Here is a 57,671-nt window from a genome sequence, read left to right as displayed (position 1 = left end):
GATGACCTCGTCCCGCACGGCCGACCGGCGGGCTTTGCCGGCGTCGTCGCGCAGCGGGGTGTCGACGAACTCGACCGCGCGCGGAACCTTGTAGTCGGACAGTCGTTGTGCCACGAACGTCGTCACCTCCCCGTCGTCGAGCGCGGTGCCGTCGGTATGGATCAACGCGTATGGCACCTGGCCGAGGTCCTCGTGGGGAACCCCGACGACCAGACAGGACAGCACGGCCGGATGCTCGGACAGAGCGTTCTCGATCTCCGCCGGGTACACGTTGCGCCCGCCGACGGTGAACATGTCGACCCGTCGATCGGCCAGGTATAGATACCCCTCATCGTCGAACCAGCCCAGATCGCCGAGTGAGTCCCAGCCGTCGCGGGACTTGGCGGTGCTGCCGATATAGCGATAGGTCGGTCCGGCGCCCTCGTTCGGCCGCATGTAGATCTCCCCGAGGACCCCGGGCGGGCATTCATTGCCGTCGTCGTCGAGCACCTTCATCTCGCCGGCCACCACGCGGCCGACCGACCCGCGATGGGTCAGCCATTCCGATCCGCTGATGAACGTCAAAGCCTGAAGTTCGGTGCCGCCGTACAGTTCCCACACCGCATCCGGGCCGAGCAGGTCGATCCACGCCTGCTTGACGTTCGGCGGGCACACGGCGGCCACATGCCACAGCCGGCGCAGCGACGACAGGTCGTAGGCGTCGGGGTTGGCGTGATAGACCGGCAGCAGGCGCTGCATGATCGTGGGCACGGTGGTCAGGTAGTTGACCCGGTATTCACCGATGATCCGCAGGAAACGTTCCGGGTCGAACCGCGGCAGCAGCACCAGGTGTTGTCCGGTCAGCAGCGCGATGGTGGCCGATGTGAACCCGGTGTTGTGGCTCAACGGCACCGGCACCAACTGGGTGTCGGTCGGCTCGTTACCCATCGACATCGCCAGTAGCTCGGCCGGGATCCGCCCCTCCCCACCGGCTTCGATGAGCTTGGGCCGCCCGGTGCTGCCGCCGGAGGCGATCGACTTCCACGACGGCGAAACCGCTTCCGGCAGTGGATCGTCGGACAGATCCGGGCTTCCGGTGAAGTCGGCATCCACTGACGGCACCACACCACGCGGATCCGCAAGGCCCACCAGCAGGCCGCGCGGCTTGAGGTCGAGCAGCCCCTCGAACTCGGCATCGGGCAGCCTCGGCGACAACGGCTGGGGAATCGCACCGAGTTTCCACACCGCCACTGTCGCCAGCACCCACTCGATCGAATTGGGCACCGCGATCGTGACGTAATCGCCCTGTTTGACGCCCAACTCGGCATAGGCACGGGCCAACCGGTTGGACGCCGACTCCAACTGCGCGCGGGTGAGGGTCCGGCCATCACAGCTCACAGCCGGGCGATCGGGTTCCTCGGCGGCGAGTTGGCTCATCCGGGTTCCGATCGGGGGAATCTGGTCACTCATAGGCACCTTGCCTGGCGAAGATGGTGCGGGGGTTGTCCACCAGCATGGTGGTGATCTGGTCCTCGGTGACCCCGCGTTGGCGCAACGCGGGCAGTACGTCGTTGTGGATATGGCGGTAGTGCCAGTTGGGCAGTGCGATCGGTATCAGTTCCTCCGGCAGCCAGTCGATATGGCACGACGCGTCATGGGAGAGCACCATCTTGGCGGCGTAGCCTCGTTCGCACATCCGCGCGACCGTGTCGACCCGGTCGTCGAAGCTGAGCATGTTGTCCAGGCCGAACCGGTCCATACCGAGATACGACCCGGCCGCGATCAGTTCCTCCAGATAGCCCAGGTCGGTGGTGTCGCCACTGTGCCCGATGATGACCCGGGTCAGGTCGACGCCTTCCTCGGCGAAGATCCGTTGCTGCTCCAGGCCGCGCCGGGTCAGGGCGTGGGTGTGCGTGGTGATCGGCACGCCGGTCTGCCGGTGCGCTTGGGCCACTGCGCGTAGCACCCGCTCGACGCCGGGGGTGAGGCCGGGTTCGTCGGTGGCGCACTTGAGGATTGCCGCTTTGACGCCGGTGTCTGCGATCCCCTCGGTGATGTCGCGGACGAACAGGTCGGTCATGACCTCCGCGCCGTCCAGCAGGGTTCCCGGGCCGTTGAAGTGGAAGTACATCGGGACGTCGTTGTAGGTGTAGATCCCGGTGGCGACCACGATCTGCAGGTCAGTCTGCGCCGCGACCCGCTGGATGCGCGGAATGTAGCGGCCCAGCCCGATCACCGTCGGGTCGACGATGGTGTCCACGCCGAGGGCCTTCAGCTCGTTGAGCTTGGTGACGGCGTCGGCCTCCCGGGCGGCCTCATCGCCCCACCCCTCGGGGTAGTTGGCGATGATCTCCGGCGAGAGCACGAAGACGTGCTCGTGCATGAACACCACACCCAGGTCGCCGGTCGAGATCGGTCCCTGTACGGTCTCGACCTGCGACGACGCTGTCACATCAGACACTGTCATACCGGGCACATTAACGAGAAATGCTTGTGTCCTCGGTGGTTTCGGCGTCAGCTCGAGGTGGTGGCCGTCCGACGCCCGAGGCCGCCAGCGCGCCGAGCGCGACCAAGGCCAACCCCTGGACCCAGGGTGAGTGGCCGATGTAGCCGTCGACCGAGCGCCACGGGTACCGCGACAGCAGTGCGCCGGCCGCGATCAGCCCGCAGGCGCTGGCCGCCAGTGTTACCCGGTCGCGCAGGCCCGTTCGACGGCGCAGAAGATAGCCGAGCACGATGGCCGCCCCGAACACCACCAGCCCGCCGACTCCGGCGATGAGCCCACCGGCGGCCAAAACCCCGGCCCCGGCCAGCACCGGCAGTGTCCACGGTCGGGCCGGATCCCGGCGCCGCGGCGGTCGGCGTGGCGGCACCAACGCCAGGAGCAGGAGAAGCGGCAGCAGCGACAGCCCGCCGGCGAGTCCGATCCGGTAGGCGCGGTTCGACGGGAAGCTGACCGTGATGGTGCCCTGCTCGCCGGCGGGCACCACCCAGCCCTGCTGCCAGCCGTTGACGACCACCGGCGTCAGGGTGACCCCGTCGGACAGGCGGGCCACCCATCCGGGATTGACACTCTCCGGCACGACCAGCACCCGGGCGGTGGGTGACCGGCCGATCTCGAACTCCCGGCGGTCCGGACCCCAACTGCTGACATCGGCGAGTGTCGTTGGTGCGGTGGATATCTGATCCGCCAGCGGTCCGGCCAGCTGGGCGCCGTCGACGACGAACGCCGAGCCGGGGCTGATCAACAGCTCCTGCTGGCCGGCCGGCAGGGTGATCGGGGTAGGGTCGCACGCGCGGGCCGGGATCGGCCGGCCATCCAGCAACGCCCCCACCGTGGTGGTCACCGAGGTCTGGACGAACCGGCCCGATACCGCGACGATGGGCCCCTGGCCGCACGGGATGTCGATGGTGCGCTTGCGGTTTGCGGCGGCGTCGGCGGCCGCGACGGGTTTGCCATCAGGGCCGAGCACTGCCACCTCAGCCAGGCCGGGCGGTTTGAGCTGATCGAAACCCAGTGCGGTGCGGTCGATTACGTCATCCCAGTTCAGCAAGCTGATCCGCACCGTGTCGGTGACCTTCGGTCGCAGCGATACCGTCTGCGGGCCGGCCCCCAGGCGGCGGGTCTGCGGACCGTCCCCGAGGTCGATCGCCACCATCGAGGGATGAGTGGGCAGTGCCGAGGAGCTTGGGGTCAACTCCAAGCCGGTGACCAGGGCCGGCTTCGGCAGCGTCACGGTCAGGGTGGGGGCACTGTGGTGCTGCACCACATTCTGCGGGGCGGTCCATGCGGTGCGGGGATCCCCGTCGGTCGCGGCGTACGCCGATCCGTCGACGTCGATGAGGTCGGCATCGCCGTGCGACCGGGTGGTGCCCGGCTGGGCGATCAGGTCGGCCAGGTGCGGACCCTGCCGGGCGCGCACCCATACCGTGGGGAGCACCTCGATCGTTTTGGGCACCGTCAGGGTCCGGCTGAGGTTCACCGGTTCCTCGGAGGCCAGCGCCATCGACGCCGCGCAGTGCACGCCGTCGGGGGAGTCCGCGCAGCCCTGCCTGCCGAGCAGCTCGGAGCCCAGATCCCAAGCCGCGACCGCTGACCCGCTCGGCGGCGCGGGCACCACCAGGCTGTGCCGCAGGTCAACCGGGTGGGCGAAACCGGAGGCATCGTACTGGGTCACCGACAGGTCGGTGATGCCGAACTGCACCCCCGACGAGCCGTCGTCGGTCCCGACCGCCGTGATCCGCACCCACGGCGACTCTCCGTACGGCAGGGCCACCACCAGTGGCTTGCCCGGTTCGTCGAAACGGACTGTGGTGGTGCCATTTTCGGTTGACACCTGGAGTCGGCGTACCTGGGCGCCGACGGCGGTGGCGCTCGGTGTGATGGTCAACGTCGCGTTGGTGACGGGATGGTCGAAGTCGATCTGCAGCCATTGTCCGACCGCGGCTTGCAGCGAGTTCGACACCCACGCGGTGGCCGGGTCGCCGTCGACGGCCGCGGCCGGACCGCTGGCCGGTGCGACGTTGGGCAGCGCGGTGGCATCCGACGACGAGCTCGAGGCGGACAACCGTCCTCCGGCCCAGATGCCGTGCACCGGCTTGGCGCCCGGGACGGGATAGTCGGGCACCCGGTTGAACGTGTTGCGCCGGTCGCCCTCGGCTCTGGCCGCTGACGAGTGGTCATCGACCCGGCCATAGTCGGTTTCCCGGTCGACCGGGGTATCGGTGACAGTGACCAGCGGTGCCGGCAGTCCCGCGCGCCGGGCATCGGCGGTCAGTAGCATCGGCCCCAGCGGAGCCTGGCCCAGCAGGCGGCGCCGTTCGTCAATGCGCAGCAATACTTCGGGTCCGCCGTCGACCCGCGCCATACGGCTGGCATCGGTCAGATACGGCGAACCAGGATTGCCCTGCGCGCCAACGTGATAGATCTCGACAGCTGGATACCGCGGCCGCAATCCGCTGTCACTGATGAAGCCCTCCAGGGTGCCCGGGCCGGTCGGTTCGCCGAACTCGGCGACCTTCTGCAGCCCCGGCGAACCATCGATGGCCCGATGCACCAGCAGCGGGCGTGCCGAACGCGACTTGTCGGGGTCGAGGTCGTTGCGCACGACGACATAGGAGATGCCCTGGCGGGCCAGGGTATCGGCCAATCCCGCCGACGGCCGCCCGGCGGCGAACAGTCGCTGGACCGAGTCCAGCGCACGAATCGTCATCGGTGGCGTCAATGGGATGGAATCTCGTACTCCCCAGGGGCTTTTGCCCAGAACCTGCAAGGGCTCGTCGTGGCTGTTGCCCCAGACCTGGGTGGCGAACGGCGCGCCGGGAACCACCAGCACCCGGCCAGGTGTGGGGTGACCGGTGTTGTGTTCGGTGAGCCAGTCCGCGGCCTGGTGCCAATAGTCCGGGATGGCGCGAAACGCGCCGGGCGGGGTGAGTCGGCCGGTCCAGGCCATCGACGTGGCGACGGTCAGCGCGGCCAGGATGACGATGCCGACTGCCACCCGCTTGTCGTCCTCAGGATGGGCGAACGCCCGGACCCACACCGGTCGTGGTGCACTGCCGGGAAGCGGGATACGACCGAGCAGGTGCGCCAGCCCGAGCACCAGCGGGATCCGGATCACCGGTTCGAGCTTGTGCACGTTGCGCAGTGGGGCGCCGGCCCCATCGAGGAAGGCCTGGACCTGGTGCGCCACCGCTGAGCCCAGTCCGCCGGAGTAGCCGACGCCCAGAAGCACCACACCGATCAGCAGCATGGCGATCAGCCGCCCCCGAGCCGGCATCGAGCGCAGCGCCAACCCGGCCATCCCGCCCGCCGCCACCAACGTGGTGGCCAACACCATCGCCGGCTGGGTCACCAGTTCGGCGGCCGCGGTGGCATTCGGCGCAACGAAGGGGGTCCAGCTGTCGGTGCCGCGCAGCATTTCGGTCAGCGATGTCCACTGCGTGGTAACCCCGGAGGACTCGATGAAATCCAGGAACGGCGGGCTGATACGGCCGAGCAGGAGCAGCGCGACCACCCACCACGTCACCGCCAGCGCCGACGCCAGTGCCCACCATCCGCTGAACCGCCACCACACCCGGTTGGGCCGATGACACATCCACCAGATGACCGCGGGCAGGCACCCGGTGATGGTGGCCACCGCGTTGACTGCACCCATCAACGCCAGGGCGAGACCGGCGCGGGCGGCCAGCACCCGCAGCGAGCGACCCCCACCACCCCGCAGGGCGAGAACCACCGGCAGCAGCACCCATGGTGCCAGCATCATCGGCAAGGTTTCCGAGGAGATCGAACCCAACGTTGTCAGCACCCGGGGTGAGAGGGCGAACGCGACGGCGCCGATGACCCGTGACGGCGTCGTCCCGATGCCCAGTGCCTCGGCCACCCGCAGTACGCCCCAGAACCCTGCAGTCAGCAGCAACGCCCACCACAGGCGCTGGGTCATCCAACCGGGCACTCCGAGGACGTCGCCGAGAAGGAAGAACGCCCCGTGCGGAAACAGATAGCCGTAGGCCTGGTTCTGCGCCTGGCCGAACGGCAGCTCGCTGTTCCACAGGTTGGCGGCGCGGGCCAGGAAACGCAGCGGGTTGGCAGTCAGGTCGAGCTTGGTGTCGGGCGAGATCAGCCCGGGTGATTGCACGAAGCACAGCACCAGCGCGACGGCGAAGGCGCCACCGAGCCAGCGCCGCGATAGCGGCGGGGTGGTGATGGGCGCCTCCGTGACCGCGGGGGAGGCGGCGGTGAGCGTGCTCAGGCTAGCCGCGGTTGCCGTATTCGACGCGGTTCAGCACCGACGACGCGGGGTCGCCGGGCGACAACGGCGGCTTGGTGTCCTGCTGGATCATCAGCGTCACGCCGAAGACCGCAGCGGCCCCGAGCAGCAGACCGACCACGATGCTGGCAGCGGCAGGAACCACGAACCGGGTCATGATCGGTTCTCCTTGCTCAGGTGTTGGGGCGGCTGGGTCACAGGGCGATCACCCGCTGGGTCGCCGCGTGAATACCCGCTGGCCAACCTAGCACGCGACGAACCTTGGTTGGCCGCCGGCGACGGCCATGACAGCATGTGCGGATGCCTTCCCGCCTGCTCTCGATCCGCGGAATCGCGGCTCTGTCGGCACTGCCGGTGCTTCTCCTCGGCTGCTCAGCTCCTGCCTCACGCACCGGCGCCTCGCCCGCATCGTCGGCCAGCGCGTCGTCGTCGGCGAAGCCGCTGGCCGGCCCGGCTCCGGCACCGGCCAGCCCGGCACCGCCCGCGTGTGGCGACGGTCCGGGGTTGCTGAACGCGATGTCCACCCGGGACAAGCTGGCTCAGGTGCTGATGGTCGGCGTCAAGAACGGCGCCGACGCCCGCGCTGTGGTGGACACCTACCACGTCGGTGGCATCTTCATCGGCAGCTGGACCGACCTGTCGATGCTCACCGACGGCTCGCTGCCCGATTTCGCGAACGCGGGGCCGCTGCCGCTGGCCGTGAGCGTCGACGAGGAGGGCGGCCGGGTGGAGCGGCTGTCGTCGCTGATCGGGCCGGCGCCGTCGGCCCGGGTACTGGCCCAGACCAACACGCCCGACCAGGTGTATCAGCTGGCCCTCGACCGTGGGCGCAAGATGCGCGGTCTGGGCATCACGGTCGACTTCGCGCCCGTTGTCGACGTCACCGACGCCGCCGACGACACCGTCATCGGGGACCGGTCGTTCTCCAACGATCCCGCCGTGGTGACCGCCTACGCCGGTGCCTACGCACGCGGATTGCGCGACGCGGGGCTGCTGCCGGTGCTCAAGCATTTCCCGGGCCATGGGCACGGGTCGGGCGACTCGCATACCGGCGCGGTCACCACTCCGCCCCTGGCGGAACTGCAGAACGACGACCTCATTCCGTATCGCACGCTGACCACGGAAGCACCCGTCGCGGTCATGATCGGCCACCTGGACGTACCCGGACTGACCGATGGGACGCCGGCCAGCCTCAGCCCCGCCGCGGTGGGTCTGCTGCGCAGCGGGGGATATGGCGGGCCTGGGTTCGACGGGCCGGTGTTCAGCGATGACCTCTCCAGCATGGCGGCGATCGCGGACCGCTACGGCGTGGCCGAGGCCGTCCTGCGCACCCTGCAGGCCGGTACCGACGTCGCGCTGTGGGTGACCACCGACGAGGTGCCCGCGGTGCTGGACCGGCTGGAGAAAGCCGTGAACGCCGGCGAGCTGTCGCTGCCCGCCGTCGAAACTTCCATCTTGCGGATGGCGCGTCTGAAAGGCCAAAGTCCGCGCTGCGGCGGTTAGCCTGGGGTCTTGGGTTCGGCGGGCAGGAGCGAAGCGACCAGAGGATCAGCCCCGTCGAAAGACCGCGGAAGGCAACGATATGGCGGGTGGCACCAAGCGGTTGCCCCGTGCCGTCCGGGAGCAGCAAATGCTCGACGCCGCTGTGCAGATGTTCTCGGTCAACGGCTACCACGAGACCTCGATGGACGTTATCGCCGCCGAGGCGCAGATCTCCAAGCCGATGCTGTACCTGTACTACGGCTCCAAGGAGGAGCTCTTCGGGGCCTGCCTGGCCCGCGAGCTGAGCCGATTCATCGAGGCCGTGCGTGAGGACATCGATCTCAAACAGAGTCCGCACGACCTGTTGCGCAGCGTCATCTTGTCGGTGCTGGCCTACATCGACGCCAACCGGGCGTCGTGGATCGTGCTCTACACCCAGGCCACCAGCTCCCAGGCATTTGCGCACACCGTTCGTGAGGGCCGCGAGAAGATCATCGACATGGTGGCCCGGCTGCTGGAAGCCGGCACTCGGCATCCCGAGCCGGGCACCGACTTTCACATGATGGCGGTCGCGCTGGTGGGCGCCGGCGAGGCCGTCGCGATGCGAGTCAGCGCCGGCGACGCCGATGTCGACGAGGCCGCCGATATGTTGATCAATCTGTTCTGGCGCGGCCTGAAGGGCGCGCCCGCCGACAAGGAAGCCTCCCCGGTAACGCCGTAACCGGTTCCTACAGAGCGCGAATGGTTCCCGTCAGGTGCGGGTAACCCTTGGCCATGTTGCGCAGCGCGATGTCCCAGCCGTCGGCGACCCGATCGACGTAGAGACCGGCACTGGCCGGCAACACGACCGGCTTGCCGAACCTCACCGAGTACCGCACGGCTTCGGGGAAGCTGGCTTCGATGTTGGCCAGAACTGCTGCCGCGCTGAACATTCCGTGTGCGATGACGGTGGGGAAGCCGAACAATTTGGCGCCGATCACACTGGTGTGGATCGGATTGCGATCCCCGCCGATCGATGCGTAGCGCCGGATCTTGCCCGGGCTGATCCGCAGAATCGCATTGGGCGGTGGCAGCTTCGGCCGCTTGGCCGGCTCCGGCTTGGGTTCGCCCGACAGACTGGTGCGCTGCTGGTGCAGGAACGTGGTGACCTGATGCCAGGCCGGCTCGTTGCCCACGCTGACGTCGGCGACGACGTCGACCAGCAGGCCCTTGCGGTGCTCGCGGAGGTTCTCGGCACGTACTTTCACCCCGACAGTGTCGGTGACCGCGATCGGGCGATAGCGGGTGATCAGATTCTCGACGTGCACCGCGCCCATCGCGGCGAACGGGAAGTCGAAGCCGGTAATCAATGCCATCACGGTCGGGAAGGTCAGTACGAACGGATAGGTGAGCGGCACTCTGTCGCCGAAACGAAGGCCGGTCACCGCGGCGTAGGCGGCGACGTTGGACGGATCGATGGCGAGTTCGTCGACGGTCAGCGTGCGGTTGGGCAGGGTGTCGCCGCGCGGGATGAACGGTAGCGATCCCGCTGCTGCACGCAGCAGATTCCGCACACCGCTGGGCTGTTCGGTCACGGTGCTCACGCCCCCAACATCGCCTGGCCGCATACCCGGATCACGTTGCCGGTCACCGCATTCGACGCCGGGCTGGCGAAGTAGGCGATGGTCTCGGCGACATCGACCGGCTTGCCGCCCTGGTACAGGGAGTTCAGCCGTCGGCCGATCTCCCTGGTGGCCACCGGGATTGCCGCGGTCATCGCGGTCTCGATGAACCCGGGTGCGACGGCGTTGATGGTGATGCCTTTGTCCGCCAGCACGGGTGCCAATGCCTGTGTGAGGCCGATCATTCCGGCCTTGGTGGTGGCGTAGTTGGTCTGTCCACGGTTGCCGGCGATACCCGCCATCGAGGACAACCCGATGATGCGGCCACCGTCACCGATGCTGCCGTTGGCGACCAAGCCCTCGGTGAGGCGCTGCGGGGCAAGAAGATTCACCGCGATCACCGCGTCCCAACGGGCGTCGTCCATGTTGGCCAACAGTTTGTCCCGGGTGATTCCGGCGTTGTTGACCAGGATGTCGGCGTGGCCGTCATGGTGCGTGCGCAGATGTTCGGTGATCGACTCGACCGCGTCGGCGGCGGTGACGTCCAGCGCCAGCGCGGTACCGCCCACCTTCGCTGCCGTTTTCTCGAGCGCCTCCCTGGCTTGTTCGACGTCGATCGCGACGACCTTGGCGCCGTCCCGGGCGAACACCTCGGCGATGGTGGCGCCGATGCCGCGGGCGGCGCCGGTGACGATTCCGACCTTGCCGGCCAGTGGCTTGTCCCAGTCGGCGGGCGGGGTGGAGTCCGCGGCGCCTACGGAGAAGACCTGAGCGTCAACGTAGGCCGATTTACCCGACAGAATGAATCGCATCGTCGATTCCAGGCCTGTCGCAGCGGGTTTGGCCGCCGGGGACAGGTAGACCAGGGCGACGGTGGCCCCGCGCCGCAATTCCTTGGCCAGCGAGCGGGTGAACCCCTCCAGCGCCCGCTGGGCGATGCGTTCGTCGGTGCTGGCCGCCTCATCCGGTGTGGTGCCGACCACCACGACACGGGCCGACGGGCCGAGGTTGCGCAGCAGCGGGGTGAAGAACTCATGCAGCCCGCGCAGTTGCGAGGGTTCGCTGATTCCGGTGGCGTCGAACACCAGCCCGCCGAACGAGTCGGCCCAGCGGCCGCCGAGATTGTCGGCCACCACGTCGTAGTCCTCGGCCAGCGCCGCGCGCAGCGGCTCGACGACGCGGCCGTCGCCACCGATCAGCAGCGAGCCGGCCAGCGGCGGTTCGCCGGCCCGGTAGCGGCGCAACGTCTCCGGCTGCGGAATGCCGAGTTGCTTGGCCAGGAGCGATCCCGGCGCCGAGTTGACGATCTGTGAGAACAGGTCGGAAGCCACGAACGTGCCTTTCGGGTTTGCGTTGCGGATGGACCGAGAACGAACTTACTCCAGAGTAAGGACGGTGCGTAGTATGGGTTGGGTATCCCCATCTGACAACGAACCCACAGTGGAGATTGACATGGCCTCTACCAGTCGAAACAGTCGCCGGGTCGCCGTGATCGGCGGCAACCGCATCCCGTTCGCGCGATCGGACGGCGCCTATGCGGAGGCGTCCAATCAAGACATGTTCATAGCGGCGCTGGGCGGCCTGGTGGACCGCTTCGACCTGGCCGGCGAGCGGCTCGGTGCGGTGATCGGCGGGGCGGTGCTCAAACACAGCCGGGACTTCAACCTGATGCGGGAGTGCGTGCTGGGCAGCGAACTCGCGCCCTACACCCCGGCGATCGATCTGCAGCAGGCCTGCGGCACCAGCCTGCAGGCTGCGGTCGCGGCCGCCGACGGGATCGCCGCCGGCCGTTACGAAGTCGCCGTCGCCGGCGGCGTCGACACCACCTCCGACGCCCCGATCGGCTTCGGCGACGACCTGCGCCGGACCCTGCTCGGCCTTCGCCGGGCCAAGTCGAACGTCGACCGGCTCAAACTGGTCGGCAAGCTGCCCGCCTCGCTGGGCATCGAGATTCCCACCAACGGGGAGCCCCGCACCGGTTTGTCGATGGGTGAACACGCGGCCATCACTGCCAAGAAGATGGGTATCAAGCGGGTCGATCAGGACGAGCTGGCCGCGGCCAGCCATCGCAACATGGCCGCCGCCTACGATCGTGGCTTCTTCGACGATCTCGTCACGCCCTTCCTCGGCCTCTACCGGGACAACAACCTGCGCGCGGATTCCAGCGCGGAGAAGCTGGCCAAGCTCAAGCCGGTCTTCGGCGTGCGAAACGGCGACGCCACGATGACCGCGGGCAACTCGACCCCGCTCACCGACGGAGCTTCGGTGGCGTTGCTGGCCAGCGAGGAGTGGGCAACATCACACTCACTGGAGCCGCTGGCCTACTTCGTCGACTCCGAGACCGCGGCGGTGGACTACGTCAACGGTGCGGACGGCCTGTTGATGGCGCCCACCTACGCGGTGCCACGTCTGCTGGCCCGCAACGGTCTGACCTTGCAGGACTTCGATTTCTACGAGATCCACGAAGCGTTCGCCTCGGTGGTACTGGCCCATCTGCAGGCCTGGGAATCCGACGAATACTGCAAGGAACGGCTGGGCTTGGACAGTGCGCTGGGCCGCATCGATCGAACCAAGTTGAACGTCAACGGGTCCTCACTGGCCGCCGGCCACCCGTTTGCCGCCACCGGCGGACGAATCGTGGCTCAGCTGGCCAAACAGCTCGCGGAGAAGAGGAAGGACACCGGGCGGCCGGTGCGCGGTCTCATCTCGATCTGCGCGGCCGGCGGCCAGGGCGTCACCGCGATTCTCGAGGCGTAAAAGGCTCTCGAAAAAAGTCGGCCGGGTTTGTAACGAACCCGTGCGGGCAACAGATGTACTGGATAGCTCCGTGTTGCCGTCTGACCCCCCGACCCGACGGCAACACGGGGCATCCTCTTTGTTCACGTCGAATTGACGCGAGCGGAGGACCGCCGCTGGAGAAGAGGGGATTCCAGCGGCGGTTTCCATTGCGTCAGGTGCCCGAGTCCACGAGGCCGGACTGCACCAGCGCGGCATCGACGAACTGTTGCACCGGACGGGCCTGGAAGAACCCGGTGTGCCCACCGCGATACCAGCCGATGTTCGGTCGGCCCCAGTGTTCCCACAGTCCCAGCACCTGTTCGCGCGGGTGCACGATCCGGTCGGCGACTCCGGCGTAGATGAACCGGCCCTCGGGGGCCACCTTCGGTTGCAGCGACAGCGGGGAGATCATGTCCCCGATCGGTTCGGCCAACTCCAGTGTGCGGTGACGCGGATCGTCGGCCCCCAGGCCGGCATGGCGGCCCAGAATCGAGACCAGGTTGGCCGGCGGCACGCCCAGGATGGCACAGGTCAGTTCGTCGTCGAGGCTGGCGACCAGCGCTGCGATGTAGCCGCCCAATGAGATGCTGTTGAGCCCGATCCGTGCGCCGGGCTGTTGCGATCGGATCCAGGCCAGCACCCGGCGGATGTCCCACACCGCCTGTGCGGTGGCGTGGACGTCGTCCATCACATCCTCGCCCGGGAAGACGGCGCCCTTGGGCAGTCCTTTTGCGCGGGGGCCATGCATGGGAAGCACCGGCAACACCACGTTGAGGCCGAAGTCCTCGTGAAGATGCCAGGCCCGGAACAGGGTCAGGTCCAGGTTGGCGCGGCCCATCTCGGTGCCGTGCACGCACACCAGCCAGGGGCGCGGTTCTTCGTGGCGCAACATCAACGCGTACTCGCGGTGGTTGCCGGTGTAGCTGAGCCAGCGATCCCGGCCGGGCTCTCCCCGGTAGGGCTGGTAGCCACTCTCGAACGACATCCGTTCGTGGGCGCGGCCACGGCTCTTGAAGGTCTTGATGGACACGTCGGTCGGTGCCGGCGGTGCGGCGAAGAAGCCCTCCGGCCGGGCCAGCCAGCCCCGCTTGCCGTAGAAATCGATGGCCTTGACGACTTCGGCGTTGATCCGCTCGTAGACCGCCGCATCACTGAGGGGGCGGCGCAGTCGCAGGCCCACCAGGACGATCTCGTCGCGTAGAGCGTGGGTTGCCAGCGAGAGCGTCGGTCGGGCGACCGGCAACTCGCCGCGATCACCGTCGAGGTAGGCGCCCCACGAGCGAGCGTAGTAGCCACCGGCTTTTGTGAAGGGCCCGACAATATTCGCCAGCGGGCCGCCGCCACCCGACTTATTGCCGGTCTGTGCGGGACGCTCGGGAATCGCATCGTTGCTGTCAAGCATCGCCATACCTAGAATGTATCGGATCGCCAGCCAAGTGCCAGGGCCCTAAGTCCCGTTCTAGCCTCAGCGTCGGGCGATCGCTGGCAATAAGTGACCAAAGTCCTTGATTTGCTGACCCCGGACACCAGTCGGCGAGAACGCCACCGGCCCCGAGAACGAACGATCCCGGGGCCGGTGACGTTGACGTGCGTCGAACTCTAGAAGGCAGCTTCGTCGAGCTCCATGATGTCGTTGTCCAGCGACTCGATCACCAGACGGGTGCTGGTCAGCATCGGCAGGAAGCTCTTGGCGAAGAACGACGCCACGGCGATCTTGCCCTCGTAGAAGGCGCGATCGGAACCACTGGCCTCGGCATCGAGCGCCGCGACGGCGACTGCGGCCTGACGCGCCAACAGCCACCCGATGACCAGGTCGCCGACGCTCATCAGGAAGCGCACCGAAGCCAGGCCCACCTTGTAGATGCTGCTGGGGTCCTCCTGCGCGGACATCAGGTAGCCGGTCATCGACGCGGCCATGGCCTGAACGTCCTCCAAGGCCTTGGCGAGCAGTTCACGCTCGGACTTCAGCCGACCGTTACCCGACTCGTTCTTGATGAACTCGCTGATCTGGCCCGCCACGTGTGCCAGCGCAACACCCTTGTCGCGCACGATCTTCCGGAAGAAGAAGTCCTGCGCCTGGATCGCGGTGGTGCCTTCGTAGAGCGAGTCGATCTTCGCGTCGCGGATGTACTGCTCGATCGGGTAATCCTGCAGGAAGCCGGATCCACCGAAAGTCTGCAGGCTCTCGGTGAGCTTGGCATAGGCCTGCTCCGAGCCGACGCCCTTGACGATCGGCAGCAGCAGGTCGTTGACCTTGACCGCGAGGTCGGGCTCGACACCCTGCAGCGCCTTGGCCACCGCGGCGTCCTGATAGGTGGAGGTGTACAGGTACAGCGCCCGTAGGCCCTCGGCATAGGCCTTTTGGGTCATCAGGCTGCGACGAACGTCCGGGTGATGGGTGATCGTGACCCGCGGCGCGGTCTTGTCGGTCATCTGGGTCAGGTCAGCACCCTGCACACGCTCCTTGGCGTACTCCAGGGCGTTGAGGTAACCGGTGGACAGGGTGGCGATCGCCTTGGTGCCCACCATCATTCGGGCCTGCTCGATGACGTCGAACATCTGCGCGATGCCCTCGTGCACCTCACCGACCAGCCAGCCCTTGGCCGGAGTGCCGTGCTGGCCGAAGGTCAGCTCGCAGGTGGCCGAGACTTTCAATCCCATCTTGTGCTCGACGTTGGTGACGAACACGCCGTTGCGCTCACCCGGTTCGCCGGTCTCGTGGTCGAACAGGAACTTCGGCACGATGAACAGCGACAGTCCCTTGGTGCCCGGGCCTGCGCCCTCGGGGCGCGCCAGCACCAGGTGCAGGATGTTCTCGAACATGTCGTCGGAGTCGGCGGAGGTGATGAAGCGCTTCACGCCGTCGATGTGCCAGGAGCCGTCGTCCTGCTGGACCGCCTTAGTGCGGCCGGCGCCGACGTCGGAGCCGGCGTCCGGCTCGGTGAGCACCATGGTCGAGCCCCAGCCGCGCTCGGCAGCCAGGACGGCCCACTTCTTCTGCTCCTCGGTGCCGAGGTTGTAGACGATCTGGGCGAAGCCCGCGCCGCCGGCGTACATCCATACCGCCGGGTTGGCGCCGAGGACGTGCTCGTGCAGGGCCCAGACCAGAGTCTTGGGCATCGGCATGCCGCCGAGATCCTCGTTGAGTCCGACCTTGTCCCATCCGCCGTCGATGAAGGCCTTCACCGACTTCTTGAACGGCTCGGGCAGTGTCACCGTGTGGGTTTCGGGATCGAACACCGGCGGGTTGCGGTCGCCTTCGACGAACGACGCGGCCAGCGGGCCTTCTGCCAGCCGGGCCATCTCACCGAGCATCTCCTGAACGGTGTCGGCGTCGAGGTCGCTGTAGTCGCCCGCGCCGAGGGCCTTGTCGAAACCGAGGACCTCGAACAGGTTGAACACCTGATCGCGGACGTTGGACTTGTAGTGGCTCATGACGGGTCCTCCTCAGCGAGAATGTCATCTGAAATTTGGGCTTTGTGGTTGGGTACTTGGCTCTAAGTTACCCACCAGTAACACCGTGAACTATACCGGCCGGTAACCGGAACGCAAGTCATTGTGAGCAAGTTCAGTCGGCTAATCAACCCACTGGTTGGGTTGCCGCCTTACCGAGTCGACCAGAGGTGGTATCTGCACAGGTCAGGGCGGGATCAGGGCAGGCGTGGCGCAGCGCGGTGTGGCGCTGTGGAACGAAGCAATACCGGTGCGACGTCGGTCACACCGCTACGGTGCGATGGTCGGTTTCGCTCAGTCCTCGGGCCCGACAGCGGCTTCGGGCTCGGGCTCGTCGGCGGGTTCCGGGGTGGTCGCGGATTCCGCTTCGCCCGACGGTGCCTCCGAATCGGGTAGCTGCGACACCAGATGGTCGGCGAGCTCGCCGAGCGTCGGGTAGTCGAAGACGGCAGTCGGGCTGATATCGAACTTGCCCCCGAACTGCCCGAACAACCGATTGCGCAGTTCGACTGCCATCAGTGAGTCCGTGCCGAGGTCCAGGAATCTGCTCGTCGCCGCAGGCGGCTGGGCGAGCCGTAGGAAGCCCTGCACCTCGCGCTGGAGGAACTCAGTGACGAAACCGCCGCGTGCTGCCACCGGGAGCTCGAACAGCTGCCGGAGCAGTTCGCTGTCCCCGGTGACCGTCCCGTCGCCGCTGGGCAGCACCTGATCGAGCATCGGTGGCCGGATACCGCCGAGCATCTTGGCCGTCCGCTGCCAGTTCGCCTTGAGCACGGTGGCCTGCGCCGTGCCGTGCCGGACGGCCTCACCGAGGGCGGCCAGCGCCGCCGACGGCTCCAGCGGCATCATGCCCTGGGCGCTGAGGTTGGCGACGGCGGCCGCGGAACTGGCCATACCGCCGTGACCCCAGGGGCCGAAGTTGACGGCGGTCGCGGGTAGGCCGTGGGCTCTGCGGTGCGCGACCAGGCCGTCGAGCAGCGCGTTCGCCCCCGCGTAGTTGGCCTGCGCGGGCGAACTGAGCACCGCGGACGCCGACGAGTACACGATAAAGAAGTCGAGGTTGTCGTCCTTGGTCAGCCTGTGCAGATGATGCGCTCCATAGGCCTTGGGCCGCAATGTCGTTCGGAAGCGATCCAGGCTCTGTTCGGGCAGCAGCGCGTCGTCGAGCACGCCCGCCAGGTGTGCCACACCCGCCAGCGGCGGCAACTCGCCGCGAATTTTGTCCAGCAGCGCGGCCACGTCGGATTCGTCGCCGATGTCGGCGCAGAACACGTGGATCCGGCAGTGGAACCGCTCGGTGAGCGCGTCGATCGCCTGTTGGGTGTCCGCATCGGGAGCCCGGCGGCCGGTGAGAACGATGTCGCCGGCACCGAGCTGGGCCAGGTACGCGGCCGTGTGCAAACCGAGCGCCCCGAGACCACCGGTGACCAAATAGCTGCGATCACCTTGTGGCTGGAGCGGTTTGGGCATCTGCACCACGATCTTGCCGATGTGCCGGGCCTGCTGCATGCGCCGGAATGCGGTCCTGGCCTCCGTCAGCGGGTAAACCTCGGCAGGCACCGGAGTCCACTCGCCGTTGGCCAATCCGTCCGACACCTCGGCCATCAGCCGCTGGATGTGCGCGGGGTGGTTCATCATCGTCACGTCCAGCGCAACGATCTCGTAGTCGATGTCGGGGCGGATCGCGGCCATCTGCTCGGCCGTCCAGATATCGCGCTTGGCGATCTCGGCGAATCTGCCGCCCTGGGCGGTCGCCCGGACCGTCGCCTCGATGAATCCTTCGTTGGTCAGGCTGTTGAGCACCACGTCGACACCCTCACCGCCGGTATCGGCGAGGATCTGATCCGCGAAATCCGTTGTACGCGAGTCGTAGACGTATTCCACACCCATTTCGCGCAACGTGGCTCGCTTGTAGGTGCTGGCGGTGGCGAAGACTGTCGCGCCGTGCCGCCGGGCCATCTGGACGGCGGCCAACCCCACACCGCCGCTGGCGGCGTGGATGAGCACGCGGTCGCCGGGCTTGAGCTGTGCCCAGTCGAAGGCGAGCCGCACGGTGAGCGCGGCGGCGGGGATGGTCGCCGCGTCGACGGCGCTGATACCGTCCGGCACCGCGGCGAGCAGCTGCGCGGGAACATTGAGTCGGCTGGCGAAGGCGCCCTGCATGGAGCCGAAGACCCGCTGGCCGACCTCGAATCCGGTGACCTCGGAACCCACTTCGGTGACGATGCCGCACAAGTCCCCGCCGATCGGGCCCGGATCGCCGGGGTAGAGGCCCAGCACATTGAGCACATCGCGGAAGTTGAGGCCGGCTGCCTCGATGCGCACCTGAACCTCGTTCGCGTCGGGCGGGGTGACCTCGGCCTCGGACAGGCGGAGATTGTCGATCGCGCCGCGCTCGGTCGGCGCCAGGACGTAGTCGTCGCTGCGCGGCACCGGGAGCTGGCCGCTACGGGCCCAGTGCAGCAGCCGGGACACCAGGAAACGTCCTTGCCGCACGGCCATCTCGGGCTCCACCACCGGTGTGCCGAGCGCACCGGCCAGCCAGCCGAGCGAATCCGTGCCGGAATCCGTGTCCACCAGCCGAACCCGCAGCGTGGGCTGCTCGGCGACCAAAGTGCGCCCGAATCCCCACAGTGCGGCCTGGGCGGGATCGACCGGTTCACCCGGTTCGGTGGCAACGGCCCGCTGGGTGAGGATCCACAAGCCACCGGACAGATTGCCGGTCGGCCCGGCCAACGCGGTCTGCGTGGCAGCGAGCAGGGCCGCGATCTCGGCCTCCAGCCGCGCGGCGAGGTCGGCCGTGGATTCGTCGGCGTTCGGTCGTCCGGCGCTGCGCCAGACGATCCCGCTGACGGGGGTACCACGCTCGGCGGCGTCGGCGAATGCCCGCTGCCAGGACTGTGCATCAGCGGAGTCGGTGACCGTCGCGGCCCCGGGGACCCGGGTCGCCAGCTCGTCGAATCCGGCGATCAGCCAGGTCCCGGTCGCGGTGTCGGTGGCGCCGTCCGCGCCGGCCTCCGCCGCGGGTGCGGCGGCCTCCTGCCAGCCCAGGGTGTACAGCAATCGGGTCGAGTCCCCACCCAGCCCGCGCAGCAGCGCTTCACGCGGGGCCCGTTTGACCGTGAATTCGCTGATCCCGCCCAGCACCCGTCCGTCCGGGCTCATGAAATCGATATCGAAGACCTGGGTTTCGTTGGTCAGTGCGTTCTCGTGCCAGCGGGCGCGGCAGTAGAACCGTCGCGGCATCTTCTCCCGCACGTGAACCTGTCCGTACCGCAGCGGCAGGAACAGATCGGAGATTCCCTGCTCGGCGGCCAGTGTCGCCGGGAAGGCCGGGAAGGCCACGCCGGTGCACAGATCGAGCAGCACCGGATGGATCGGTTCGCTGCTCAGATGCTCGGCGAGTTCCTCACCGACGGCGATATCACCGATCGCCTCACCCGCTCCGACCCACAACGACTTCAGTGAGGTGGACCAGGTCGGCCCCCAGGCCAGCTCCATGTCACCGAAGATGTCGAACAACTCCTGCGGGCGGGTGCGATTCATCTGCTCGATCGCCTCGTCCGGGGCCGCCGCGCCGTCCGGAGAATTCACCTCGGAGTCGGCGCCCGCCAGCAGAGTGCCGTCGGAGTTCAGTGACCACTCTGCGTCGCGTGCACCGTAGGGTCGGCTGTGCACCTGGAACTTCCAGCCGTCGTCGACCGGATGCAAGGTGAGCTGCACCTCACGAGAAGCCTTGTCCGGCAGGATAATCGGTTCGTAGAAGAAGACTTCCTTCACCCGTGCCGGCGCTCCTGCCGAGGCCAGCGCCATCGCCGCGTACGTCGCACCGGGGACGACCACGGTGCCGTAGATGACGTGGTGCGCCAACCACGGCTGGGTCTTGACGGACAGCACGTTGGTGTAGACCGTGTCGCCGGACGCCAGGTCCTTCGCGCTGCCCAGGATCCCGGATGCCGCAGTACCATCTGCCCGGATGCCGGACGTCTTGGGCCAGTAGCGGCGATGCTGGAACGGATAGGTGGGCAGTTCGAGCCGTTGACCCGGTGTGTGGTACCTCGCGGCGAAGTCCGGCCGGTGCCCGCAGATGTAGGTCGTGGCAAGGGCTTCGGTGATCTGGCGCTGCGCGTTGGCGCCTTTTCGAAGGGACACGATCGCGCGCGGCGTGGCCGAGGACTCGGGCCAGATCTGCAGCGCGGCAGCGGTCAGGATCGGCTGCGGGCCGATCTCCATGAGTACCGAACAGCCCAGTGCCGCCACGGTGCGCACACTCTCGGTGAACTGGACGGGCTGGCGGGAATGCCGGCGCCAGTACTGCGCATTCAGCGGTGTGTCGCTGGTGAGCACGCCGCCGGTCCGGTTGCAGACCAGCGGCCGAGATGGCGCCTCGAAGTCGAATTGTGTGGCGAACGACTCGAAGTCGTCGAGTACCGGATCCAGCAATTCCGAGTGGAACGCGTGGCTGGTCTCCAGCCAGGTGCAGCGCGTTCCGTCCTCGCTGCAGGCGGCGACGATCTCGTCGAGGTCCTCGCCCGGACCTGACAGCACCGTGTTGCGGCCGTTGTAGGCCCCGACCGACACCCGCGGGAAGGTCGCCGCGGCACGTTCCACATATTCCGGATCGGCGAAGACGGCTACCATCCGGCCGCCCGCCGGCAGGCTGCCGAAAAGCCGGCCGCGTTCGGCGATCAGCCGGGCCCCGTCCTCGAGGGTGAACACACCGGCCACGCACGCCGCCGCGTACTGCCCGACGCTGTGGCCCAGCACCACATCGGGCTCGATACCCCACGACTGCCACAGCCGGGCCAGGCCCATCTCGACGGCGAAGATCGCCGGCTGGGCAAATGACGTGTGCCGCAGCGTTTCTGCCGCTTCGCGGTCACTGGAGAACAACACATCCAGCAGTGGGCGTGGCAGCATCGGATCCACGGCTTGTGCGCAGCGGCGCACGGTGTCGGCGAATACTGGCTCCGCGGAGAACAATTCGCGCGCCATGCCCGGATACTGGCTGCCCTGTCCGGGGAAGAACCACGCGGTGGTCGGCGGGTCGGTGCATTCCCCGCGCAGCACGCCAGGACGCAGCCGGTTGGCTATCAGATCGTCCAGCAGCATCCTGGCCTCCTGAACGGAGGTGGCCACCACGGCGGCCCGGTGCTCGAAATGCGAACGACCCGCCCCGGCGGTGAAACAGACATCGGCGAGCGACGCTTCAGGATGGGTGTCCAGCCAGGTCGAATAGCGCTGCGCCAGCGCGACCAGGCCCGGCCCGGACCGCGCGGACAGCGGCAACAGGCTCAACGGCTCGCGGCCGGCGTCGGGTGCGGTCGCGCCTTCGATGGGCTCGTCGGCAATGTCGGCGGCGTCTGTCCCGAGCGGCTGCGGTGCCTCTTCGATCAGGACGTGCGCGTTGGTGCCGGTGAATCCGAACGCGCTGACGCCGGCCCGGCGCGGCCTGTCATCGGCATGCCACGGTGTCGCTTTGTCGACGACCCGCACCGGCAGCGAGTCCCACGGGATGTGCGGTGAGGGCTTCTGGAAATGGAGGTTTTGCGGGAGAAGTTCGTGCTGCAACGCCAACACGACCTTGACCAACCCGGCGACGCCCGCAGCCGACTCCAGGTGCCCGATGTTGGTCTTGGCCGTTCCCATCAGCAACGGTCGGTTCGGGTCACGTCCGGCGCCGTAGACAGCTGCGGCCGCCTGTACCTCGATCGGGTCACCCAGGGGGGTGCCGGTGCCGTGCGCTTCGAGGTAGTCGACATCACCACCGGTGAGGCCGGCTCGCGTCAGCGCCGCGGCGATGAGTCGTTGTTGCGCACCACCATTGGGCACCGTCAAACCGCTGGAGGCGCCGTCGGAGTTGACTGCGCTGCTGCGGATGACCGCGGCGATCCGGTCACCGTCGCGCTGGGCATCGCGCAGGCGTTTGAGCACCAGTACGCCACAGCCCTCACCACGCACGTAGCCGTCGGCGGCCGCGTCGAAGGTCTTGCATCGGCCGTCCGGGGCCAGCATCCGGGCGCGTGACGCGGCCACGATGGACGCCGGGCTCAACAGCACGTTGACGCCGCCGGCCAAGGCCAGATCGCAGTCACCGGAGTGCAGGGCCTGGCTGGCCTGATGGACGGCCACCAGCGACGAGCTGCACGCGGTGTCCACCGCCATGGCCGGTCCTTCCAGGCCGAGGGTGAAGGCCACCCGGCCCGCGATGGCGTTGAGCGCATTGCCGGTGATGAAATGAGCTTCGAGGTTCTCTACGGATTCACCTGACAACAGGTGTGAGTATTCGTTGGCGCCCACCCCGACGAAGATGCCGGTTCGGCTGCCGCGCAGGGACGACGGCGCGTACCCCGCCCTTTCTAAGCCCTCCCACGCGATCTCGAGCATGAGCCGCTGCTGCGGATCGATCCAGACGGCTTCGCGCGGGGAGATGCCGAAGAACTCCGGATCGAAACCGTCGACGCTGTCGAGATACCCACCGCTGCGGGTGTAGATCTTGCCCGGGGTCTGCTGATCCGGGTCGTAGAACTCATCGACGTCGAAGCGGTCTTCGGGGATCTCCCGGATCGCGTCGACGCCGCCGGACAATACGTCCCAGTAGGCATCGGCGTCGGGGGCGCCGGGGAAACGGCACGCCACCGCGATGATGGCGATCGGTTCATCGGTCGCCGAGGTCGCCAACGACGTCGGCGGCGCGGCGATGTGGCCGCCGGCGCGTTCGTTGAGGTTGAGCACGTCGGACAGCAGGTAGTCCGCCACGTCGGACAGCCGGGGGAAGTCCATTGCCAGAGTCGCCGGCAGCTCCTTGCCCACGGCCTGCTCCAGCCGGCGCCGCAACTCGACCGCCATCAGCGAATCCATGCCGAGATCGAAGAATCCGGCCTCTTCTCGAATCTCCGACGCGTCGATCCGGGTGACCTCGGCCACGGTGTTGCGCAGGTACTCCAGAACGAGTTTCTTGCGCTGCTGCACCGGAGCCGCGGTGAGCTGCTCGACCAGTCGGGTACTACCCGACGCCGGGGACGTGGTGGCCACCGATTCGGGCACCTCGCGGGCCACCTCGGCCAGCAGCGCCCGACGGCCGGCCTGCAGGTAGATCGGCAGGAAGCGAGCCCAGTCGATCCGGGCGACCATAGCTTGTGCCGGCCCCGACGAGCCGGCGGGCGCCATGACGTCGGCCATCCCGGCCAGCGCATCTGACGGCGACAACGTGCGGATGCCGCGCCGGTCCAGTTGTGCACGGGCGTCCTGGTCGGCCATGCCGGACGACCACGGGCCGAAGTTGACGCTGATGCTGTGAACACCCTGTTCCCGCAGCCGCCAGGTCAGCCCGTCGAGGTACGCGTTCGCCGCGCTGTAGGCGCTCTGGCCGAACCCGCCCCAGACCGACGAGATCGAGGAGGTCGACAAGAAGAAGTCCAGCTGTAGATCCGCACTGGCTTCGGCCAAATGCCAAGCACCCCAGACCTTGCCGGAGAACACCCGATCCACCTCTGCGCTGTCGAGCGAACTCAGCGGGGTGGTGTTGTTCTCACCGGCGGCGTGGACGATACCGGCCAACGGGGGAAGCTCGGCCCGCACGGTGGCGAGCAGGCGGGCGACGTCGTGCGGATCGGCTACATCGGCCGCAATGATCCGGACGTCGCAGCCGTGTTGCTCACGCAGCGCATCGATGAGGTTTTTCGCGGCCTCACCGGGTGCTCGCCGACTGGTCAGCACCAGCTGGCCAGCACCGTGCCCAGCCAGATATCCCGCGATCTGCAGCCCGACCGAACCGAGGCCGCCCGTCACCAGATATGTTGCATCGGAACGTAATTCCAGTGGTGTCGAGTTGGGTTGGCCGCCTCGGCGGACGAGCCGGGGGACCTGTACGGTGTCCACGCGCAGTGCGATCTGGTCCTCGCCCGGCGATGCCGTGACGACCTGCTTGAGTAACCGTGACCATTCGTCGGTGTCCCGGCCGGACAGGTCGGCGAGCCCGCCCCACACCTGCGGATACTCCAGCGCAGCGGCGCGGCAGAACCCCCACAGGCTGCTCTGCTCGGGTGCCACCGTATCGCCGTCGGTAACCCGTTGTGCGCCATGGGTCACCACCCAGATCGGAGTGCGGAGTTCGGCGTCGGCCGCCGCGCGGAACAGCCGCTGGGTGCCGCCCAGAACGCGGTGCTGCATGCGCAGCAGCGAACGCATCGAGGAGGCGCCGTCCGACTCCAGGGCAGCCACATGCAGGATGCGCAGCGCCGGCTCGTCGTGCACCGCCGCACGCAATTCCTCGACCAGGCGTTCCTCGTCCGCGTCGGACGCGGGCAACCCGAGCACCCGATGCCGGTGGCCATGCATGCTCAACGCGTCGACCAGTGGTCCCATGACCTCCGCGTCATCGCCGATCAACAGCCATGCGGTTCCCTCGCCGATCTCGCCCGAAGGGGAGCCGGCAGCCTTTTCCCAGCGGATCTCATAGCGAATGTCTGCGATGGATTGTGCGCTTCGCTGTCGGTTATGTTGTGCGGCAAGTCTGTTCAGCACGTCGGCGGTCGACTTGTTATCGCCACCGAGGTCGAGTAGCGCGACGAGTTCCTCGATCCGGCCATCCTCGAGCAGACGGACAGCTTCGGTGCGTGCGGTGTCGGCCGTCGTTGGTTGAACCTGCGTGTTGAACCAATACTGACGGTGCTGGAAAGGGTAGGTCGGCAGATCGAGCTTGCGCGCGGGGTGTCGGGCAAGCACCGCGAAGTCGGGCAGATGCCCCGCGACGTAGGTGTTGGCCAAAGCTTCGGTGATCTGGCGGTGGTCGGCGCCGTTGCGGCGCAGCGAGGCGACCGCCTTGGGTGCGGTTGCCGGGTCCGGCCAGGCGCGCAGGGCTGCGGCGGTGAGTACCGGCTGCGGGCCGACCTCGAGCAGCAGGGCGCAGCCGAGCTCGGCAAGCGTCGCGACCCCCTTGGCGAACTGGACCGGCTGGCGCGCATGGCGCCGCCAGTAGGCGCCGTCCAGCCGGGCGTTGCGCCCGAGGGCGGCACCTGTCCGATTGCAGATCAGAATCCTTTGCGGCGAACCGAATTCGAACCGATCCGCATACGATTCGAACGCATCGAGCGCCGGATCCAACAGCGCCGAATGGAATGCGTGGCTGGTGTCGAGCCAGTCGCAGCGGGCTCCGTCGTCCGTCAATTCGGCGACCGCCCGTTCCAGGTCGGCGGCGGGTCCGGACAACACGGTGTTGGCCCCGTTGTAGGCGGCTACCGACAGGCTCGGGAATTCGTCGGTGCGGCGCTCGACCCGGTCCGGGTCGGCGAAGATCGCGCACATCCGTCCACCCGCGGGCAAGTCACCGAACAGGCGGCCCCGCTCGGCGAGGAGCCGGGCCCCGTCCTCGAGGCTGAACACACCCGCCACACACGCGGCCGAGTACTGGCCGACGCTGTGCCCGAGCACCACATCCGGTTCGAAGCCCCACGACTGCCAGAGCCTGGCCAGGCCCATCTCCACCGCGAAAATCGCGGGCTGGGCGTGGCGGGTCTGCTTCAGGTTCTCCGCGCCGTCGGCGTCAAAGATGATGTCCAGCAAGGGCTTTTCGAGCACTTCGGCAACGGCCTCGGCGCACCGGGTCATCGTCTCGGCGAAAACGGGCTCCGCTTCGAACAGCTCCTTGGCCATGCCGGCGTACTGGCTCCCCTGGCCCGGGAACAACCACGCCGTCTTCGGCGGGTCAACGCTGTCGCCGCGCACCAGGCCGGAGGCCGGCAGGTCGTCGGCTAGCGCGCCGAGTAGTTCGCGCGCAGATTCGAGAGAATTGACCACCAACGCGGCCCGGTGCTCGAAGTGGGCGCGCCCGGCGCCGGCGGTGAGGCAGACCTCGGCCAGCGTCGCCTCGGGATGCTCGCCGAGCCAGCCGCGGTAGTGCTCTGCGGTCTGCACCAGGGCGGCCGGGGTGCGGGCGGACAGCGGAAGCACCATGAACCGCCGGTCGTCGGCGGCGTCGAGAGGCGCCGCCGTGGGCAGCGGTGCTTCCGGGGCCTCCTCGAGGATGACGTGCGCATTGGTGCCGGAAAACCCGAACGAGCTGACTCCCGCGATGCGCGGCCGGTCCGAGCGCTTCCAGGCAAGCGCCTCATCGACGACCCGTACCGGGATGCGATCCCAGGGAATGTGGGGTGAGGGGGTGCGGAAGTTCAGGTGTTTGGGCAGTTCCTCGTGTTCGAGGGACAGCACTACCTTGAGGACCCCGGCGACGCCCGCGGCGGCTTCCAGATGCCCGATGTTCGTCTTTGCCGATCCGATCAGCAGGGGCTGGTCGGTATCGCGCCCCTTGCCGAGGGCTGCCGCGGCCGCCTGCACCTCGATGGGATCGCCCAGCGACGTCCCGGTGCCGTGCGCCTCCAGGTAGCCGATATCGCTGGGGGCCAGTCCGGAACGTTCCAGCGCCTCGCCGATGACCCGTTGCTGGGCCACGCCGTTGGGCACCGTCAGGCCACCTGACGCGCCGTCGGAGTTGACCGCGCTGCCGCGGATCACGGCCCGGATCCGGTCACCGTCTTCGATCGCGTCCTCGAGGCGCTTGATGGCGATGACACCGCAGCCCTCACCGCGCACGTAGCCGTCGGCCGCCGCGTCGAACGTCTTGCAGCGACCGTCGGGTGCCAACATCCGGGAATGCGAAAAGGTGATCATGGTGGCCGGGCTGAGCATGACGTTCACCCCGCCGGCCAGCGCGAGGTCGCACTCGCCCAGGCGCAGCGCCTGGCACGCCTGATGGATCGCGACCAGCGACGAGCTGCATGCGGTGTCGACGGTGACCGCGGGGCCTTGCAGGCCCAGCCGGTAGCTGATCCGGCCCGCCGCGGCAGCGCTGGACGTGCCGACCGCCAGATACGCTTCGATCTCGGGGTAAGTCAGTGCGTCGGATGCCATACCCAGGAAGTCATGGGTGGCCAGGCCGACGAACACGCCCGTCCGGGTGTTGGCCAAAGTCGTTGGCGCGGTGCCGGAATGCTCCACCGCCCGCCATGCCGTCTCCAACAGCAATCGATGCTGCGGGTCCATCAATTTGGCTTCGCGCGCCGATACCCCGAAGAACGGCGCGTCGAACCCGGTCACATCATCGACGAAGCCGGCCCGCCGGCTGACAACCTTCCCGGGAGCGTCCGGGTCCGGGTCGAAGAACTCCTCGACATCCCACCGGTCCTGGGGCACCTCGGTGACCGCGTCCCGACCGTTGTGTAGCAGATCCCAGTACTGGTCCGTGTCCGCGGCGCCGGGAAAACGGGCCGCGTACCCGACGATCGCGAAGCGGGGTGCCTGCTCGGTCGGATGTTCGGTTGATGCCATCAGGTTGTGCTCTCCGCGTCGGGCCGGTGAAACGTCGATCCAGGGCGGGAGACCACGTCAGGGCCAGGATCAACGTCCGAACGGCCACGGCCCGGTCATCTCCCGACAGCGACGGCCGGCTCGCCTCCCGAGGGTCAGTATTGCATGCGCGTTGCTGAACGACGCGGTTTCGGGTCTGTCCTGGGGTGCCTCCGGACGTGCGTGCTCCAAGCCCGGCTTCCGGCTCCGCTACCGCCCTTGAGCAGGCCTATCAGATTCACCGGCGACCGTCTCAGATACAGGGGCTATGTTGGTCTGGCCACCGGCGTCGCCGGTCGCCGGCCGTCGCCATTTCGACCCGGGAGGAAAATATTGCATATCGGGAAGATTTCGATCGGCACAATCGATGATTGGTCGCCGAGCCCCGGTGTGGTGATCTCCTGGCGCCCGACAAATGCGGCTATGGAGAAGGCGCGGCAAGCGCCGGTCAGTTCGGTGCCGGTCAGCTATATGCAGGGCCAACATATTCGCGGCGTCTACGAACAGGACGCCGCCGGACTCGATTATTCGCGGCAGATCATCGCGACCTGCGAAGTTCCTGGCCAGTGCGATATTTCCGCCATGAATCACGCACTCAACGCATACCTGCGCCGCCACGACACCTATCGGAGCTGGTTTGAGTACGCCGGCTCCGGGGATATTGTCAGGCGAACGATCACCGATGCGGCCGATATTGAATTCGAGCCCATTGACCACGGCGAAATGGCCGCCGAAGACGCCCGAAAACATATTGTCGACATACCCACGCCGCTGGAATGGGGCTGTTTTTCCTTCGGAATTGTTCAGAGCGCTGATCACTTCGATTTCTATGCCAGCATCGACCACGTGCACGGGGATGCGGCGCTGATCGGAATCACCATGCTCGAGGCCCACGGCATGTACACGTCGTTGACGATATCCGGGCAACCGATGGCGCTGCCCGAGGCCGGCAGCTTCGACGAATTCTGTCTCCATGAGCGGGAGTCCACGGCGGATCTGACCGTCGATTCGCCGGAGGTCCGAGCCTGGATCGAGTTTGCCGAGGACAACAACGGAAGCCTGCCCGAGTTCCCGCTCCCGCTGGGCAACCCGGCCGAACCGACGGTGGCCGACATGACCGGCGACATGCTGATGGACGCCGAGCAGACCGTGAGATTCGAGGCGGCCTGCACCGCCGCCGGCGTCCGCTTCGTCGGCGGCCTGTTCGCCTGCACCGCCATGGTGGAACACGAGTTCACGGGTGCGGCAACCTATTACGGGCTGACTCCGAGGGATACTCGCCGGACTTCGGACAATTTCACGACCCAGGGCTGGTTCACCGGCCTGGTCCCCATCACCGTGCCGATCGCCGCCGCGTCATTCGGTGAGGCCGCCTGGGCGGCACAGACGTCCTTTGATTCGGGCCTGAGCCTGGCCAGGGTTCCCTACTACCGCGTTCTGGAATTGGCGCCCTGGTTGGACAAGCCCCGGCCGAATTTCCCGGTCTCGAACTTCCTGCACGGGGGCGCCGCGCCGCTCAACGCCGTCCTCGCGGCCGCTGACATGGGCTATTCGAACAACATCGGCATCTATTCCGATGGACGATTCTCCTACCAGCTGACGATCTACATATTCCGGTATGAGGCCGGTACCGCGATGGCGGTGATGTTTCCGGACAACCCGATCGCCCAGAAATCGGTCGCCCGATACATAGCGGCGATGAAGTCGGTGTGCGGGCGGGTGGCCGACAGCGGGCAGTGGTGACACGTTGGGTAGCGAGACCTCACGGAACACGGGTGAGGGCGGCCAGGTGAAGACAAAGTGCGACGGCTAGCCGATTTTGTGGTGCGGTGGCCCTGGGCGGTGATCGGGCTCTGGGTTGCGTTGGCAGTGGCGCTACCCCTGACGTTCCCGAGCCTGAACGACATGGCCCAGAAGCATCCGCTCGCCATGCTGCCCGGCGACGCCCCGTCCAGTGTCGCCGCCCGGCAGATGACCGAAGCGTTCTCCGAACCCGGCGGCGACGACCTGTTGCTGGTGGTGCTCACCGATGAGCGCGGGCTGAATCCTGCCCACGAAGCGACATACCGCAAGCTGGTCGCCGCGCTGCGGGAAGACCAGCACGACGTCGTGATGCTGCAGGATTTTGTCCAAACCCCGGCGCTGCGTTCATTTTTGACGAGCAAGGACAATAAGTCCTGGGTGGTTCCGGTGGGGCTTGCGGGCGCGTTGGGCACCCCGCAGTCCTATGCCGCCTACAACCGGGTGGCCAATATCGTCAAGCAGAACACCGCGGGCAGTCCACTGGACGTGCATCTGACCGGGCCGGCGGCCACCGTGGCCGATCTGACCGTCGCCGGCCAACGCGACCGGTTACCGATTGAGATCGCGATCGCCGTCCTGGTCCTCGCCGTACTGCTTGTGGTGTACCGCAACCCGATCACCATGCTGCTGCCGCTGATCGGCATCGGGACATCCCTGGTGATCGCGCAGTCGGTGATCGCCGGTATCTCCCAGCTGACCGGCTTGGGGGTATCGAACCAGGCCATCATCCTGCTCAGTGCGATGATCGCCGGTGCGGGAACCGATTACGCGGTATTCCTGATCAGCCGCTACCACGATTACGTGCGCCGCGGCGAAACCTCCGACGAGGCGGTCCGGCAGGCGTTGGGCTCGGTGGGCAAGGTGATCACCGCCTCGGCCGCCACCATCGGAGTCACGTTCCTCGGGATCAGCTTCGCGAAGATGGGGGTCTTCTCGACCGTCGGCGTGTCATCGGCTATCGGGGTCGGAGTCGCCTTTCTCGCCGCGCTCACGTTGTTGCCGGCAATCATCGTCCTCGCCGGGCCGCACGGGTGGATCACACCGCGGCGCGAGCTGACCGCCCGGTGGTGGCGACGCTCCGGAGTCCGGATCGTGCGACGGCCGCGGGTCCACCTGGTGGCGAGCGTGTTGATCCTGATCCTGCTCGCCAGTTCTGCGGGGTTGGCGCGATACAACTACGACGACCGCAAGGCGGTGTCACCGGGGGACCCGAGCTCGGTCGGGTATGCGGCGCTGGAACGCCATTTCGACCTCAACCAGTCCATCCCCTCCTATGTCCTGGTCCGCTCGCCCCGCGACTTGCGCAACCCGCAGTCACTCGCGGATCTGGAGCAGATGGCCGAACGCATCAGCCAACTGCCGAACATCGCGATGGTCAGCGGTATCACCCGACCGATGGGCGAGGTGCCCAAAGAGTTCAGGGCCACCTATCAGGCGGGTCTGGTCGGTGATCGGTTGAGCGACGGCTCGGCGGTGATCGCCGACAACATGGACGACCTCAATCGGCTCGCCGGCGGCGCCGACACGCTCGCCAACAACCTGAGTGATGTGCGCGGCCAGGTCACCCAGATCGCCACCGGCGTCCAGGGGATGGTTGACGCATTCACCGCGATCCGCGGCCAGTATGGCGGCGACACGCTGGTCAAGAATGTCGAAACCGCGGCCAAGCTCGTCAATGCGATCAACCGGCTCGGCAACTCCATGGGCATCAACGTCCAGGCGGTCAAGGACCTGTTCGCCTGGGTGGGGCCGGTGTTGGTGGCGTTGCACGGCAATGCGGTCTGCGATCTCGACCCGTCCTGTGCCGAGACTCGGGGCCACTTCCAGCAACTTGTCGACGCGCGTAACGACGGGACCCTCGATGAGATCAACGATTTGGCCGGGCAACTGCAGTCGATGCAGGACAAGCAATCGCTCAACGACGCTCTGAACCAGCTGAGCACCGCTTTCGGCAGGCTCACGAAAGTGATGCACCTGATGGGGCTGGATTCACCCGGCGGCGCCAGGGCGAGTACCACCAAACTGCGCCAAGGTGCCGACCGCGCGGCCAGCGGGAGCCGGGAAGTGGCCAACGGTGTCGACGAGGTCGTCGACCAGATCAAGCTGATGCGAACCGGGCTCGATCAGGCAGCGGCATTTCTCCTGTCGCTCAAGCAGAACACCGCGATTCCCTCGATGGCCGGGTTCAACATTCCGCCCGAGGTGCTGCAACTGCCCGACTTCAAGATGGCCGCCAAGATGTTCATCTCGCCCGACGGGCACTCGGTGCGGTATCTGGTGCTCACCAAGCTGGACCCGTTCAGCCCCGCGGCGATGGATCAGGTCGATGCCATCAGCGCCACTGCCCGGGGGGCGCAGCCGAACACCACCCTGTCGGACGCCACCATCTCGATGGGCGGGTATCCCGCCGCGCTTCGAGACACCCGCGACTACTACCAGAAGGACATCCGATTCATCATCGCGGTCACCATGATCGTGGTGCTGCTGACGTTGATGCTTCTCTTACGTGCCGTCATCGCACCGCTATATCTGGTTGGTTCCGTGGTGCTTTCGTATTTCGCGGCGCTCGGCATCGGTGTCTTGACCTTCCAGTACCTCTTCGGACAGCAGCTGCACTGGACCGTGCCGCCGTTGGCCTTCGTCGTGCTGGTCGCGGTGGGAGCCGACTACAACCTGCTGTTCGCTTCGCGTCTGCGCGACGAGTCACCGGGTGGTACGCGCTACGGGGTCATCCGGACGCTGTCGTCGACCGGGGGAGTCATCACCGCGGCGGGCGTGATTTTCGCCGCCTCGATGTGGGGACTGCTGTTCTCCAGTATCGGTACCGTGGTGCAGGGCGGGTTCGTCATCGGTGTGGGGATCCTGCTGGACACCTTCCTGGTCCGGACGGTCACCGTGCCCGCGATGGCTACGCTGGTCGGAAAGGCGAACTGGTGGCCGTCACGGGTGACATCACAGGGGAGCGGTAAGGCATGAAGAAGCTAGTCGCGGCAGTGACCACGCTGCTGACCGTGTGTGCGACCGCGGGCGTCGCCACCGCCGACCAGCCGTCGCCCGGCGGGTCGCAGGGCGACGGGCCCACGCCTACCCCGCTGGGCACGCCGGGCCGGGGATATGCCCTGGGCGGCGCTCACGTTCTGGGCATCCCCTACGACGAGTACATCCGGCGCACCGGCGCGGACTGGTTCCCCGGCCTGGACCGGCAGATCGTCGACTATCCCGCCGGCCAGGTTCAGGGCCACACGCTGGAGCGGCTGTTCCCGGGCATCGGCAGGCTGGACGACAACTTCCCCGGCCTCGGCCTGGACGGTCCGAGCATCGGCGAGTCGGTCGACGAGGGGGAGGGCAACGTCCTGGCGGCGATCCGCGCGGGCGGTCCCGGGACCGCGATCGGCCTGTCCGAAGGTGCGATGGTGCTCAACGCCGTGCAGAACCGGCTGGCCACCGATCCCAACGCCCCGCCACCGGATCAGTTGTCCTTCGCCACCTATGGCGATCCGATCGCCCCGCACGCCTTCGGCGCGAGCTTCCTGGCCCAGAACTTCCCGGTCGGCAGCGTCGTCCCGGCACTCGACTACAAGATTCCGCCCCCGGTGGACAGCCAGTACGACTCCTACCGGTTCGTCTCCGCGTATGACAGCATCGCCGACTGGCCGGACCGGCAGGACAACTGGATGGCGGTTGCCAACGCGGTCGTGGGCCTGGCGACCGGGCATACGGCCGTCGCGTTCACCAACCCGAGCATGGTGCCGCCGCGCAACATCCGGACGACCGTCAACTCCAGGGGAGCCAAGACGACGACGTACCTGATCCCCGAACAACACCTACCGCTGGTCTTGCCGTTCAAATATCTCGGTGTGGACGAGGCCACCCTGAACAAGCTGGACGCGGTGCTGAAACCGATGGTGGATTCCGGATATTCGCGCAACGACGATCCGCTGACCGCGCCGATCGAGGTGGATCCGGTGAACGGCTACGACCCCGCGGCCGTCACCGCGCCGGCCACCCAGGCCGCCTTCGGCGGTGGCGCCGATCCGCTGTCGCAGCTCCTCGCCGGCGCGCAGTACGTGTTGAATCACGGCCCGAGCGCGCACTGAGGCCGCGGGCGGTTCACACGCCGAGTAGGCCCGCGGTCAGCAACACGACACCCACCACAGCCAGTAGCACCGCGACCTCACGCCGGCGCCGTGCACGGATCCAGCCGTGCAATGCGGTCATGGCCGCAAGGGTGCGCTGCGGCGCCACCAGATAGGCCAGCAGCGGGATCTCCACCAGCGCGAACGCCACCACGTTGAACGTCAGCAATGCCCCGAACCGGACAGCCGGGGCGGCTGCGCCGGCGGCGATGACGGCCAGTGCGGCCAGATAGTCGATCGAGGGCAGCGCGATACCCAGCCCGGCCACCCCGGCCACCCACAGTGACTGACCGTCGAGCAGACGGCTCAGCCACGCCGGCGGGGTGCGGTCGCGGCCCTTGGTGACGGCTATGAGCGCTGCCGCCAGCAGGGCCAGCACACCGATGACGATCTGCACTCTGGGCAGGGTGAAGTGAGCCGACGCGGGGATACGGGACTCCAGCGCGAACAACACCACCGCACCCACAGTCAGGCCCATCAGGAACCCGCCGCACAAGAAGGCCGAAAGCTGTAGATGGGGCCGGGGCCGATTCAACATCAGCACCGACATCCCGATGCGAAACGGTTCCAGACTGACCGCGACAGCCATCACCAACAGGGTGAACCACATCGGCGAGATCAGCTACGCATCCAACCGCGCGAACTGTCCTTGGCGGTACTGCTCGATGCTCGCTGCCCGGCGGACCTTGCCACTGGTGGTGGTGGGGATGGACCCCGGTTCCACCAGCACGATATCGGCCACCTGCAGGCCGTGCGCACGCGAGATCGCGGCGATCACATCGTTTTTCACTTGTCCGTATTCGTCGAAATCTTCACGCTTCTTCAGCTCGACGATCGTCACCAATGTCTCGGTCTGCTCGTCGGACACCGCGATGGCGGCCACCCGACCGCGGGTGATCTTCTGCACCGTCGACTCGATGTCATCGGAGTAGTGGTTGCGGCCACGCACGATCAGCATGTCCTTGATGCGGCCCACGATGAACAGATCGCCCTCGGAGACGAAGCCCTGATCACCGGTCCGCAGCCAGCCGCTCTCCGGGGTGCCCGCGGGCGGGTCGAGCAGCGTCCCGCCGAACGCGGACCCGGTCTGCTCCGGTTTGCGCCAGTACCCGGCGGAGACGTTCTCGCCGTGCGTCCAGATCTCGCCGATGGTGCCGTCCGGGCACAGCCGGCAGGTGTCGGCATCGACGATCCGCACCAGCGGCGACACCGGCAGCCGGTACCGCAACAACGGTGACCCGCCGGCCTTGGGGACAGCCGTCCCGAGGGACAGCTCGACGGGGTCGAACTCGGCCACCTCCGGCACCCGGTTCGCCGCGCTGCTGGTGACGTAGACCGTCGCCTCGGCCAGACCGTAGGAGGGCGCGATCATCTCCGGGCGGAAACCGTTGGGCGCGAGGCGTTCGTTGAATCTGACCAGGGTCTCGGGATGGATGCGTTCGGCGCCGTTGATGATGCCGACGACGCCGCTGAGGTCGAGGGCCGCCAATTCGTCGTCGGTGGCGCGCCGTGCGGTGAGGTCGAACGCGAAGTTGGGTGCGCCCGACCACGCTCTGGGCTGGCGGGCCATGGCCTGAAGCCATCGCACCGGGCGGGACAGGAACGCGATCGGACTCATCAGGTCGGCTGGATACCCGCCGAGGATCGGTGCCGCGATCCCGAGTATCAGACCCATGTCGTGGAAGAAGGGCAGCCACGACACCAGGCTGGTTCCCGGGGGGAACTTGCCACCGTGGTGGGGCACGTACTCGGCCATCAGTTGGGCAAAATTCGCGACCACGTTGCGGTGCGAGATCATCACCCCGGCCGGTAGCCTCGTCGAGCCCGAGGTGTATTGCAGATACGCGATATCCGGTCCGTCGGGTACCTCGGTGTCGACGGCTTTCTCGGCGTCCAGATCGAGCGTGTCCACCGCGATCGTGGCGATCACGGCGGCGCCGTCGTCCACATACTGCGCGGCGACTTCGAAGACCTCGGAGGTGGTCAGCACCACCGTCGGCGACGTATCGGTCACCACAGCGCTGACCCGCTCGTCGTGCGAACCCGGGACCGGTACCGACAGCGGGACGGCAATGAACCCGGCCTGCATGGCCCCCAGGAACGCGACGACGTAGGCCAGGCCCTGCGGAGCGATGATCAGTGCCCGGTCGCCGGGTACTCCGTGTTGGCTGATCTCCTGCGCGACGTTCAGGGTCCGGCGATACAGCTGCGACCAGGTCAAGCTCTCGGCGATTCCGTTCCAGTCCCGGTCGTAATCGGTGAACGTGAAGGCGACGTCGTCTGGTGTCAGACCAGCGCGTTCGCGCAGCACGGACAGGATTGAAACGTTCGGCACGGCCTTAGGCTACTCAACGGGCATTTGAACCAGGTCCCACCCTGCTGTGGCCGCAGCGCACCGTCACATGTGAAGATGGAAGTGTTATGAGCAACACAGAACTGAGCCCCGCCTCGCTGCGTGAGGCGTTCGGTCATTTCCCGTCCGGTGTCATCGCTATCGCCGCGGAGGTGGACGGGGTCCGGGTCGGGCTGGCCGCGAGCACCTTCGTGCCCGTGTCGTTGGATCCGCCGCTGGTCTCGTTCTGTGTGCAGAACAACTCCGAGACCTGGCCGAAGCTGAAGGACCTGCCGTCGCTGGGCATCAGCCTGCTCGGTGAGTCGCACGACGTGGCGGCGCGCACCCTGGCGGCCAAGACCGGAGACCGCTTTGCCGGGCTGGAAACCCACTCGCACGAGAGTGGTGCGGTGTTCGTGCACGGCACCAGCGTCTGGATGCGGAGTTCGATCGAACAGTCGGTGCCGGCCGGTGACCACACCATCGTCGTCCTGCGGGTCACGGAGATCACCGTGCACGACGTGCCACCGATCGTGTTCCACCGCAGCACTTTCCGCAGGCTGGGCGTCTAGCGCAGCCCGGCCCCGCCTTGCGGGTTAGGGTTTCTCGCCGAGTTCTTCGCGATAACCGGCAATGCGCCGTTCGATCTCGGCTGCGTCGTCGGGCCGGCCCTCCTTGCGGGCCAACTCGGCACGGGCGGACAGCTCGCGGATCGCGGTGCGAATGTCATTGACGCTATGTACAGTCCCCATGCTTTTGAGGCTACCCACGTCTCGGCTGCCGGGAACCTTCAATGGCCGAGCAGTCGCAAAAGCCCCCGAACACATCGGCGTGTCGGGGGCTTTTGCGACTGCTCGCGCTACTTCTTCCGGAACAGTTTGTTGCCGAGCCACACCACCGGGTCGTACTTGCGGTCGACCACGCGCTCCTTCATCGGGATCAGCGCGTTGTCGGTGATCTTGATGTGCTCGGGGCACACCTCGGTGCAGCACTTGGTGATGTTGCAGTAGCCCAGGCCGAACTCCTCCTGGGCCATGTCCTTGCGGTCCAGCGTGTCCAGCGGGTGCATGTCCAGCTCGGCGATCCGCATCAGGAAGCGCGGGCCGGCGAACTCCTCTTTGTTCTCCTCGTGGTCGCGGACCACGTGGCAGACGTTCTGGCACAGGAAGCATTCGATGCACTTGCGGAACTCCTGCGAGCGCTCGACGTCCACCTGGGCCATCCGGTATTCGCCGGGTTGCAGGTCCTTCGGCGGTGCGAATGCCGGGATCGCCCGAGCCTTCTCGTAGTTGAACGACACGTCGGTGACCAGGTCGCGGATCACCGGGAAGGTGCGCAGCGGGGTGATCGTGATGGTCTCGTCCGGCTCGAACGTCGACATCCGGGTCATGCACATCAGCCTCGGCCGGCCGTTGATCTCCGCCGAGCACGAGCCGCACTTACCGGCCTTGCAGTTCCACCGCACCGCGAGGTCGGGGGTCTGCTCGGCCTGCAGCCGGTGGACGATGTCGAGAACGACCTCACCCTCGTTGACGTCGACCGAGTAGTCCTGCAGGCCGCCGCCGTCGTCGTCGCCGCGCCACACTCGCAGCTTCGCCTGGTAGCTCACTGAGCCCTCCGTCCCGGATGCTGCGCCAGCTCCTCGTCGGTGAAGTACTTGGACAGTTCCTCGATCTCGAACACCTCGAGCAGATCTTCGCGCATCGGCGTCTGCAGTTCCTTGGTCACCGACACGTCCGGCACGACCGCATCACCCTCGGTCCGGCAGACCAACAGCGTGCGCCGCCACTCGGCCTCCATCTTCGGGTGATCGTCACGGGTGTGCCCGCCGCGGCTCTCGGTACGGGCCAGCGCGGCCTTGGCCACGCACTCGCTGACCAACAGCATGTTGCGCATGTCGATGGCCAGGTGCCAACCCGGATTGAACGCCCGCTTCCCGTCCGACTCGACGTTGCGGTAGCGGACCTTGAACTCTTCGATCTTGTCCAGTGCTTGCTGGATTTCGCCCTGGGTGCGGATGATGCCGACCAGGTCGTTCATCGTCTGCTGCAGATCGGCATGCAGGGTGTACGGGTTCTCCGGATGCGCGCCGTCCTGCGGACCCTTGAACGGTTGCAGGGCCAGCTCGGCCGCCGATTCGACGGCCTGCTCCGATACCGCCGGCCGGCTGGCCAGCCCCCGCACATAGTCAGCCGCGCCAAGCCCGGCACGGCGGCCGAACACCAGCAGGTCCGACAACGAGTTGCCGCCGAGCCGGTTCGAGCCGTGCATACCGCCCGAGCACTCGCCGGCGGCGAACAGCCCCGGGGTTGCGGCCGCGCCGGTGTCCGGGTCGACCTCGATACCGCCCATGACGTAGTGGCAGGTCGGGCCGACCTCCATCTCGTCCTTGGTGATGTCGACCTCCGCCAGCTCCATGAACTGGTGGTACATCGACGGCAGGCGCTTCTTGATCTCCTCGGGCGTCATCCGCGACGCAATGTCCAGGTAGACGCCGCCGTGCGGAGTGCCACGGCCCGCCTTGACCTCGGAGTTGATGGCGCGGGCCACCTCATCGCGCGGTAGCAGGTCCGGTGTGCGGCGGAAGTTGTCGTTGTCCTTGAGCCAGTTGTCCGCCTCTTCTTCGGTCTCGGCGTACTGGCCTTTGAAGACCGCGGGGATGTAGTCGAACATGAAGCGCCTGCCCTCGGAGTTCTTCAGAACCCCGCCGTCGCCGCGCACACCCTCGGTGACCAGGATGCCCTTGACCGACAGCGGCCAGACCATCCCGGTCGGGTGAAACTGGATGAACTCCATGTTGATCAGCGCCGAGCCGGCCCGCAGCGCCAGGGCGTGCCCGTCGCCGGTGTACTCCCAGGAGTTCGACGACACCTTGAACGACTTGCCGATACCTCCGGTGGCCAGCACCACGGCCGGCGCTTCGAAGAGGATGAAGTTGCCGGTCTCGCGCCAGTAGCCGAAGGCTCCGGCCACCCTTTTTTCGCCGTCGTGGTCGTCCAGGATCAGATCGGTGATCGCGCATTCGTGGAAGACCTTGATCCGGGCCTCGTAGTCCCCGAGCTCGGCCTTGTCCTCCTGCTGCAGCGAAACGATCTTCTGCTGCAGGGTGCGGATGATCTCCAGGCCGGTGCGGTCACCGACGTGTGCCAGCCGCGGGTAGGTGTGCCCGCCGAAGTTGCGCTGGCTGATCTTGCCGTCCTTGGTCCGGTCGAACAGCGCGCCGTAGGTCTCCAGCTCCCACACCCGGTCGGGCGCTTCCTGCGCGTGCAGTTCGGCCATCCGCCAGTTGTTGAGGAACTTGCCGCCGCGCATGGTGTCACCGAAGTGCACCTGCCAGCTGTCCTTGGTGTTGACGTTGCGCATGGCCGCGGCGCAGCCGCCCTCGGCCATCACGGTGTGCGCCTTGCCGAACAGCGATTTGGTGACCACGGCGACCTTGAGGCCCCGTTCCCGGGCTTCGATGACCGCGCGTAGACCCGAGCCGCCGGCACCGATCACGACGACGTCGTAGGAGTGCCGTTCGACCTCAACCGTCATTTGATTCGCCTCGCTAGAGCTGTGGTTTGGATATATGCGTCAGCCAATGGATCTGGGCGTCAGCCAACGAATCTCAGGTCGGAGATGGTGCCACTGGCCACCAGCGCGACGTAGAAATCGGTGAGCATCAGGGTGCCGAGGGTGATCCAGGCGTACATCTTGTGCCGGGTGTTGAGCTTGCTGACCTGTGTCCAGATCCAGTAGCGCACCGGGTGCTTGGAGAAGTGTTTGAGCCGCCCGCCGGTGACGTGGCGGCAGGAGTGGCAGGAAATCGTGTAGACCCACAGCATGATCACATTGCCGACCAGAATGATGTTGCCCAGGCCGAATCCGAAGCCACCGGGCCCGTCCTCGGAGTGGAAGGCCACGATCGCGTCGTAGGTGTTGATCACCGAGATGATGCCGGCGATGTAGAAGAAGTACCGGTGGGAGTTCTGGATGATCAGCGGAAGCCGCGTCTCCCCAGTGTATTTCGCGTGCGGCTCGGCCACCGCGCAGGCGGTCGGGGCCTGCCACACCGTGCGGTAGTAGGCGCCGCGGTAGTAGTAGCAGGTCAGCCGGAAGAGCAGCAGGAACGGCAGCGACAGGAAGGCGTAGGGCAGCAACGACAGCGGCCCGGAAGCCGGCAGGATCTGCGGCCAGAAATCGCTGGCCTCGCCGCAGGCCTTGCTCAGGCACGGCGAGTAGAACGGCGTCAGGTAGTGGTACTGCGGAACGAAGAAGTGGTCCCGCTGGAACGCGCGCACCGTCGCGTAGATGACGAACGCGGCGAAACCCAGGTCGATGAGGATGGGTGACTTCAGCCAGTTGTCGGTCCGCAGGGTGCGTTGCGATATCTGGGCACGGCCGGGTGAGAAGACGCCGGTCGCAGGGCGGTTAGCCGCAGGTGCGCTCATCTACTGTGATCCCCTTCGCATGAACTCATCGGAGGGTACCTAGATGACGGCACCCCGTTAAATCGGGGTCAGCGTCGGTTGTGGCCCCCCACGCCTTCGTCGTCGACGTCGCGCCAGAAGGCGGTGTCATACGGAGTATCCGGAATCCCGATCTTTTCCCCGGAGCCGACTGCCGTTTGCTGGGTTAGGGCAAGCTCATTGGCGTCGATATCAAGAAGTTCCACGTCATTGAGGATGCGCTCGGCGTCGTTGACGATTCGGCGCATTGCCGGAGCGTCGCCGTACCGTGCCCTCAGAGAGGTCACGCAGCGCCGCAATCCGCCGATCAGATGGTGGAGTTCGGCCAATTCTGTGGTGGTGGACAACGGGACCTCCCTGGGTGCGAAGGTGTCATGGATCACAGTACGACACCCGATGCTAGCCACATTCGGATCCCAACGTGAGACAGGTCACGTCGGGAATGGCCGCGCGACGGCCGCGTTACACGGGCCGGCGAACTCACGACGATGAGAGGTGACTGAAATGTCCAGTCTTGCGCAGCGTGCCGAGGCGTTGTTGGCCCTGCACCAGCCGGGAAATCCGGTCGTGCTTCCGACGGTGTGGGACGCCTGGTCGGCGACCTTGGCGGTGGACGCCGGATTCTCGGCGCTCACCGTCGGCAGTCATCCGATGGCCGACTCCGTCGGCAAGCCCGACGGTGAGGGCATGAGTTTCGACGATGTGGTGGCCCGGGTCGCCCAGATCACCGCGGCCGTGGATGCGCCGGTGTCGGTCGACATCGAATCGGGCTACGGGCAGCCGGCTGAGCGGCTCATCGACGGGTTGCTGGGCGCCGGGGCGGTCGGCCTGAACATCGAGGACACCGTGCACAGTGAGGGCAAGCGGCTGCGGTCGTCGGCGGAGCACGCCGAACTGGTGGCCGCGCTGCGGTCAGCGGCGGACCGGGCCGGAGTGCGTGTGGTGGTCAACGCCCGCACGGATCTGTTCCTGCGCAGCGACGGGAACGACGCCGACCGGGTGGATCGAGCGATCGCGCGGCTGCGCGAGGCCGCGCAGGCGGGTGCCGACGTGCTCTACCCGGTAGGCCGCCATGACCCGGAGACGTTGCGCCGGTTGGCTACCGAGCTTCCGCTGCCGATCAACGCGATCGCGGTACCGGAGTCCGACGACCCGGAGTCCTTCGGCCCGCTCGGGGTGGCGCGGATCAGTTTCGGGCCGTTTTGGCAGTTCGCCCTCGCGGTGCGCGCCCGCGAGATCCTCGACCGCTGGCGCTGAACAGCCACCCGCGTTCCGGCGGACCTCGCCGGTCCACCGGAACGCGGGTGTGATGGCCGGCGCTTACCTGGCGATCTCGATGCGCTGCGCCGTCGAGCCGGCGTGCGCGCCGGCGACACGTACGGTCAGCACACCGGAATCGTAGGACGCCGAGACGGCCTCGGCGGTGACGTGTGAGGGCACCGCGAAGGAACGCCGGAACGAGCCGTAGCGCACTTCGCGCAGGGTGCGGCCGTCGGTGTCTTCGGCGTGCTCGTCGCGACGTTCGCCGCTGACGACCAGGCGGCCACGGTCGAGTTCCACCTTGACGTCCCGGTCGATGTCGACACCCGGGATCTCCAGGCGCACGACCGCGTCGTCACCGTCCTTGACGATCTCGGCGGCCGGGCTGAAGCCGGCCGGGAACCATTCGTTGGCCGCGGCGGGGCCGAAGAACTCGTGCACCCACTTGTCGACGGGCCAAGCCGTCCGCGACCGCGTAGCCACATTGCTCATGTCTGTCTCCTTTGGCGTTCGGCGCCGGCACCGTGCCGGCCCGCTACCCAGACAAACTTGAGTCGACCACGCTTAAGTTCCGCATCGTGTTCGCCGTGAGTGAACGACTACGACTGAGACTGTGCCGGCAGCGCCGCAGTGTCCAACTCGTCGCCGGTGGGCCGGGGCTTCGCCGCCCGGAAGTGGTTGTCGCCGCGGGGATAGACCACCTGCGGCCACCAGAACCATCGACCGAGCATGGTGGCGATCGATGGCATCAGTAGGGAGCGCACGATGAAGGTGTCGATCAGCAGGCCGATGGCGATCGTCGATCCCATCTGGGCCAGCACCGTCAACTGGCTGAACATCATTCCCGCCATGGTGGCGGCGAACACCAGCCCGGCCGAGGTCACCACGCCGCCGGTGCCGGCCATGGACCGGATGATGCCGGTCTTGAGGCCGGCGTGGATCTCGTCCCTGAAGCGCGAGACCAGCAGCAGGTTGTAGTCCGATCCGACCGCCAGCAGGATGATGACGGACATCAGCATGACCAGCCACTGCACCTGGATCCCGAACAGGTCCTGCCACAGCAGTACCGAGATGCCGAAGGACGCCGCGATCGAGCTGCCCGCCGTACCGACGATCACCAGCGCGGCGACCACGCTGCGGGTCAGGACGAGCATGATCATGAAGATCAGCGTCAGCGACGACACCACCGCGATCAGCAGGTCATACCGCGCGCCGTCCGACATGTCCTTGTAGGTCGCCGCCACCCCGCCGAGATGGATCTTGGCGTTCGACAACGAGGACATCTTCAGGGCCTCCTGCGCGGCCTTGCGCTCGGAGTCGACCCGGGCGATGCCGTCAACCGTCGCCGGATCGCCCTCATGAGTGATGAACATGCGGGTGGACTTGCCATCCGGCGAGAGGAACATCTTCAGCCCGCGCTGGAAGTCGGGATTCTGGAAGGCTTCTGGTGGCAGGAAGAAGAGGTCGTCGTTCTTGGCCTGGTCGAAGCTCTCACCCATCGCCAACGCGGTGTCGTTACTGGCCTGCTGCTGGTCCAGCAGGGCCTTCTGCGAGTTGTACGACGCCAGCGCCAGGTCCCGGCTGGTCTTCATCGACGCGATCGTCTGCGGTAGCAGCGCCGTGAGCTGTGGCGCCAGATCCGCGAGCTGGTCGGTGTTGCCCTGCACCCCTTCGGTTTTGTCGGTCACCGCATCGATCCCGTCGAGGGAGTCGAACAACGACCGTGCCGCGGCGCACATCGGGATGTCGAAACAGTGCGGCTCCCAATAGAAATAGTTGCGCATGGGGCGGAACTGATCGTCGAAGTTCGCGATGTTGTTGCGCAATTCCTTGGTGGTCTCGAGCAGGTCCGCCGACCTGGCCGCCGAGTCCTGGGTGAGCTGGGTCTGCTTGAGGGAGAGTTGGTACTGCTTCTCCAGGATGTCGATCGAGACGTTCATCGCGTCAACCGTCTTGAGCTGGTTCGCCAGCTGATCTCGCTGAAACGGCAGGTTCATGTTGGTGGTCTGGCCGGCCACGCTCGTCTGGAACGGAATCGAGCTGTGCTGGATCGGAATCCCTAAGGGCCGGGTGATGCTCTGGACCATCGCGATGCCCTCGGTGTGCATCACGTTGCTGGCGATCTTGTTCAGCACCAGCATGTCGGCGGGATTGCGCATGTCATGGTCGGCCTCGACCATGAGGATGTCGGGGTTCATCCTGGCCTGGGTGAAGTGCCGGTCCGCGGCCGCGAAACCCTGATTGACCGGGGCATCCTGGGGCAGGTAGTAACGGTCGTTGTAGGCCGGCTTGTAGCCGGGGATGGCCACCAGGCCGATCAGCACCACGAACAGGCTCGCCACGAAAATCGGTGCGGGCCAGCGCACTACCGCCGTTCCGACGCGTCGCCAGAATCTGCTCTGCGGAGGCCGCTTGGACTCGTACAGCCCGACGCGGCTGCCCAGGTAGAGCACGGCCGGACCGAGCGTGGCCGCGATGGCCACGATGACCAGCATGCCGATCGCGACGGGAGCACCCATCGTGGTGAAGTAGGGCAGGCGCGCGAAACTGAGGCAGTACGTCGCTCCCGCGATCGTCAGGCCGGAACCGACGATGACGGGTGCGACGGACTTGAACGTGGCGTAGTACGAGTCATCTCTGTCCAGTCCCATGCCGCGGTCTTCGCGGTATCGGCCGAAGAGGAAAATACCGTAATCGGTGGCCGCGGCGATGGCCAGCATCGTAAGGATGTTCCCGGCGAACGTCGTCAGGCCGAAAGCGCCGTGTAGGGCCAGCATTGAGACCACACCGCGTGCAGTCAGCAGCCCGAGGAACGTGAGGAACAACTGGATCAGGGTGGTCCGTATCGACCGGTAGACCACCAGCAACATGCCCGCGATCGCGACAAGGGTGATCAACGTGATTTTGTCGCTGCTGGCGTTACCGATGACGTGCATATCGTGAGTCAGTGCGGCCGGGCCGGCGACATACGCTTGCACGCCGGGCGGTGCGGGCGTTTCCTTGATGACCTTGCGGACGGCTTCCACGCCTTCATTGGCGAGGGTCTGGCCCTGCTCGCCGGCCAGGTTCAGCATCACGTAGGCGGCCTTGCCGTCGGCGCTCTGCGCCCCGGCAGCCGTCAGCGTGTCACCCCAGAAATCCTGGATATGCTGAATGTGTTGGGGATCTTCGTGCAGCTTGTGAACGATCTCGTCGTAGTACTGGTGCGCATCCGGGCCGAGCGGCTTTTGCCCCTCGATGACGATCATGATTGTGCTGTTGGAGTTGAACTCCTGGAAATTCGCGCCCATCAGTTTCATGGCCTTCATCGACGGCGCGTCCTCAGGTGCCATTGGCGCGGCGTGCATCTCGCCGACGACCTCGAGTTGGGGCGCAAGCACGTTCACCCCGACGGCGACGGCGATCCAGAACAGAATGATCGGCAGGGCAAGGATGCGGATCAGGCGGGGGATGGCTGCCCGCTTGGGGCTTGCGGCGGATTGAGGCTCGGCGAGCGTATGGGTCATGCGGACTTCACCAGGCAGTAGGTCTGGGCCTCGATGCCATTGGCCGATTGCTCCTCACGAACGGTTCCGTCCACGGTGACGCGGCAGCCGATCCGATCGCCATCTGTGCGTGCCATCAAGCTGGCGCTGACCGCCGGCAAGGTTGTCGACAGCGTCACCGACCAGGGCAGGGGGGCAGTGACCGTATGCACGTTCGCTTCCGGGTCGAAGTAGCTGATCTGGGCGGTGGTCCCGGGTGCGCCGTAGACGTCGTAGACCATGACCTTGGGGTTGAACTGGACGATCTCGATGCCCGCCCCGGCGCCGGCGTTCAGGTCCTGCGACGCGAAGATCCTGTGCAGACGCGAGACGACCAGGCCGGAGACAGCCAGAACCACCACCAGAATCAACGGGATCCACATGCGTTTGAGCACGCGGACCACCGGAATAGCCTTCACCCGAACACCTTCCGTCAATCCATCGGCCGCTGCGCGGATGCGGCATCGTCCGCATTGGCGGCCAGTCGTCCGATGAGTGGAAACGCCACCCGCGCCGAAAGCCACAACTGCGTCTGCTCCTCGGCGGTCAGCGTTTCCATCAGGGCCGCCAGCCGTTCCCGGCGCATGCGCTTGCGATCGTCGAGCAATTCCTGACCGGCGGCGGTGATACCGATCAGGCAGGCTCGGCCGTCCTCGGGGTCGGGTAGCCGGGTCACCAGCCCGGCGCGTTCCAGCCGCTGGACCAACTGAGTCATCGACGGCTGGCTGACCCCTTCCTTGGCGGCCAGCGTGGTCAGCCGGATCGGCCCTTCGCGGCACACCCGGTTCAACGTGAAAGCCGCGGACGCACTCAGGTCGGCGCGGTCGCTGAGGAACCGGATCGTCAGATCCATGGCCTGGTCGAGGACATCGCCGACGCACTCGCTGACGTTTCGATCGGTCAGCTCACTTGCCACCCGGTATCTATATCACGCGTGCTATGTAGTGGCAATCAGTCCTCGATCCAGGTATCTCACAACCAATTCCCAGAATCGGTCGGCCGGACCGGAGTGTCGCAGCCAGGCGGCCTTGGTGATCCGGTGCAGGGCGGTCGGTGGCTGACCTCGTTGTCAGTGCCGACGGCTCAGTTGAGAGGTGTTGCGGGGCAATTGGTCCAGCGTCCACAGTGACGCATCGCTGCGGTGCGATCAACTGTCACCCCAATGAAAGCAGCCCAAAACCAACAATCGCGTCGGTGCTTTATATTCCGTCCACTATCTATTGCCGCCACCGGTGGCCGATTCCCGGGTCATCCGCGCGATCTGGCCGGCCATGAACTCCAACGTCTGCGGAACCGTCTTGAACGGCAGGTCGGGGTCCAGATCGTGGTAGATCGCGGCCACGATCGTCGGTAGCGTCATCGCCGCGTCGCCGAACTCGTCCACGTCGATGCGGGTCGCCGCCTCGTCGACGGGAACCCCCTCGTCGAACAACGCTCGGGCCTGGTCGTGCAGATACGTCCAGAACCGGATGCCGATATCGACCGCGGTCGTGATCTCGGTATCGCGCAGCACGGGCCCGTGGCCGGTCACGACGATCTCGGGGCGGATTGCCCGGATTCGCTCCAGCGCCGTGATCCAGTTGTCGACAGAACCGGACCAGACGACCTTGACGATGTCGCGGGTGAGCAGATCCCCGGCGAACAACACCCTGTGCTCGGGCAGGAAGGCGATCGCGTCGCCGACGGTGTGGGCCGGCCCCAACTCGTGCAACTCCACGTCGAGGGCTCCGACCCGCAGAGTCCGGTCGCCGGTGAACACCGTGTCCGCCCCCCGAACCCGCACAGTATGAAAGTCGAACGGACGGCCCAGCGGCGCCAGGGGATGCAGTGGCGATCCGGGATCGGTGCTGTGGTCGAACGCGGCGGCGGTCTGGTCGGCCTGGTCCTGAGTCATCAGCGTGCCGGCGGCGGCCGTCGCGATCACTTCCGCATCTCGGGGAAAGAGTTGGTTGCCGAAGATGTGGTCACCGTCGCTGTGGGTGTTGAACACGTAACGGACGGCAGCCAATGCGGTCACCGGTGCCATCGCGTCGACGAATTCCCGGGCGTGGCGCGGATCGTAGAGGGTATCGATCACCAGGGCCTCGCCGCCGCTGATCACCAGCCCGGCATTCGACAATCCGAAGTCGGTGCTTCCGGATACGAAGGCGTAGGCGCCTGAACCGAGTTCCACCAAGCCCTTCGAGAATTCAGACGTCATTGCCCTGCCTTTCGGGTTCGATGCCGAGCGTGTTGATGAACAGTGCAGTCATCACGTAGTGGCCGACGAGCAGAGTGAGCTCGGCGATCTCGCCGAGTGAGTAGTACGTCTGCACCGTCGTGAGATCGGGCGGCGGGCCTTGCACCGCACCGACGAGCTGGTCGACGAACTCCATGAGTGCGTCCAGTTCCGGACGGTCGAATGCGGAATCGCCGGCGATCACGCGCTCGATGAGATCGTCGGTCAGGCCGCAGGCGCGGGCCTGGGGGATGTGATGGTGCAGTTCATAGGCGGCGTGAGTCAGCGCGCCGACCCGCAGGATGACCACCTCCCGGACGGGGGCGGGCAACCGGCCGTCGTGGAAGGAGCGTCCCAGCGCCAGATAGGGTGCCGCGCTGGATCGGGTCAGCAGGAGTCCCCTGGTCAGGTCCAGCGGCAGCATGTCGTAGATGGCCCGTTGATCTGGCGACAAGGCATCGACCGCGGGTAGGGGAGTGCTCACGGGAGGCGTCCTTTCCGGAAGGGGGCCGGGCTACCAGACGTCGCCGTCGCGCCAATCGCAGGTCAGCTCGGCTTGGGGATCGACCTGGATGTCGACGGGCAGGACGAAGATCGAGCCGTCGTCTTCCGCGGTGCGGGTCACGCCGCCGGGGGCCAGCACCGAGGTGGGGCCCTGCCAGTGCACCCAGCCGCGGGGGCGGTAGATCTTCTCGCCGATCGGGCTCGAGCTCAACGCTCCGATCTGATATGCGCCGCGGATCACCTGCTCGATCGCGTCCATCACCGCGTGGGCCAGCCCCTGGCCACGCCAGTCCTCGTGCACCGCGACGCCTTCGACGTAACCGCAGCGCAGCGCCGTGCCGCGGTAGAGCAGCCGTCGTTGCACGACCGCGGCGTGGGCGACCAGTGCGCCGCGATGGGCGATGACGGCGTGCATCCCGCCCAGGGTGTGTTCCCAATCGGAGTCGGTGAAGTCGGTCCACGCGGCGAATGCCTCGGTGACCATGTGTTGAGCGTTCTGGCGGGTGTCGGTGTCCAGGTCGCTGGTGTGAACCAGCCGGGCGGTGTGGACCTGCGCGTGCACCCCCTCAGCTCTACCAGCCCGCGCGGCTCCCCGCTGCGATACGAGGTCTGGTCCAGTGCAGCCGCACCGTCTGGCCCGGTCTGATCTGGGCGACCTTGTCGGTGTCGGTATCGGTGACCACACCGATCACCGGGTAACCCCCCGTGACCGGATGGTCGGGACCCAGGATCACCGGATGGCCGTTGGGCGGCACCTGGATCGCCCCGCGAGTGGCGCCCTCGCTGGGCAACTGGCGGTCGGGCCAGCGGTAGGCCAGGGGTCGCCCGGCCAGCCGCATGCCGACCCGGTCGCTGCGGTCGGTGGCAATCCAATCGGTGTGCACGAGGGCGTCGGGGTCGGTGAACCAGTCGTCACGCGGGCCGGGCACCACGCGCAGTTCGAGGAGATCCTCGGCAATGGCCGCGACGGGGGCCTGGTCGAGTTCGGGATAACCCGTGGTGTGCGCACCCACCGGGAGGACGTCGCCGGGACGCAGCGGGAGGGGGCCGATGGCCGACATCACGTCGTAGCTACGCGAGCCCAGCACCGGTTCCACGGCGATGCCGCCGCGTACCGCGAGATAGCTGCGCAGTCCGGTGTGGGGAGCGCCGAGGGAGATCACTTCACCGGCACGGACATGGTGAATGCTGTTGGTGCCGAAGGGAACTCCGCTGACCGCCGGATCGGTGTCGGCGCCGGTCACCGCGATGTCGACATCACCGCCGTGCACTCGGGCGGCGAAGCCGCCCAGGGTGATCTCGACGGTGGCGTGGTCGTCGGGGTTGGCCACCAGACGGTTGGCCAATCGGTGTGCTCGGCGATCGGCGGCCCCGGAGCGGGTCACCCCGACGTGGGCCAGGCCGGGCCGGCCGAGGTCTTCGAGCAGAGCCAACGGGCCGGTGCGCAACACCTCGAGCGTGATCATCGCGAGTTCCCGGTGACGGCCCGGAACTGCACCAACATTCCCGGCTCCAGGAGTGCCGGTCGCGGCCGGTCGATATCCCACAACACCGCATCGGTGCGTCCGATCAGTTGCCAACCGCCGGGCGACTGGCGTGGATAGATGCCGCTGAACTCGCCGGCCAGCCCCACCGACCCGACCGGCACCGCGGTCCGCGGATCGCTGCGCCGTGGCACTGCCAGGCGCGGGTCGCCGCCCACCAGATAGGCGAAACCTGGTGCGAATCCACCGAATCCGACTCGCCACGGCACGGCGGTGTGAGCCTCGATCACACCGGCGACGTCCATGCCGGTGTGAGTGGCGACGTCGGTGAGGTCGGCGCCGTCGTAGACGACCTCGATCACCACGTCGACATGTGGTCCCCGGTGAGTTCCCGGTTCGGGGGAGTCGGCAGACATCTGTTTGAGTCGCTGCTGGGTGGGCGCGTGATATCGCGGATCGGCGAGTTTGATCAAGACGGTGCGCGCCGCCGGCACAATGTCGAGCACGCCGGGGAGTTTCGCGTGGCGCAGGGCCGCGGCCGCCGCCAGCACCTGCTCGGTCGACTCGCATTCCAGGAGCAGCGCCTGGTCGCCGTAGTCACGGATTATGTTGGACACCATGAGATCTGTCGCCACACTCATTGACCGACGGTAGATCCGTCGACGGGCCGGATCCGCGGGTTTTCGAGCACTGCCAGAGGTGCGCCAGGCATCTCATAAATATCGGCCGCGTCAAACCATCAGGGTGTAAGTCGGCTCGTGGCGCTTGATGTACCCGATCACCCGATAGGTCACCGGCAACATCACCACTTCGATGGCGGTCTTGTAGACCCAGCCCAGCGCGGTATACGTGACGAAGTCGCCGAAGGTGTTGATGCCGATGGCACCGGCGGCGATGCTGCAGAACACCAGGGTGTCACCGAGTTGTCCGGCGAATGTCGAGCCGACCAGCCGTGCCCACAGATGCTTTTCCTTGGTGTGCTCTTTGATCTTCACGACGGTCCACGCATTGACTGTCTGCCCGACGATGAACCCGGCCAGACCCGCCACGATCAGTTGGGTGTAGGCGTGCACGACGTTCTCGAAATGCTCTTGGTTGGTGTAGAAGTCCGCTGCCGGCAGGTAGATCGTCACCCAGAACGCCAGGGCGGCCAGCCCGTTCATCGCGAAACCGAGGATGATCGCCCGCCGCGCGGCTTTGAAGCCGTATACCTCGGAGAGCACGTCGCCGATCACATAGGTCAGCGGGAAGACGATGAAACCACCGTCGGTGATGATCGACCAGTTGCCGATGATCGGTCCGAACGCGACACCTTTGGTGGCGGTGACGTTGGAGATGATCACCAGGGCGGTGAACACGGCGACGAGGCCCGGATAGTAGAGCGAGCCGACTTGGGCGAATCCGGGGGTCGGGGCGTCGGCGCGCGCGGTGTCCTGGCTGCTCGTCACAGCTGCTATCCAAGCACGGGGGGTCAGCGCAGCGCGCGTGAGAGCAGTGCCGGCAGCTGGTCGGCCACCACCGGGTAGGACAGCGGCGAGGCGAACGCGATCGCGCCGGAGAGGTCCTTGCCGGTGAAAATGTTCCGGGCGTCCAGCGCGGCAACGGCCGGATCGGCGAGCAGCGCGGCCTGCTGCTCGTCGCTCTCGGTTGTCCAGATCAACACGTCGGCGGAATCGAGCGCGTCGCCGAGTTTGTTCCGGGGGATGGCGGCTTGCTGGTCGTCGACGGCGTAGGTGGCGAGGGTGTCCGGAATCTGGAAGCCCATCGCGGTCAGGAATTCGGTGCGCCAGCCGGGCCGGGTCGCGCTCACGGCGTCGCCGATGAAGCTGCCCGCCAAGAGCAGCGCCGTTTTGTCCTTGAATGCCGGGTGGTTCTTGGCCACCTCGGCGAGCTTGTCGTCGACGCTCGTTATCTGCTGCTTCATCTGCCTGCCCTGGAACACCGCCGTTCCCACCGCGGTGGCCTGGTCCTTCCACGGCTCGAAGAAGGCGTCCCCGTCGGACTGGGCGATCGTCGGCGCGATCGCCGACAGCTTCTGGTAGGTGTCGGCGTCGAGGCCGGCGTTGACCGCCACGATCAGATCGGGCTTGAGTGCCGCGATCTCGCCGACCTGAATTCCGTTGTCCAGGTTGAGCACAACGGGCTGCGCGGTCCCGAGCTTGGGCAGCGCCCAGGGCCACACCCCGAACGGCTGGTCACCGAACCAGTTGGTGACCGCGACGGGCACCACACCGACCGCGAGCAGATCGTCCTGCTCGGTGAGTCCGGCACTCACCACTCGTTTCGGCGGTGCGGTCAGGGTGGTCTCACCGAAGGCGTGTTTGACGGTCACCGACTCCGGCTTGGACCCACTGGGGCCGCCCGGGGAGCAGGCCGTCGCCGCCAGCAGGCTCGCGGCGCCGGCAACGCCCAGAAATCCTCGTCTGGTCCATCGGTCGCCCATCCTTGGGAGAGTAACCGGCGCGACGACCGAAGGTGGACCGGCGTCGAGACGGCGTCAGGGCGACACCGAGTCCGGTCGTCCCCGCCGCGATGAAGTCGTCCATGGCCACTCACCATGCCGGCGGCGCGTTCAAGTTGGAACCCGTCATTCAGGAGACCATTCCACTTGGGCCCAGTCATCCAGGACATGGCTCCGCTGGTTCACTGCTATCTGAACCACGGTGACGGCGACGGGCTTCGGCCCGGATTCGTCGTTGTCGATCAGCTCTAGTGCGGTGCACAGGCCCCGAAGCGAAGTGCTCAGCCAAGGCGCTTTCCTCGTGGGCACACCTGACCTGCTAACGCAGCCGCCTCATTCTCCCGAATCGGAGGCCACGAGCGTCATCCCAATAGCGTGGCGGCGTCGAGGTCTAGTGCCTGGGCGGCGTGCCTGCGAAAGCCCGACAAGTACAGCGCGTCACCACGTTCGGTGCGTTCCACGTGAGTACTGCTGCCGGCCCAGGCCATCAGCCCGTAGAGGCATTGTAGGCGGTAGTCGTCCCAGCAGCGGTTCCACGAGTAGTCGGTCACACCGTGCGCGACAAGCCCGGCATGGTAGTCACGGAGCAACTCGAGTTCGTGGTCGCGCCGGTCGCTGACGCTCAGACAGCTGCCCAGGTAGAAGGCGGGGTCCAGCAGCGGCGGACCAAGCCGACTCGCCTGCCAGTCGATGACCGTCAGTGCGGGAGCGGAATCGGCTGTCCCGAACAGCATGTTGTCGAGGCGGTAGTCGCCGTGCTGAATGACGAAGGGGCCATTCGACCACGCGATATCGCACCATTCCGGTGCTCGGGGTGCGACCCGTTCGCAGAGCTCGATCTCGTCGTGGTCGAGCTGCGACCCGAAGCGTTCAAGGAACACCGGCACCGATTGGGCGAATACGGTGAAGATCATCTTCGTGCGCTGCGGGTCAAGCCAGTTCAGGCTGGCGAGTTTCGGATCGTCCCATCGAGGGGTTTGTAGTTTGATGAGCTCTTCGAGGGCTGTGGCGGCTTGGTCGACAGAACCGCCGCGCACCATGTCGCCGACAACGGCTGCGGCGGAGAGATCACTGAGCACCAGGGTGAACCAGCCGTTTTCGAGGTCGATCTCGGCCAGGTGGCAGTCAGGCACCGTGATGTCGACGGTGGCCGCCAACTCCCGATAGAACCTGACTTCGGCTTCGTAGACGCCCATCATCACACCGGTTCGTCGCGCCGTCTCATCCAGCGAGGCGAGCTTGACAACGACTGACTCAGGTGCGCGTGCCGATTCTCCTCGGTAATGCGGGACGACGCGAACGGTGGAACCGGCCTGGCCGGTGCCCAACAAGGCGACGTCCAGCGCGTCGACGAACCCGCCGTCCAGCGCACCACTGCCGACCAGGACCTTGGTGAGCCACTCCGGAGTCAGGTCGGCCACGGTCCGGGCCAAGGGTGACGCCGCGTCCATCCCGGTTCGTTCAGGTGATTGATTGCGCATTTCAACCTTCCGGTGCGTCCTTCGCTACCAGGATGCAGACTAGCATCGCCAATATTATGCGCATATAGCTGTTATGATCCACCGAGATCGTGAAGCCATACGCAACGAGGGAGTCATGGCCAGGAACTACCATCCCGACGACGACCTTGTTCACAACGCCGACGGTGATCCGGCCTTCCAGGACAGCCACTGGCTGATGTGGTACGACACCGATCACGGTATCGGCGGCTTCCACCGGCTGGGTGTCAACCCAGCGCGTGAGAGCGCAGCATTCATGTGCGGTGTCGTCACTCGCGCCGGAGATCGGTTTCGTGCCCTCGACTGGAGCGTCCCGTGGGCTGCGTCGACCGGTCGGGGTTATGTCGTAAGCGATGCGCAACGACTGATCCTCGACGACGGTCTATGGCAGTTGAAGGTTCGCGATCGGGAGTGCGATGCCGACCTCATATGGCATGGCTGGGGGCCGATGTTGTTCTACGGCGCGCAGGCGACCACGTCCACCGCGCATTATGAAGGAGCCGGAACGGTCACCGGGACTGTGCGCTTGGGAAGCGATCGCTACGAAGTGAATGCCCTGGCATTCCGCGACCGTTCGTGGGGCCCGCGTGACTATCTGGCGGTTCTCGCGCATCGCTGGTTCGCCGGAACGTTCGGTGCCGATCTGAGCTTCTCGGCGATGACGATTCTCCTGCCGGACGGTCACCTCCACCGCGACGGCATCGTTATCCGTGACGGTAGAGTCCACTGCGCTCGTGACGTCGACATCGTGATTCGCCAAGAGGCCGACGGATTCAGTAATCGGGGAGGAACCCTGCGCCTGGGGTTCGCTGACGCCGAGGACTTCGTTGTCGAAGCGGCCGCCATCGACGGCATTGCCTTCGGGCTCCCCGGCGGGCTCGGATATACCGTTGAGACTATGTGCGTAGCGAATGCGGAAGGACGCCAGGGGTTCTGTAACGTCGAGGCCACCAACAACATTCACCGTGCCATAGCCTCGGACTCTTCAGTGCCGCTGTCGATTGGTGCGGCGGTGGATGACGGGCTGACGCGACGAGCGACGTGACGCCGAACAGAACATCCGCCGTCCGCAGACTTGCGCGTGTGCACAGCTCCCTTCGCCGCCACCACACTCGACGAAGCCACGCCGCCTTGGCGGACAACCATCAATTAGCAGGCTCGCCGCCTGACAACAACGTGTCAGGTCACGGCATCTACGGCACCGCCAGCGAGATGCCGAGTCCGATCATCGTGGCCGCGATCAGGCCGTCGAGAATGCGCCACGTCAGGGGGGTGGCGAACAGGCCGGCCAGCCGCCGGGCGCCGAACCCGAGACTGAAGAACCACACCACGCTCGCGGTCACCGCGCCGACGCCGAACAACCACCGGCTGTCGGCGTGCTGGTTGGCCAGCGTCCCGAGCAATACGACGGTGTCCAGGTAGACGTGCGGGTTGAGGAAGGTCATCGCCAAGCAGGTCAATACCACCGAGATCAGGCGAGCCGAGCCGTCTTGCGCCGGTGCCATGGTCGACGGTCGCAACGCTCGCCGTGCCGCGAGCGCCCCATAGCCGAAAAGGAAGCCCGCACCACCGATCTTGGCGACGGTGACCATCTGGGGGTGGGCGGTCACGAGTGCGCCGATTCCGGCGATGCCGGCGCTGATCAGCAACAGATCGGAGATCGCGCACACACTGACCACGGCCAGGACGTGCTCACGTCGGATGCCCTGCCGCAGGACGAAGGCGTTCTGGGCGCCGATAGCCGCGATCAGGGTGAACGAGGTCAGGAATCCGACGAGCAGGGGCGAGGTCACGGGATCGACCGTACGGAGCCGCGTTGAATCAGTACAGCTAAATATGCTTCATACGGTTAAGCAGAACTAATGCAGATTGTTTCAGGTGATATCCGCGCCTGGGCTCGTTCGGCCGACACCGTGCGGCGGCAAAGGCGTTGTTCTGTCAGGTGTTCCACCACGACGCGACGGGTGTCGTGGGCGGGGGCGCGGTCAGCAGATGGCGGCGGCTGCGATCAATCCGAACGCAATGAGCACGATGCTCAGCACGAACGCCGCGTGACCCATCGATAGCGCCACCACCACGCCGACCACGGCGGCGATGAAGATGACGACCATCAGGACGGCCATCAGCCCGCGATGTGGATTGATCGCACCGGACGAGAGCGGCACGGGTGTCGACCTTCTCGAACGTTCCATGCCGATCATCGAACACCTCCGGTTGTGATCTGGCTCATCATTCTCAGTATAGGTGATGCACATCACAAATAGGCCACGCCGGGGTCACCCTGTGTCGAGGTCGTGACCGTGTTCAGAGGCCGGCTTGTTCGAGCGCGTCGTCAAACTCCTCGGCTGCCACTTTGTCGTCCCTGCCTGCGGCGATCGCCCGGTGGTACACACCCGCGATCTCGTCGCCGACCAGGGCGAACTTGGCGTCCCATGTTTCGGAGTCGAATCGCCAGTACCCGCTGATGTCGTAGTGGTCGCGGGTCCAGCCCCGGCCGCGCAGGTACTTGCGGACCTGGCGCGATCCCGCGGCTTCGCCGGCGTACCAGCAGTAGCCGGGTGTCGGCAGGTCGGCCTGTCGCACCAATTCGGGGAGCCGGCTCGGCGCGAGGCCGTTTCCGGTGCCCAGGCTGGCAACGAGGGTGACGCCGGGGCCGGCGGGCAGGTAGTCGAGGTCATGATGGTCGACGGTCTCGACGATCACGGTGGTCGAGATGGCCGGAGGCGTTTCCTCGATGATGCGGGCGGTGGCGGGCAGGCCGGCGAGATCGCTGACCAGCACCTGCCACGCCGCGGCGGGTGGCGGGCGGTACCACGCGCGGGCGTGGTCGAGTCCGACTCGATCTCCAGTGGTCGCGGTCTGTGCCCAGGCGCTGCCCGCCCCGCCGGTGTGCAGCGCGATGTCGAGGTCGACCCGGTCGCCGTCGGTGCGCCGAACGGAATAGGTTCGTCCCTGGCCGGGAGACCCCGGATCGAAATAGACGCCGACGGCACAGTCGCCGCCCGACGGGATGGCCAGTGCTTCGGGATCGTCGACGCGCAGGCTGATCCGGCGCAGCCGCGAGCTGACGTGGACCGCCTCGACAACGGACGCGTGCGAGAAGCTCATCTAGATGGCTCCGGCCGCCCCGACGGTGATGGCGGTCAGGGTCTCGACGAGGGTGTCTTCGTCGGTGTCGATGTCACCGTGCAGCCACGCGATGATCAACTCCGTGGCCGCCGTGACCAGGGCCCTGGTCACGAGTTGACGGTCGACCGATGATTTCGGCGCTCCGGTGAAGGGCATCGCCTCGGCGGCGATGCGGCCGGTGAACTCACCGATCTCGCGTTGTTGGAGCGCGCGTAGCCGCGGGAACCCTGGTGACTCCATGTAGAGCCGCGCATCGGCGGCACTGACGACCAATGTGTGCACCACCGTGCGGAGTACGCCGTGTGCTCGGTCGGCTAGCGGGGTGGTGCTCAGCACGGTCTCCATCGCCGCTTTGAGCCGGACGTACAGCTCGTCGGCGCAAGCGTCGAGCAGGTCGTCTTTGGTGGCGAACTCGGTGTAGAAGTACCGCTTGCTCAATTTCGCGCGCTGGCAGACCACGTCGACGGTCAGCGCCGCCACGCCGTGTTCGGCGATCAGGGCGCGCGCGGCCTCGAGCAGACGCTCGCGGCGTTCCTGCGAGCGTTGCCGGGGACTCAGCCCTCCGTAGGTGCGTCCTTCGACCGTCACGAGACCATCTTGACCCCTTTGTGGTGCGCGCCATAATCTAGAACGAGACCGTTCTAGATTACCCGCTCGGCGCAAGGGAGTGACCGATGACCGCACGGATCATGGATGACGCGGCCCGTGTTCTGGCCGAACCGACGTCCTACACGGACGAATCGGCGCTCCATACGGCGCTGGCGCACCTGCGTGCCCACGCTCCGGTGTCGTGGGTCGACGTGGAGGGGTATCGGCCGTTCTGGGCGATCACCAAACACGCCGACATCATGGACATCGAGCGGCAGAACGACCTGTTCACCAACGATCCTCGGTCGATCCTCGTGGCGACCGAACTCGACGACAAACTGCGCGCCGACCGCGAAGCCGGGATCGGGCTGAGCACACTGATCCACATGGACGACCCGCACCACCGCGATATGCGCAAGATCGGCGCGGACTGGTTCCGCCCGAAGGCGATGCGGGACTTGAAAGCCCGCTGCGACGAGCTGGCCAAGATCTACGTCGACAAGATGCTCGAGCGCGGCCCCGAACTCGACTTCGCCCAGGAGATCGCGGTCAACTACCCGCTGTATGTGATCCTGACCCTGCTGGGCCTGCCGGAATCGGACTTTCCCCGGATGCTGAGCCTGACCCAAGAACTGTTCGGCGGCGACGACACCGAGTTTCAACGCAATGAATCCAGTGACGCCATGCTCGCGGTGCTGCTGGACTTCTTCAACTACTTCGCCGCCCTGACCGCCTCGCGGCGCGAACACCCCACCGAGGACCTGACCTCGGCGATCGCCAACGCCACCATCGACGGAGCGCCGCTGTCCGACATGGACACCGCCTCCTACTACGTCATCGTCGCCAGCGCCGGCCACGACACCACCAGCGCCGGAA

General features: G+C 66.7%; 41 protein-coding genes and 1 pseudogene (1 of these 42 running past the window's edge). 10 read left to right on the top strand and 32 right to left on the bottom strand.

Annotation, left to right across the window (positions count from 1 at the left end):
• The 4 genes in view from ORI27_RS16390 to ORI27_RS16375 are tightly spaced (at most 46 nt apart) and all read right to left on the bottom strand, a layout consistent with a single transcriptional unit that may run on beyond the window.
• On the bottom strand, positions 1–1,449 hold the 5' portion of the coding sequence (locus ORI27_RS16390) for an AMP-binding protein (protein WP_265998050.1). The gene continues 18 nt to the left of window position 1, outside the view; 1,449 of the gene's 1,467 nt are visible here — the first part of the coding sequence; its start codon is at positions 1,447–1,449; its stop codon lies beyond the left edge, outside the window.
• Positions 1,442–2,446 (bottom strand): phosphotriesterase family protein, encoded by a 1,005-nt coding sequence (locus tag ORI27_RS16385; protein WP_265998051.1) that lies wholly within the window; start codon positions 2,444–2,446, stop codon positions 1,442–1,444. The genes ORI27_RS16390 and ORI27_RS16385 overlap by 8 nt, the downstream gene beginning before the upstream one ends.
• Before the next feature lie 10 nt (positions 2,447–2,456).
• A complete protein-coding gene (locus ORI27_RS16380; protein ID WP_265998104.1) occupies positions 2,457–6,686 on the bottom strand; it encodes an alpha-(1->3)-arabinofuranosyltransferase in 4,230 nt (1,409 codons plus the stop codon).
• A gap of 46 nt (positions 6,687–6,732) precedes the next feature.
• Positions 6,733–6,906, bottom strand: coding sequence for a DUF2613 domain-containing protein (locus ORI27_RS16375; protein ID WP_082690271.1), 174 nt, complete (start codon positions 6,904–6,906; stop codon positions 6,733–6,735).
• Positions 6,907–7,049: 143 nt separating this feature from the next.
• Here ORI27_RS16375 and ORI27_RS16370 point away from each other — a divergent pair, with 143 nt between their 5' ends.
• Both ORI27_RS16370 and ORI27_RS16365 read left to right on the top strand, forming a co-directional pair.
• Positions 7,050–8,252 (top strand): glycoside hydrolase family 3 N-terminal domain-containing protein, encoded by a 1,203-nt coding sequence (locus ORI27_RS16370; protein WP_323055615.1) that lies wholly within the window; start codon positions 7,050–7,052, stop codon positions 8,250–8,252.
• 79 nt (positions 8,253–8,331) lie between these two features.
• On the top strand, positions 8,332–8,952 hold the full coding sequence (locus tag ORI27_RS16365) for a TetR/AcrR family transcriptional regulator (protein WP_265998052.1): 621 nt from the start codon (positions 8,332–8,334) through the stop codon (positions 8,950–8,952).
• Positions 8,953–8,959: 7 nt separating this feature from the next.
• Here the strand turns inward: ORI27_RS16365 and ORI27_RS16360 are convergent, their stop codons facing one another.
• Both ORI27_RS16360 and ORI27_RS16355 read right to left on the bottom strand, forming a co-directional pair.
• Positions 8,960–9,838 (bottom strand): MaoC/PaaZ C-terminal domain-containing protein, encoded by an 879-nt coding sequence (locus ORI27_RS16360; protein ID WP_266073999.1) that lies wholly within the window; start codon positions 9,836–9,838, stop codon positions 8,960–8,962.
• A complete protein-coding gene (locus ORI27_RS16355; protein ID WP_265998054.1) occupies positions 9,811–11,163 on the bottom strand; it encodes a 3-oxoacyl-ACP reductase in 1,353 nt (450 codons plus the stop codon). The genes ORI27_RS16360 and ORI27_RS16355 overlap by 28 nt, the downstream gene beginning before the upstream one ends.
• Positions 11,164–11,284: 121 nt before the next feature.
• Here ORI27_RS16355 and ORI27_RS16350 point away from each other — a divergent pair, with 121 nt between their 5' ends.
• The gene (locus ORI27_RS16350) at positions 11,285–12,589 is read left to right on the top strand and encodes an acetyl-CoA C-acetyltransferase (RefSeq protein WP_265998055.1); all 1,305 of its coding nucleotides are present in this window, start codon (positions 11,285–11,287) and stop codon (positions 12,587–12,589) included.
• A gap of 193 nt (positions 12,590–12,782) precedes the next feature.
• On the opposite strand, the gene ORI27_RS16345 is transcribed toward ORI27_RS16350, so the two are convergent.
• The 3 genes from ORI27_RS16345 to ORI27_RS16335 form a co-directional block, all read right to left on the bottom strand.
• Positions 12,783–14,018, bottom strand: a complete 1,236-nt coding sequence (locus tag ORI27_RS16345) for an alpha/beta hydrolase family protein (protein WP_407666330.1) — start codon at positions 14,016–14,018, stop codon at positions 12,783–12,785.
• A gap of 191 nt (positions 14,019–14,209) precedes the next feature.
• Positions 14,210–16,045: an acyl-CoA dehydrogenase gene (locus tag ORI27_RS16340; RefSeq protein WP_265998056.1), complete on the bottom strand. Its 1,836-nt coding sequence runs from the start codon at positions 16,043–16,045 to the stop codon at positions 14,210–14,212.
• A 312-nt stretch (positions 16,046–16,357) separates the two neighbouring features.
• Positions 16,358–27,388 (bottom strand): type I polyketide synthase, encoded by an 11,031-nt coding sequence (locus tag ORI27_RS16335; protein WP_265998057.1) that lies wholly within the window; start codon positions 27,386–27,388, stop codon positions 16,358–16,360.
• A gap of 351 nt (positions 27,389–27,739) precedes the next feature.
• Here ORI27_RS16335 and ORI27_RS16330 point away from each other — a divergent pair, with 351 nt between their 5' ends.
• The 3 genes from ORI27_RS16330 to pe are packed head-to-tail and all read left to right on the top strand — an operon-like array spanning position 27,740 to position 33,306.
• Positions 27,740–29,149 carry a condensation domain-containing protein gene (locus ORI27_RS16330; RefSeq protein ID WP_323055614.1) on the top strand — a complete coding sequence of 470 codons (1,410 nt, stop codon included), beginning with the start codon at positions 27,740–27,742 and terminating at the stop codon, positions 29,147–29,149.
• A 57-nt stretch (positions 29,150–29,206) separates the two neighbouring features.
• Positions 29,207–32,185 carry an MMPL/RND family transporter gene (locus ORI27_RS16325; RefSeq protein WP_265998058.1) on the top strand — a complete coding sequence of 993 codons (2,979 nt, stop codon included), beginning with the start codon at positions 29,207–29,209 and terminating at the stop codon, positions 32,183–32,185.
• A complete protein-coding gene (gene pe / locus ORI27_RS16320) occupies positions 32,182–33,306 on the top strand; it encodes an acyltransferase PE (RefSeq protein WP_265998059.1) in 1,125 nt (374 codons plus the stop codon). The genes ORI27_RS16325 and pe overlap by 4 nt, the downstream gene beginning before the upstream one ends.
• Before the next feature lie 13 nt (positions 33,307–33,319).
• Here pe and ORI27_RS16315 read toward each other — a convergent pair whose 3' ends face one another.
• On the bottom strand, positions 33,320–33,955 hold the full coding sequence (locus ORI27_RS16315) for a GAP family protein (RefSeq protein WP_265998061.1): 636 nt from the start codon (positions 33,953–33,955) through the stop codon (positions 33,320–33,322).
• Positions 33,956–33,967: 12 nt separating this feature from the next.
• The gene (locus ORI27_RS16310) at positions 33,968–35,680 is read right to left on the bottom strand and encodes an AMP-binding protein (RefSeq protein ID WP_265998063.1); all 1,713 of its coding nucleotides are present in this window, start codon (positions 35,678–35,680) and stop codon (positions 33,968–33,970) included.
• A gap of 86 nt (positions 35,681–35,766) precedes the next feature.
• On the opposite strand from ORI27_RS16310, the gene ORI27_RS16305 reads away from it, so the two are divergent.
• Positions 35,767–36,249 (top strand): flavin reductase family protein, encoded by a 483-nt coding sequence (locus ORI27_RS16305; RefSeq protein WP_265998066.1) that lies wholly within the window; start codon positions 35,767–35,769, stop codon positions 36,247–36,249.
• A gap of 24 nt (positions 36,250–36,273) precedes the next feature.
• Here ORI27_RS16305 and ORI27_RS16300 read toward each other — a convergent pair whose 3' ends face one another.
• From ORI27_RS16300 to ORI27_RS16280, 5 genes are all read right to left on the bottom strand, one after another.
• On the bottom strand, positions 36,274–36,429 hold the full coding sequence (locus tag ORI27_RS16300) for a hypothetical protein (RefSeq protein WP_265998069.1): 156 nt from the start codon (positions 36,427–36,429) through the stop codon (positions 36,274–36,276).
• A 107-nt stretch (positions 36,430–36,536) separates the two neighbouring features.
• Positions 36,537–37,286: a succinate dehydrogenase/fumarate reductase iron-sulfur subunit gene (locus ORI27_RS16295; RefSeq protein ID WP_265998070.1), complete on the bottom strand. Its 750-nt coding sequence runs from the start codon at positions 37,284–37,286 to the stop codon at positions 36,537–36,539.
• Complete coding sequence (locus ORI27_RS16290; protein ID WP_265998071.1) at positions 37,283–39,214, bottom strand: fumarate reductase/succinate dehydrogenase flavoprotein subunit; 1,932 nt, start codon at positions 39,212–39,214, stop codon at positions 37,283–37,285. Before ORI27_RS16290 ends, ORI27_RS16295 begins: the two co-directional genes overlap by 4 nt.
• 59 nt (positions 39,215–39,273) lie before the next feature.
• Entirely contained in the window at positions 39,274–40,110 is an 837-nt protein-coding gene (locus tag ORI27_RS16285; protein ID WP_265998072.1) for a hypothetical protein, read from the bottom strand.
• A gap of 68 nt (positions 40,111–40,178) precedes the next feature.
• Positions 40,179–40,475: a hypothetical protein gene (locus tag ORI27_RS16280; RefSeq protein ID WP_265998073.1), complete on the bottom strand. Its 297-nt coding sequence runs from the start codon at positions 40,473–40,475 to the stop codon at positions 40,179–40,181.
• A gap of 157 nt (positions 40,476–40,632) precedes the next feature.
• Here ORI27_RS16280 and ORI27_RS16275 point away from each other — a divergent pair, with 157 nt between their 5' ends.
• Positions 40,633–41,385: an isocitrate lyase/PEP mutase family protein gene (locus ORI27_RS16275; RefSeq protein ID WP_265998074.1), complete on the top strand. Its 753-nt coding sequence runs from the start codon at positions 40,633–40,635 to the stop codon at positions 41,383–41,385.
• Positions 41,386–41,448: 63 nt separating this feature from the next.
• On the opposite strand, the gene ORI27_RS16270 is transcribed toward ORI27_RS16275, so the two are convergent.
• From ORI27_RS16270 to ORI27_RS16215, 12 genes are all read right to left on the bottom strand, one after another.
• Positions 41,449–41,880 carry an Hsp20/alpha crystallin family protein gene (locus ORI27_RS16270; protein WP_265998075.1) on the bottom strand — a complete coding sequence of 144 codons (432 nt, stop codon included), beginning with the start codon at positions 41,878–41,880 and terminating at the stop codon, positions 41,449–41,451.
• A 107-nt stretch (positions 41,881–41,987) separates the two neighbouring features.
• Positions 41,988–44,894 carry an MMPL/RND family transporter gene (locus ORI27_RS16265; protein WP_265998076.1) on the bottom strand — a complete coding sequence of 969 codons (2,907 nt, stop codon included), beginning with the start codon at positions 44,892–44,894 and terminating at the stop codon, positions 41,988–41,990.
• Complete coding sequence (locus ORI27_RS16260; protein WP_265998109.1) at positions 44,891–45,295, bottom strand: MmpS family transport accessory protein; 405 nt, start codon at positions 45,293–45,295, stop codon at positions 44,891–44,893. The genes ORI27_RS16265 and ORI27_RS16260 overlap by 4 nt, the downstream gene beginning before the upstream one ends.
• Before the next feature lie 50 nt (positions 45,296–45,345).
• Complete coding sequence (locus ORI27_RS16255) at positions 45,346–45,828, bottom strand: MarR family winged helix-turn-helix transcriptional regulator (protein ID WP_265998077.1); 483 nt, start codon at positions 45,826–45,828, stop codon at positions 45,346–45,348.
• A gap of 297 nt (positions 45,829–46,125) precedes the next feature.
• Positions 46,126–47,112 carry an MBL fold metallo-hydrolase gene (locus tag ORI27_RS16250; RefSeq protein WP_265998078.1) on the bottom strand — a complete coding sequence of 329 codons (987 nt, stop codon included), beginning with the start codon at positions 47,110–47,112 and terminating at the stop codon, positions 46,126–46,128.
• On the bottom strand, positions 47,102–47,614 hold the full coding sequence (locus ORI27_RS16245; RefSeq protein ID WP_265998079.1) for a carboxymuconolactone decarboxylase family protein: 513 nt from the start codon (positions 47,612–47,614) through the stop codon (positions 47,102–47,104). The genes ORI27_RS16250 and ORI27_RS16245 overlap by 11 nt, the downstream gene beginning before the upstream one ends.
• A gap of 30 nt (positions 47,615–47,644) precedes the next feature.
• Positions 47,645–48,196: a GNAT family N-acetyltransferase gene (locus tag ORI27_RS16240; protein WP_265998080.1), complete on the bottom strand. Its 552-nt coding sequence runs from the start codon at positions 48,194–48,196 to the stop codon at positions 47,645–47,647.
• A 10-nt stretch (positions 48,197–48,206) separates the two neighbouring features.
• Positions 48,207–49,100 carry a 5-oxoprolinase/urea amidolyase family protein gene (locus ORI27_RS16235; RefSeq protein ID WP_265998082.1) on the bottom strand — a complete coding sequence of 298 codons (894 nt, stop codon included), beginning with the start codon at positions 49,098–49,100 and terminating at the stop codon, positions 48,207–48,209.
• A complete protein-coding gene (locus ORI27_RS16230) occupies positions 49,097–49,759 on the bottom strand; it encodes a 5-oxoprolinase subunit B family protein (RefSeq protein ID WP_265998083.1) in 663 nt (220 codons plus the stop codon). The genes ORI27_RS16235 and ORI27_RS16230 overlap by 4 nt, the downstream gene beginning before the upstream one ends.
• Before the next feature lie 90 nt (positions 49,760–49,849).
• On the bottom strand, positions 49,850–50,566 hold the full coding sequence (locus tag ORI27_RS16225) for a queuosine precursor transporter (protein ID WP_265998084.1): 717 nt from the start codon (positions 50,564–50,566) through the stop codon (positions 49,850–49,852).
• Between the two features lie 23 nt (positions 50,567–50,589).
• Complete coding sequence (locus ORI27_RS16220) at positions 50,590–51,561, bottom strand: ABC transporter substrate-binding protein (protein WP_265998085.1); 972 nt, start codon at positions 51,559–51,561, stop codon at positions 50,590–50,592.
• 380 nt (positions 51,562–51,941) lie between these two features.
• A complete protein-coding gene (locus tag ORI27_RS16215; RefSeq protein WP_265998086.1) occupies positions 51,942–53,030 on the bottom strand; it encodes a phosphotransferase in 1,089 nt (362 codons plus the stop codon).
• 145 nt (positions 53,031–53,175) lie between these two features.
• Between ORI27_RS16215 and ORI27_RS16210 the strand changes: the two genes are divergently transcribed.
• A complete protein-coding gene (locus ORI27_RS16210; protein WP_265998087.1) occupies positions 53,176–54,123 on the top strand; it encodes a DUF7064 domain-containing protein in 948 nt (315 codons plus the stop codon).
• 148 nt (positions 54,124–54,271) lie between these two features.
• Here ORI27_RS16210 and ORI27_RS16205 read toward each other — a convergent pair whose 3' ends face one another.
• The 4 genes from ORI27_RS16205 to ORI27_RS16190 all read right to left on the bottom strand — a co-directional run bounded on the left by ORI27_RS16205 (position 54,272) and on the right by ORI27_RS16190 (position 56,795).
• Positions 54,272–54,871: a LysE/ArgO family amino acid transporter gene (locus ORI27_RS16205; protein WP_265998088.1), complete on the bottom strand. Its 600-nt coding sequence runs from the start codon at positions 54,869–54,871 to the stop codon at positions 54,272–54,274.
• A 192-nt stretch (positions 54,872–55,063) separates the two neighbouring features.
• Complete coding sequence (locus ORI27_RS16200; protein ID WP_265998089.1) at positions 55,064–55,243, bottom strand: hypothetical protein; 180 nt, start codon at positions 55,241–55,243, stop codon at positions 55,064–55,066.
• A gap of 139 nt (positions 55,244–55,382) precedes the next feature.
• Complete coding sequence (locus ORI27_RS16195; protein WP_265998090.1) at positions 55,383–56,186, bottom strand: siderophore-interacting protein; 804 nt, start codon at positions 56,184–56,186, stop codon at positions 55,383–55,385.
• A complete protein-coding gene (locus ORI27_RS16190; protein ID WP_265998091.1) occupies positions 56,187–56,795 on the bottom strand; it encodes a TetR/AcrR family transcriptional regulator in 609 nt (202 codons plus the stop codon).
• An 86-nt stretch (positions 56,796–56,881) separates the two neighbouring features.
• Here ORI27_RS16190 and ORI27_RS16185 point away from each other — a divergent pair.
• Positions 56,882–57,671 (top strand): annotated as a pseudogene (locus tag ORI27_RS16185) (cytochrome P450); the annotation flags it as partial.

It is taken from the genome of Mycobacterium pinniadriaticum, from assembly GCF_026242045.1.
GTDB lineage: Bacteria > Actinomycetota > Actinomycetes > Mycobacteriales > Mycobacteriaceae > Mycobacterium > Mycobacterium pinniadriaticum.
The sequence above is the reverse complement of the archived record's forward strand: the minus strand, read 5'-3'. Positions and strand labels throughout refer to the sequence as shown.

Coding starts and splice junctions, on each gene's coding strand:
- pe (WP_265998059.1), top strand. CDS start 32,182: ATGAAGAAGCTAGTCGCGGCAGTGACCACGCTGCTGACCGTGTGTGCG.
- ORI27_RS16335 (WP_265998057.1), bottom strand. CDS start 27,388: ATGGCATCAACCGAACATCCGACCGAGCAGGCACCCCGCTTCGCGATC.
- ORI27_RS16340 (WP_265998056.1), bottom strand. CDS start 16,045: ATGAGCCACTACAAGTCCAACGTCCGCGATCAGGTGTTCAACCTGTTC.
- ORI27_RS16285 (WP_265998072.1), bottom strand. CDS start 40,110: ATGAGCGCACCTGCGGCTAACCGCCCTGCGACCGGCGTCTTCTCACCC.
- ORI27_RS16230 (WP_265998083.1), bottom strand. CDS start 49,759: ATGAGTGTGGCGACAGATCTCATGGTGTCCAACATAATCCGTGACTAC.
- ORI27_RS16195 (WP_265998090.1), bottom strand. CDS start 56,186: ATGAGCTTCTCGCACGCGTCCGTTGTCGAGGCGGTCCACGTCAGCTCG.
- ORI27_RS16360 (WP_266073999.1), bottom strand. CDS start 9,838: ATGCGGCCAGGCGATGTTGGGGGCGTGAGCACCGTGACCGAACAGCCC.
- ORI27_RS16300 (WP_265998069.1), bottom strand. CDS start 36,429: ATGGGGACTGTACATAGCGTCAATGACATTCGCACCGCGATCCGCGAG.
- ORI27_RS16305 (WP_265998066.1), top strand. CDS start 35,767: ATGAGCAACACAGAACTGAGCCCCGCCTCGCTGCGTGAGGCGTTCGGT.
- ORI27_RS16250 (WP_265998078.1), bottom strand. CDS start 47,112: ATGACGTCTGAATTCTCGAAGGGCTTGGTGGAACTCGGTTCAGGCGCC.
- ORI27_RS16315 (WP_265998061.1), bottom strand. CDS start 33,955: ATGTGGTTCACCCTGTTGGTGATGGCTGTCGCGGTCAGTCTGGAACCG.
- ORI27_RS16345 (WP_407666330.1), bottom strand. CDS start 14,018: ATGGCGATGCTTGACAGCAACGATGCGATTCCCGAGCGTCCCGCACAG.
- ORI27_RS16215 (WP_265998086.1), bottom strand. CDS start 53,030: ATGGACGCGGCGTCACCCTTGGCCCGGACCGTGGCCGACCTGACTCCG.
- ORI27_RS16375 (WP_082690271.1), bottom strand. CDS start 6,906: ATGACCCGGTTCGTGGTTCCTGCCGCTGCCAGCATCGTGGTCGGTCTG.
- ORI27_RS16235 (WP_265998082.1), bottom strand. CDS start 49,100: ATGATCACGCTCGAGGTGTTGCGCACCGGCCCGTTGGCTCTGCTCGAA.
- ORI27_RS16220 (WP_265998085.1), bottom strand. CDS start 51,561: ATGGGCGACCGATGGACCAGACGAGGATTTCTGGGCGTTGCCGGCGCC.
- ORI27_RS16260 (WP_265998109.1), bottom strand. CDS start 45,295: ATGTGGATCCCGTTGATTCTGGTGGTGGTTCTGGCTGTCTCCGGCCTG.
- ORI27_RS16385 (WP_265998051.1), bottom strand. CDS start 2,446: ATGACAGTGTCTGATGTGACAGCGTCGTCGCAGGTCGAGACCGTACAG.
- ORI27_RS16270 (WP_265998075.1), bottom strand. CDS start 41,880: ATGAGCAATGTGGCTACGCGGTCGCGGACGGCTTGGCCCGTCGACAAG.
- ORI27_RS16265 (WP_265998076.1), bottom strand. CDS start 44,894: ATGACCCATACGCTCGCCGAGCCTCAATCCGCCGCAAGCCCCAAGCGG.
- ORI27_RS16290 (WP_265998071.1), bottom strand. CDS start 39,214: ATGACGGTTGAGGTCGAACGGCACTCCTACGACGTCGTCGTGATCGGT.
- ORI27_RS16275 (WP_265998074.1), top strand. CDS start 40,633: ATGTCCAGTCTTGCGCAGCGTGCCGAGGCGTTGTTGGCCCTGCACCAG.
- ORI27_RS16210 (WP_265998087.1), top strand. CDS start 53,176: ATGGCCAGGAACTACCATCCCGACGACGACCTTGTTCACAACGCCGAC.
- ORI27_RS16350 (WP_265998055.1), top strand. CDS start 11,285: ATGGCCTCTACCAGTCGAAACAGTCGCCGGGTCGCCGTGATCGGCGGC.
- ORI27_RS16370 (WP_323055615.1), top strand. CDS start 7,050: ATGCCTTCCCGCCTGCTCTCGATCCGCGGAATCGCGGCTCTGTCGGCA.
- ORI27_RS16365 (WP_265998052.1), top strand. CDS start 8,332: ATGGCGGGTGGCACCAAGCGGTTGCCCCGTGCCGTCCGGGAGCAGCAA.